Here is a 55992-nt window from a genome sequence, read left to right on the forward strand (position 1 = left end):
GGCCAAAAAAGGGCGGGCGGGTGGGAAACCCGCCGCGGAGCGGCGAAGAATCATGCCGCGAAGCGGCACATAGCCCCGCCGCGGAGCGGCAGAAAGCCCCGCCGCGGAGCGGCGGACCACGAGAAAAGAGGACCCGTGCCGGAGGGGCACACCATCCACCGCCTGGCCAAGGACTACCTGTCAAGCTTCGGCGCCCGCCCGGCACAGGCAAGCAGCCCGCAGGGCAAGTTCGCAGACGCCGCAGCCCTCCTCACCGGCACGGTCCTCACCACCGCGGAAGCCCACGGCAAGCACCTCTTCCTCGGCTTCGAGGGCCCGGACTGGGTCCACATCCACCTCGGCCTCTTCGGCAAGGTCGGCTTCGGCGAGGTCCCCGCACCCCCGCCGACCGAGACGGTCCGCCTCCGTCTGCTCAACGACACGGCGTACGTCGATCTGCGCGGCCCCACGACCTGCGCCCTCATCACGGACACGGAGAAGCAGGCGATACACGACCGGCTCGGCCCCGACCCGCTCCGCCGGGGCGACGACCCCGACCGCGCGTACCGGCGTATCTCCCGCAGCCGTACCACCATCGCCGCGCTCCTGATGGATCAGAAGGTCATCGCGGGCGTCGGCAACGTCTACCGCGCGGAGGTCCTCTTCCGGCACGGCATAGACCCGTACCGACCGGGCAGGGACCTGACGTACGACCAGTGGACCGCGATCTGGGCGGACCTGGTCGAGCTGATGCACGAGGGCGTACGCAACAACCGCATCGACACCGTGCGCCCCGAACACACCCCCGAGGCGATGGGGCGCCCGCCGCGCGTCGACGACCACGGCGGCGAGGTGTACGTGTACCGCAGGGCCAACCAGCCCTGCCACATCTGTGGCGGCGAGATCCGCACCGCCGATCTCGCCGCCCGCAACCTCTTCTGGTGCCCGGGCTGCCAGCCGCCCGGCTGAACCTGTCCGCGGCGGCCGGCGCAGGACGGAATCCCCTGCCTAGAACCCGTGCGGCAGCCAAGGCGCCACCGCTGACGAGAAAGCAACCGCGGCCTCAGCCGCCGCCCCCGCCCGCAACTCCCGCACCCGCCCCGCGGCCGCCAGCGCCGTCAGGGACACCCCGCCGAGGTAGGCCGCGCCCAAGTCCCGTACCGACAGTGCCAGATCGGCGTCGTCGCCCGTCCGCTTGCAGGACGCTCCCTTGCCGTCGCCGGTGAGCCGCCAACGCCCCTCGTTCCAGGGGCAGAAGGCGTCCTCGACCTCGAACACAACGTCCACGGGCGTCTGGTACGTACGCGCCTCCAGCGCCGCGCCCACATCCACGAGCCGTACGTACAGCGAGTCCCTCAGCTGCACCCGGCACCGGCGGATGTCGGACACCAGCTGCTGCCAGGCGTCGTCCACGGGCCGGTTGCGCACCTCGAGCACGGACGTCAGATCGATCTCGAACAGGAACCGCCACAGCGCCGCGTACGCCGCTGGGTCGAGCGCCTCCAGGTCGCGCAGGACGACCGTGCCCTTGGGACCGGCGGCGTCCCACTCGGGCTTGTTGTGGAAGCGGGCGTAGCCCACGACCTCTCCGGCCCGCTCGGCCAGCACGCACTGCAGAGGTGAGGCGCCATGCCGCTCGCTCTCCGGGTCGAGCAGCGGCAGCTGTTCCCAGCCGGGCCGCCGGGCGAGCATCCCCGGCCGTCCCGGCACCCGCCGCGCGTACACGGCCTCGCACGCCTCCGCCGCATCGGCGGGGGCCGCGAACCGCAGACGTACGTCATCCGTGCCCGGCGGTACGGCGATCCGGACGCGTGCCGTGTCGATCTCGGCGGACAACTGCTGTGTCGCTGCGCCGTATCCGAACCGGCCGTAGATCGCGGGCTCCGAAGCCGTCAGCACCGCGAGCGGCTCGCCCCAGGAGCGGACGTCGTCCAGCTGACGCCGCATCATGGCCGTGAGCAGGCCGCGCCGGCGGTGCGTCGCCGCGACGCTCACCATCGTGACGCCCGCCGCGGGCACCAGCGCACCACCCGGCACCGTCATCCTGAACGAGAACGCCCCCGCCGTCCCCACACAATCGTCGCCGTCCCAGGCGCCGAGCGACCGCTCGCACTCGGTGAGGCGCTGCCACAGGGCCCGCTCCTCGTCCGCCTCCGGCACCCCGCCGAACGCGAGCACCAACTTCCCGTACCAGTTGTCCCACTCGGACGGTTGCAGCACTCGCAGTTCACTCGTCATATGCCATGAGTACCAGGGACTTCTGGGATGGGCGAGCCGATTTCGCGCAGGGCTCCGGGAGTGTCCGAGGGCCCCTCGGGAGAGGGACGAGCGGATTGATGAGGGGGACAAGTAGGACCTCCCGTGCGAGGGACCTGGGCTGATGGATAAGGTCCCGAGCAATGGCACGACGACGCGCGGCAGCCGAGACGCTTCCGGCCCGGATGAAGAGGCAACTGCACCGGGTCCGCGTCGGCCTGCGCAAATCGGGTGTCGACTACTTCCGCGGAGACGGCTCCGACTGGATAGCCCTCGCCGGTCTGCTGCTGACGGTCCCGCTGATCGCGGGCGTCACGCTCGTCAATCCCGTGTGGTGTTCCCCGGCCGCCCTCGTCCTGCCGATCGTGGCGGGCGGCCTGCTGCTGCGCCCCGCGAGCCTGCTCGGCCTGTACGCGGCGGCGGCGACCGCCCTGATCGTGGAGTCGGTCGGACTCGGTCCGTACGCGGAGGGCCCGGCCCGGGTGACGCCCGGAACCGTCCTGGTGGTGGCCGCCTGCGGCTTCTTCGGACTGCTGATCGCGCAGTTCCGCAGCCGGGTCGGCGTGCCGTGGCGGCGCGGCGGCACGATGCTCTTCGACCTGCGCGAACGGATCCGGGTGCACGGCAAACTGCCGGTCCTGCCGAAGGGCTGGCACCGCGAGATCGCGCTCCGGCCGGCTGGCGGCCAGTCCTTCTCCGGCGACTTCGTGGTGGCGGCCCGCACCAACGGCGGCCGGACCCTGGAGGTCGTCCTCACGGACGTCTCGGGCAAGGGCATGGACGCGGGCTCCCGTTCCCTGCTGCTGTCCGGAGCGTTCGGCGGCCTCCTCGGCTCCCTGCCGCCGCATGCGTTCCTGCCCGCCGCCAACGGCTATCTGCTCCGCCAGAACTGGGACGAGGGCTTCGCCACCTCGATCCACCTCGTCCTGGACCTGGACTCTGGCGACTACGAACTCTTCACCGCCGGCCACCCGCCCGCCGTACAACTGCACGCGGGCACCGGCCGCTGGGAGGAGAAGGCGGCGGAGGGGCCGCTGCTCGGGGTCTACGACGGCGCCCAGTTCGACCCCGTCAAGGGCACACTGCGCCCGGGCGACGTCCTGATGCTCTTCACCGACGGTCTCGTCGAAACCGCGGACAGGGACATCTCGGAAGGCATAGACCGCCTCACCGGCGAGGCCGACCGCTATGTCGCGGGCGGCTTCCACGGGGCGGCCTGGCACCTGATCGAGGCGGTGGCGAAGGACGTCAACGACGACCGGGCGCTGCTGCTGATCTGCCGGGAGACGTGACGCTCGGCGCTGCCGGGAGACGTGACACTCGGTCTGCGGGAGACCTGACGCTCGGTCTGCGGGAGACCTGACGCCCTGCTCTGCAGGTGACGCTCGGCCAGACGGGCGCGACGCTGTGCGGCGGGTGCGGGAACCTTTGCGTGCAGACGCGCGAACCTTTGCTTGCCGGTGCGGATCCTTTGCCCGCGCCCGGGGCCGTCGGGGTGCCCACGCGGGACACTCGACGTGTGACGCGGAACGACACCCACGAGATCATGACGCCGGGCGAGGTCGAGGCCCTCGCCCGTGAGGCGCACGCGGCCCAGACCGACAAGGTGGGCCGCCCCTACGCCGAGCATCTGCGGGAGGTGGCCGAGGGCGTCCGCGCCCGCGGCGGCAGCGACGAGCAGATCGCGGCGGCCTGGCTGCACGACGCGGTCGAGGACGATGCGCTGTCCGAGGAGTGGCTGCACGGCGCCCCGCTGACGCAGCGCACGAAGGACATCGTGCTGGCGCTCACCAAGCGCCCGGACGAGACCCCGGAGTCCTACGCGCAGCGCATCCTGGCCACTCCCGGCGCCCTCGTGGTGAAGGAGGCGGACCTCGCCAGCAATGCCGACCCGGCCCGCCTCGCCCTCCTCGACGAGCCCACGCGCGCCCGCCTGACACGGAAGTACGCGACGATGCGCGACCTGCTGGGCCTCTCGGCCGGCTGACAGCCCACTGACAGCCGACCGGCCGCCGGCTGGCCCTACGCCGCGGTCTTCGCCCGCTCTCGCGCCAGCTCCGTCGCGTCCCGCTTGAAGGCCCACTCCATCTTCGGCTCCATGGCGAAGCGGAACATCCGCTGCACGGGCGGTGTGCACAGCACGGTGACGATCGTCGCAGCGACGAGGGTCACGAAGATCTCACCCAGCGGCTTGTGCAGCCACTCGTAGTCCTCGTACCAGCCCCAGAAGCGCGACCCCTTGGCGAGGAAGCCGTGCAGCAGATAGCCGTACAGCGTGCCCGCGCCGAGCACCGTGAACCACATCCGCCGACGCGGCACCCAGGCGAAGAAGCACGCGGTGAGCACCATCGAGCAGCCGAAGAGCGCCAGCGTCATCACGACACCGACCCACCAGGGCGAGCCCAGTTCCTGTGCACTGTCGCGGTGGTAGAACCACGCCGACGACATGCGCGGGGCGGCCCAGTACGCCACCACGAGCGCGCCGGCGAAGACGGGGACGGACAGCAGCCGGACCTCACGCCGCCGCAGCATCTGGAAGTGCTCGGGCTTCATGAACAGGCCCATGACGAAGAACGGCAGGAACTGCAGGACGCGCTGCAGGTCCAGGTCGTCGCCGATGTCGGGCGAGACGGTGGCCAGCACCGCGATGCCGAGCGCGAGCGGCACCGGCCAGCGGGCCACCTTCCACAGCGGGGTGGTGAGCCGCCAGACGAAGAGGGCGACCAGGAACCAGGTGAGGTACCAGGGGTCGAGCAGGCTGATCGGGTGCGACGGATCGTCGTCGGCCCACCGCTTGAAGAAGGAGTACGCCACTTCGAAGAGGACGTACGGCACGGCGATTCCGGTCACCAGGCGCCTGAGCCGGTCCGGGCGCATGTCGAAACTGCGCGAGAAGTAGCCGGAGATCAGGATGAAGGCCGGCATGTGAAACGTGTAGACGGTCATGTACAGGGCCTCGGCGGACCGGCTGTGATCCGTCAGGGGCTCCCACGCGTGGCCCATCGCGACCAGCACGATCGCCAGGTACTTGGCGTTGTCGAAGAACGCGTCACGCTGCTTCGCGGGCTTGTTGCCCGGGGCACTGCCGTTCGGCGCCCTGTCGTCCGGGGCGTTGGGGCCCCGGGTGGGGGAAGCGCCGGGCGCCTGGGCGGTCCGCGGGGATCGCGGGCCCGGCACTCCCGCCGCCGGCTCCTGTGCCGGGGGGAGTGGCGCTCTGTGGTCGCCGTGCGGTCGCAGCGAGTTCGTCACAGGCCCTCCCACCAAGTGGTCGGCATGACGGCTGCGCTTACGGGGGACGAGGCAGCGTGGAACATCTGAGGCACCCTAGCGTTGTCTGTGGGATTTCGTAAAACCATCAACTCGAATCTGCTTATGGCCTGCGGGTACCCGGGATTTCGGGGAAGCCGACATAGCGATCCGTATCTCCTCTGTGGCGCAGCCTGTTGACCGTTACGTCCGAACTAATCCCCCTTAATTAGGGCATAACGCCCGCGGGCGACTCCGGTGAAATGTCCGGTTCATTGGCTTTCTCGTGGTGACTTTGATGTGTCGTCAGTCTCACGGATGTGTCTGTGGTAACAGTCGGATGTGCCTGTGACGACAATTCGAATTCCCTGCGCACACCTTGTGTGGGCATGGAAACGATCAAGCCGAATTGATGAACGCACTGGCCAAGCGAATTGCTGCACGCGCGCGTGACGTTCAAGTGCCGCCAGGGTGCGCCTGCCTGCGGTGCCGCCGTACACATGGCCGACGATGCGTCACCCGTCGCATAGCGCGGCCTGGTTGGTGGCACGATGGTTCTGAGCGGGGGTGTGCGGGGTCGCACCCCCCCGGGCCGGGAGAGCAGACCGACCTAGGGTGTGATCAGTGTGGCCATTTCGCTGTCAGTGGTGGTGCTGTTGGCGATCATCCTTGTGGTGATGATCCGCGGGGGTTCGATCAAGGCCGGCCCCGCGATCGTCGCGGTGCTCTTCGGCTTCTTCCTCGCCTCAACCGGAATGGCCCCGTCCATCAACCGGTTCCTCGACTCGATAGCAGACACGATCAACTCGATCAGCTTCTGAGCCACGGCACACCGTTGCGGGCAGGTGCGCCGCTCTCGTTGTGGGCAATCGTTCCGCATGGCTGGGGGCACCTCCCACGCCCTTAAGGCAGTGGGGGAGGGTGGGTGCAACCCACGACGGCGGGTGCCCTGAACCCGTACAGCCCGCAAAAAAAGCTCCGACCCGGTCCACGAAAATCTGCGAACCGGGCCGGAGGCCACAGAGCGGGCGACGGGAATCGAACCCGCGTAGCTAGTTTGGAAGACTAGGGCTCTACCATTGAGCTACGCCCGCACAACGTGCGCCGCAGGTCACCGACCGCGGCACGGAAGCATCGTAGCGGGTCGCACCCCTCCGCCGCACACCCCGCCGTCACCAGGCAGCACGCGCGGTGGCGATCCGGCTGCACGCGCGGTGGCGGATCCCGCCGCACTCCTGGTGGTGAGCCTGTCGTACCAGCGGTGGCGAACCCGCCGCACTCGCGGTCGCGGGTGCGGCGCACGCTGCGTGACCGCGCCGCCGCGGAGAGCGTGGCCCCCGCCCGTCGCCTGGTGCCGCTCCCGAATTACGGAAGCCGCACTGCCTGCGGGCATGTACCCTACGTGTCGCACCAGACGGGGTGTGGCGCAGCTTGGTAGCGCGTCCGCTTTGGGAGCGGAAGGCCGTGGGTTCAAATCCCGCCACCCCGACCACCACCGGGATCCGAGGCCGGTTCGACCGGCAGGGTCCTTGATCGCCTTTTGGGGCGCGTACCACCTGCCGTTACTATGCAGACTGCGCGCCCGTATGTCTCAGATCTGACGTCTTCCGGGCGACGCGATCCGCTGAGGCCCTCTGGCCCAGCAGAATCCAAGAAGTCAGCCACAAGGAGACCGAACCGTGAAGAGCGCCGTGGAGACCCTGAACCCGACCCGGGTTCGGCTCACTGTCGAGGTGCCCTTCGAGGAGCTCAAGGACAGCCTCGACGCGGCGTACAAGAAGATCAACCAGCAGGTCACGGTGAAGGGCTTCCGGAAGGGCAAGATTCCGGCCCGCATCATCGACCAGCGGTTCGGTCGCGGCGCCGTGCTCGAGGAGGCCGTCAATGACGCTCTCCCGAAGCTCTACACCGAAGCGGTCAACGAGGGCGAGCTGAACGTCCTCGGCCAGCCCGAGGTCGACATCACCGAGCTGAAGGACGGCGAGCTGCTGACCTTCACCGCCGAGGTCGACGTCCGCCCGACCATCGAGATCCCGGACTACTCCGGCATCGAGGTCGAGGTCGACGCGATCGAGGTCAGCGACGAAGAGGTCGAGAAGGCCGTGGAGGAGCTGCGCGAGCGCTTCGCCTCCACCTCCCCGGTCGAGCGCGCCGCCGAGGACGGCGACGTCGTGACGATCGACCTGGAGGCCAAGGTCGACGGCGAGGTCCTCGAGGACGGCGTCGCCGAGGGCGTCTCGTACACCATCGGCTCCGGCGAGCTGCTCGACGGCATCGACGACGCCGTCAAGGGCCTGGAGGCCGGGGCTGAGGCCACCTTCACCTCCGAGCTCAAGGGCGGCTCGGCGGCCGGCAAGGAAGCCGAGGTCACCGTCAAGGTCACCCAGGTCGCCAAGCGTGAGCTGCCGGAGCTGGACGACGAGTTCGCTCAGCTCGCCTCCGAGTTCGACACCCTCGAGGAGCTCAAGGCGGACAGCCGCAAGCGCCTCGAGAACATGAAGCAGTACGACCAGGCCACGCAGGCCCAGGAGCGGGTGCTGGACAAGCTGCTCGAGCTCGTCGAGGTCCCGGTCCCCGAGAAGCTTCTCGAGGACGAGATCAACACCCGTAAGCACAACCTCGAGCACCACCAGCTCGGCCAGATGGGTCTCACCCTCGAGAAGTACCTGGAGATCCAGGGCAAGACCGTCGAGGAGTTCGACACCGAGACCCGCGAGGCGGCGATCAAGGGCATCAAGACCCAGTTCGTCCTCGACGAGCTGGTCTCCAAGGAGAAGCTCAACGTCAGCCAGGAGGAGCTCACCGAGCACCTCATGCGCCGTGCGGCCTCCTCCGGCATGTCCCCCGACCAGTTCGCCCAGGCCGTCGTTCAGGGCGGCCAGGTGCCGATGCTCGTGGGCGAGGTCGCCCGCGGCAAGGCGCTGGCGGTCGTGGTCGAGGCGGCCACGGTCAAGGACACGAACGGTGAGGTCGTCGACCTGGACGACGAGGAGGACGAGACCGGCGAGACCGTCGAGGCGTCCTCGGAGGAGGCCTCCGAGGACTCCGAGGAGAAGCCGGAGGCCTGAGCCTCGCGTCTCCCGCGCTGAACGACGGGCTCCGGGGTGCTGCGGCACCTCGGGGCCCGTCGGCCGTTACGGGGGCCCCTGTACGCGCTGAAGGGCACCCTCCGTCGTGGGCTGTGCCCACCCGTTCCGCCCTGGGGGTACCTCCCAGGCCCTTAAGGCACTGGGGGAGGAACGATTGCCCACAGCGGTAGGGCGCGGCGCTCCCCCTGTAGCGCTGTGGGCAGGCGTTCCGCAGGGCGGAACGGGTGGGCACAGCCCCCGCGCGACGGCGCCACGAACCGTCAGGTGCACCGGAACCAGCCCCGGGTACCCGACTTCGTACCCGACCCCAAGGAACCTGCGCTCACAGCGAACAGTTCCGAATGCGGGATGGCACCCGCCTGCCTGCGCGTTAGGGTCCATGAATACGAGGGCAGGGGAGTCCCCACACGCCGTCGGCAGACGGTTACACGGCGGGGTCCCAGCCTGAAGCAGAAGACGTGAGACGGCCCGGCGCCGTCGTAAGACGAGCAGGTGGATACGTGACGAATCTGATGCCCTCCGCCGCCGGCGAGCCTTCCATCGGTGGCGGCCTCGGCGACCAGGTCTACAACCGGCTGCTCAACGAGCGGATCATCTTCCTGGGCCAGCCGGTCGACGACGACATCGCCAACAAGATCACCGCGCAGCTGCTGCTCCTTGCCTCGGATCCCGACAAGGACATCTACCTCTACATCAACAGCCCCGGCGGCTCGATCACGGCGGGCATGGCGATCTACGACACCATGCAGTACATCAAGAACGACGTGGTGACCATCGCCATGGGCATGGCGGCCTCCATGGGTCAGTTCCTGCTGAGCGCGGGTACGCCCGGTAAGCGCTTCGCCCTGCCGAACGCCGAGATCCTGATCCACCAGCCCTCCGCGGGCCTCGCGGGCTCCGCGTCGGACATCAAGATCCACGCCGAGCGGCTGCTGCACACCAAGAAGCGGATGGCGGAGCTCACCGCTTTCCACACCGGCCAGAGCGTGGAGCAGATCACCCGCGACTCGGACCGCGACCGCTGGTTCGACCCGATCGAGGCCAAGGAGTACGGCCTGATCGACGAGGTCATCACCACCGCTGCCGGTATGCCGGGCGGCGGCGGCACCGGGGCTGCCTGAGCCCCTTCAGCCCCCAGCCACCGCCACAGCCCTTAGGCCTTAGGAGAACAACCGTGAACGACTTCCCCGGCAGCGGCCTGTACGAGCGCCTGCGCGCCGAGCGCGGGCAGGCCGAGTACACCGGCCCCCGCGCCGAGTCCCGCTACGTCATCCCGCGCTTCGTCGAGCGCACCTCGCAGGGCGTCCGCGAGTACGACCCGTACGCGAAGCTCTTCGAGGAGCGCGTGATCTTCCTCGGCGTCCAGATCGACGACGCCTCCGCCAACGACGTCATGGCGCAGCTGCTGTGCCTGGAGTCGATGGACCCCGACCGTGACATCTCGGTCTACATCAACAGCCCCGGCGGCTCCTTCACGGCGCTCACGGCCATCTACGACACGATGCAGTTCGTGAAGCCGGACATCCAGACGGTCTGCATGGGCCAGGCCGCCTCCGCCGCAGCCGTGCTCCTCGCGGCGGGCACCCCGGGCAAGCGCATGGCGCTCCCCAACGCCCGTGTCCTGATCCACCAGCCGTACAGCGAGACGGGCCGCGGCCAGGTCTCCGACCTGGAGATCGCCGCGAACGAGATCCTGCGGATGCGCTCGCAGCTGGAGGAGATGCTGGCCAAGCACTCCACGCAGCCGATCGAGAAGATCCGCGAGGACATCGAGCGCGACAAGATCCTCACCGCTGAGGAAGCGCTGCGCTACGGCCTGATCGACCAGATCATCTCCACCCGGAAGATGAATAACGCCGCGGTCGTCTGACGCAGGCGCAGTAGCATTGCCGCCCCTTGGCACGGTGTGTACGTCACAGTCAACCGCGCCAAGGGGGGCCCGAACGGGGGGCCCGGCAAGGTACCGTCGGATATGAGGCACCAGGAGCCGCTGAACGTGGCGTCTCCCAGGCGAAGGGGAAGCACCTCGTGGCACGCATCGGTGACGGCGGCGACCTGCTCAAGTGCTCGTTCTGCGGAAAGAGCCAGAAGCAGGTCAAGAAGCTCATCGCAGGCCCCGGTGTGTACATCTGCGACGAGTGCATCGACCTCTGTAACGAGATCATCGAGGAAGAGCTCGCCGAGACGAGCGAGGTGCGCTGGGAGGAACTGCCCAAGCCCCGTGAGATCTACGAGTTCCTCGAGGGGTACGTCGTCGGCCAGGAGGCCGCGAAGAAGGCCCTCTCGGTCGCTGTGTACAACCACTACAAGCGGGTTCAGGCCGGTGAGAACGGCGGCTCCCAAGGCCGCGACGACGCCATCGAGTTGGCGAAGTCCAACATTCTGCTGCTGGGGCCCACGGGCTCCGGCAAGACACTTCTGGCCCAGACGCTGGCCCGGATGCTCAACGTCCCGTTCGCCATCGCCGACGCGACGGCGCTCACGGAGGCCGGCTACGTCGGCGAGGACGTCGAGAACATCCTCCTGAAGCTCATCCAGGCCGCCGACTACGACGTCAAGAAGGCCGAGACCGGCATCATCTACATCGACGAGATCGACAAGGTCGCCCGTAAGAGCGAGAACCCGTCGATCACGCGCGACGTCAGCGGCGAGGGCGTGCAGCAGGCCCTGCTGAAGATCCTGGAGGGCACCACCGCCTCGGTTCCGCCGCAGGGCGGCCGCAAGCACCCGCACCAGGAGTTCATCCAGATCGACACGACGAACGTCCTGTTCATCGTGGGCGGTGCCTTCGCGGGCCTGGAGAAGATCATCGAGTCCCGGGCCGGTGCCAAGGGCATCGGCTTCGGCGCGACCATCCTCTCCAAGCGCGAGATGGAGGCCAAGGACCAGTTCGAGGACGTGATGCCCGAAGACCTGGTGAAATTCGGGATGATCCCGGAGTTCATCGGTCGCCTCCCGGTCATCACCTCGGTGCACAACCTCGACCGGGAGGCGCTGCTGCAGATCCTGGTCGAGCCGCGCAACGCGCTGGTCAAGCAGTACCAGCGCCTCTTCGAACTCGACGGGGTCGAGCTGGACTTCGAGCGCGAGGCCCTCGAGGCCATCGCCGACCAGGCGATCCTCCGCCAGACGGGCGCCCGAGGCCTGCGCGCCATCATGGAGGAGGTCCTGATGTCGGTGATGTACGAGGTCCCGTCCCGCAAGGACGTCGCCCGCGTCGTCATCACCCCGGACGTCGTCCACTCCAACGTCAACCCGACGCTGATCCCGCGGGACGCGCGGGGCCGCGGGCCGGGAGAGCAGAAGTCCGCGTAAGCGGACGCGCTCAGGACGTCGAAGGGGGTGCCCGGCGAGCTCGCCGGGCACCCCCTTCAGGTATGGCATGCGAGGCGACTACTTGATCTCGACGCGAACCTCGTTGCGCACCTTGGCCGTCTGAGCGGCGGCGTCCTCGAGCGACATGCCCTTGCCCGTCACAGCGGCCGCGGCGTCGGACGACACGACGAACCCGATGGTGCTGTGGTCGCCCCAGACGCACATCGGCATCGTGAAGCTGCTCGGCGTGCCCGTGTCGGTGTCACCGATGCCGCCGGTGTCACCGATGCTGAACTCGGCTTCCTGGCACTTCATGATGCCGTTCTCGAAGCCGGCCGGGGTGAACTCCTCGGGGCTGCCGATGAGCTTGATGCTCTCGCCGTCCGAGCCCTGCTGGGAGTAGTTCTTCTTCATCTCGCTGAACATGCCGTCGACGACCTTCTCCGGGTCCTCGACGTCGCCGTAGACGCCACCCAGGTTGAGCATCTTCTGGCTGGCGCCCGAGCCCGCCATGTAAGAGCCGTTCACGTTCTTGGGGTTGGTCACGCCCCACTTCTCGGCTTCCTCGAGGTCGCTCCCGGCCAGGCCGCCGCTGTCCGACGAGGACTGCTTCTTGTACTCGCTGAGCACCGTCGCCGGCGTCGTCAGCTTGTACTTCTTGCCGTCGTCGGCGACGCTGCCGCCGCCACCGCCCGCCGTGAAGAACCACACGCCAGCGCCGATCGCGACCAGCGCGACGACCGCGCCGACGATGATGCCCGTCTTCTTCTTGCCGCCTCCCGGCACCGGCGGCTGCGGCATGCCGTACGGAGCCCCCGGAGGCTGCTGGCCGTAAGGAGGCTGCTGCCCGTACGGGCCCGGCTGGCCGTAGGGGTTCGGCTGCTGCGGGACGCCCTGCGGGGCCCCCTGCGGAGCCTGCTGCGGGTACCCGTAGCCCGGCTGCGGCGGGGGTCCCTGTGGGGCCTGCTGCGGGTAGCCGTAGCCGGGCTGGGGTGCCTGCGGCGGCTGGCCGTAGGGGCCCGGCTGGCCGTACGGCCCGGGCTGCTGCGGCTGACCGCCGTACGGGCCCGGCTGGTTGTAGCTCATCGAGGTCTCAGTCCCCCTCTGTGGTTTATGCGTCCCTGACATCCTTCCGGAACCGGTGCCGGGCCGGGGCGCGAGGGGCCGCACCGTTACGAAACCTTCCGGTTTCAGTACGCCTCCGTGACACCTCTAAACTGAGCCCGTGACCGAGAACACTCAGCAGCAGCAACCAGCGACCACCACCGAACTGCCGACCCAGTACGCGCCGGCCGAGGTAGAGGGGAAGCTGTACGAGCGCTGGGTAGAGCGCGGCTACTTCGAGGCCGACGAGAAGAGCGACAAACCGCCGTACACCATTGTCATCCCGCCGCCGAACGTCACCGGCAGCCTGCACCTCGGGCACGCGTTCGAGCACACGCTCATCGACGCGCTCACGCGCCGCAAGCGCATGCAGGGGTACGAGACGCTGTGGCAGCCCGGCATGGACCACGCCGGCATCGCCACGCAGAACGTCGTCGAGCGCGAGCTCGGCAAGGAGGGCAAGTCCCGCCACGACCTCGGCCGTGAGGCGTTCGTCGAGCGCGTCTGGCAGTGGAAGGCCGAGTCCGGTGGGCAGATCTCCGGGCAGATGCGCCGCCTGGGCGACGGTGTCGCCTGGTCCCGTGAGCGGTTCACCATGGACGAGGGCCTGTCCCAGGCCGTCCAGACGATCTTCAAGAAGCTCTACGACGACGAGCTGATCTACCGCGCCGAGCGCATCATCAACTGGTGCCCGCGCTGTCTGACGGCCATCTCGGACATCGAGGTGGAGTACCAGGAGGACGACGGCGAGCTCGTGTCGATCAAGTACGGGGAAGGCGACGAGACCCTCGTCGTCGCCACGACCCGTGCCGAGACCATGCTGGGTGACACCGCGGTCGCCGTGCACCCGGACGACGAGCGGTACAAGCACCTCGTCGGCAAGACGATCAAGCTGCCGCTGACCGGCCGGTCCATCCCCGTCGTCGCCGACACGCACGTGGACGCGGAGTTCGGCACCGGCGCCGTCAAGGTGACGCCCGCCCACGACCCGAACGACTTCGAGATCGGGCAGCGCCACAACCTGCCGTCGATCACCGTGATGGACGAGCACGCGGTCATCACCGCGCACGGCCCCTTCCAGGGCCTGGACCGTCTCGAGGCCCGCAGCGCCATCGTCGCCGCTCTGCGTGCCGAGGGCCGGATCGTCGCCGAGAAGCGCCCGTACGTCCACTCCGTGGGCCACTGCTCGCGCTGCAAGACCACCATCGAGCCGCGCCTGTCCATGCAGTGGTGGGTCAAGGTCGGCCCGCTCGCGAAGGCCGCCGGTGACGCGGTCCGCGACGGCCGGGTCAAGATCCACCCGCAGGAGATGGAGAAGCGGTACTTCGACTGGGTCGACAACCTCCACGACTGGTGCATCTCGCGCCAGCTGTGGTGGGGTCACCGGATTCCGGTCTGGTACGGCCCCAATGGCGAGGTCGTCTGCGTCGGACCGGATGAGGAGCCGCCGAGCGGCGAGGGCTGGACGCAGGACACCGACGTCCTCGACACCTGGTTCTCCTCCGGCCTGTGGCCGTTCTCGACGCTGGGCTGGCCCGAGCAGACCGAGAGCCTCGAGAAGTTCTATCCGAACTCCGTGCTGGTCACGGGCTACGACATCCTCTTCTTCTGGGTCGCCCGGATGATGATGTTCGGCCTGTACGCGATGGACGGCACCCCGCCGTTCCACACCATCGCCCTGCACGGCATGGTCCGCGACCAGTTCGGCAAGAAGATGTCGAAGTCCTTCGGCAACGCGGTCAATCCGCTGGACTGGATGGACAAGTACGGGTCCGATGCCCTGAGGTTCACGCTCCTGCGGGGCGCCAACCCCGGTGTCGACGTGCCGATCGGCGAGGACTGGGTCCAGGGCTCCCGGAACTTCGCCAACAAGATCTGGAACGCCACCCGGTTCGCGCTGATGAACGGCGCGACGGTCGAGGGCGACCTGCCGCCCGTCGAGCAGCTGTCCGCCACCGACCGGTGGATCCTGTCCCGGCTCAACGCGGTCGTCGCCGAGGTCGACGCGTACTACGAGGACTACCAGTTCGCGAAGCTGTCCGAGGCGCTCTTCCACTTCGCGTGGGACGAGGTCTTCGACTGGTACGTCGAGCTGTCCAAGACCACGTTCCAGGCGGGCGGCCAGCCCGCCGAGGTCTCCAAGCGGGTCCTGGGCGAGGTGCTCGACGTCACGCTGAAGCTCCTCCACCCGGTCGTTCCCTTCGTGACCGAGACGCTGTGGACCACCCTCACGGGTGGTGAGTCCATCGTGATCGCCGAGTGGCCGACGGACTCGGGGTTCCGCGACGCCGCCGCGGAGAACGAGATCGAGACCCTTCAGCAGGTCATCACGGAGGTCCGCCGCTTCCGTGCCGACCAGGGGCTGCAGCCGGGCCAGCGGGTGCCGGCCCGCGTCGACCTGTCCGGTACGCCGCTCGCGGTTCACGAGGCCGCCATCCGGCAGCTGCTGCGGCTGCAGCCGGAAGGGGAGTCCTTCACCGCGACGGCGACCCTGCCCGTCGCGGGGGCCGAGGTCGCGCTCGACCTGTCCGGTGTGATCGATGTCGCGGCCGAGCGGAAACGGCTGGCCAAGGATCTGGCGGCCGCCGAGAAGGAGAAGGCGCAGGCTTCGGCGAAGCTGGGGAACGAGGCGTTCTTGGCCAAGGCCCCTGACCACGTCGTGGAGAAGATCCGGGTCCGCCTTGCCAAGGCGGACGAGGACATCGCCCGGATCAAGGCGCAGCTGGATCGGCTGCCGCAGGGCTGAGGGGCGCCGGCGCTGCCCCTGGACTCCGCTCCTCAAGCGCCGGAGGGGCTGATTTTCAGCCCGTCCGGCGCTTGAGGACGAGCCCGAAGGGCGATCTTCGGGGGTCCAGGGGGCGGAGCCCCCTGGTTACGGGAAGGGGCGGGGTGGGGGAAATGCACCCTCGCCGCACCCCCTCCGTAGACTGGACCCCGTGAGCGACCTCCCCCCGCACGACAGCCTGCCCGGCGACAGCGAGCCCGACCCCTTGGCGCAGTTCGACGAGATCATCGAGGCCGAGACCGACCGCGACCCCGACCTCGCCGTGATCGAGGCCGGCAGCCGCACCCTCCGCACCCAGGCCGGACCGCCGGAGGGCGCCGACCAGGCACCCGCCCGCCCCGCCGACCCCGAGGTCGACAAGGCGCTGCGCGAGGTCGAGGCGGAGCTCGCAACGCGCTGGGGCGAGACGAAGCTCGAGCCGTCGGTCAGCCGGATCTCGGCGCTGATGGACGTGCTGGGGGAACCCCAGCGCGCGTACCCGTCGGTGCACATCACCGGGACGAACGGCAAGACGTCCACGGCCCGCATGATCGAGGCGCTGCTCGGCGCCTTCGAGCTGCGCACCGGCCGGTACACGTCGCCGCACGTGCAGTCGATCACCGAGCGGATCAGCCTGGACGGCGCGCCGATCGACGCGGAGCGGTTCATCGAGACGTACCGGGACATCCAGCCGTACGTCGAGATGGTGGACGCGCAGCAGGAGTACCGGCTGTCCTTCTTCGAGGTGCTCACCGGAATGGCGTACGCGGCCTTCGCGGACGCGCCCGTCGACGTCGCCGTCGTCGAGGTCGGGATGGGCGGCAGCTGGGACGCGACGAACGTGATCGACGCGGACGTCGCCGTCGTCACGCCCATCGACCTGGATCACACGGACCGGCTCGGCGAGACCCCCGCCGAGATCGCCGTCGAGAAGGCCGGGATCGTCAAGCAGGGCGCGACCGTGATCCTCGCCCAGCAGCCGGTCGACGCCGCGCAGGTGCTGCTGAAGAAGGCCGTCGAGGTGGACGCCACCGTGGCCCGCGAGGGCCTCGAGTTCGGTGTCGTCTCGCGCCAGGTCGCCGTCGGCGGGCAGCTGCTGACGCTGCGCGGGCTCGGCGGTGAGTACGCGGACGTGTTCCTGCCGCTGCACGGCCAGTACCAGGCGCACAACGCCGCGGTGGCGCTCGCCGCCGTCGAGGCGTTCTTCGGTGTCGGCGCGCAGCGTGCCGAGCGGCTCGACATCGACGTGGTGCGCAAGGCGTTCGCCTCGGTCGCCTCTCCGGGCCGTCTCGAGGTCGTACGCCGCTCGCCGACCGTCGTCCTGGACGCGGCGCACAACCCGGCCGGCGCCCGCGCGACCGCCGAGGGGATCCGCGAGGCATTCGACTTCAGCCGGCTCATCGGCGTGGTCGGCGCGAGCGGCGACAAGAACGTCCGCGGCCTGCTCGAGGCCTTCGAGCCGATCTTCGCCGAGATCGTGGTCACGCAGAACTCCAGCCACCGTGCGATGGACGTGGACGAGCTGGCCGCGATCGCCGTCGAGGTCTTCGGCGAGGACCGGGTGCAGGTCGAACCGCGCCTGGACGACGCGCTGGAGGCCGCCGTCACGCTGGCCGAGGAGGAGGGCGAGTACGCAGGCGGCGGCGTCCTCGTCACCGGTTCCGTCATCACCGTCGGCGAGGCCCGACTGCTTCTGGGGAAGGGCTGAACTGCTGTGCGTACGCTCTGTGCTTCGACTCTGATCGGCGAGTTCTTCGTGATCGGGTTCGCCGGGCTCGTCGCGATGAAGGACCCGGATCTGGCCATGGGGACGGTGTGGACCGTCTCCGGCATCGCGATGGCGCTGTCCGTGCTGCTCTGCGGGATGATCACGCGGCCCGGCGGGGTGCAGCTGGGCTGGGCCCTGCAGATCGGGCTGATCGCGAGCGGTTTCATCGTCCCGGTCATGTTCTTCCTCGGCGCCGTGTTCGCCGCCCTCTGGGGTGCGTCGGTGCACTTCGGCCGCAAGATCGACGAGGCCAAGGCCCGCTTTGCGGCGCAGGGTGCGGCGGCTGGGGCCCAGCCGGGCTCTGACGCCGCATAACAGGCGCTCAGACGGGCCCTGTAGCCTCTGACAACCCCGCAACCCAAGCGACCTCGAAGGAGCCGCACACCATGTCCCAGCGCACCCTCGTCCTGCTCAAGCCCGACGCCGTCCGGCGCGGCCTGATCGGCGAGATCATCGGCCGTATCGAGCGCAAGGCCGGCTGGCAGATCACCGCGCTGGAGCTGCGCACACTCGACCAGGACACCCTGGAGCAGCACTACGGCGAGCACCAGGGCAAGCCGTTCTACGAGCCGCTCGTCGCCTTCATGTCCTCCGGTCCCGTCGTCGCCATGGTCGTCGAGGGCGAGCGGGTCATCGAGGGCGTCCGGCAGCTGGCCGGGCCGACCGACCCGATCGCCGCGGCCCCCGGCTCCATCCGGGGCGACTTCGGCACCATCACGCGTGAGAACCTGATCCACGCCTCGGACTCCGAGGAGTCCGCCGAGCGCGAGTTGAAGATCTTCTTCCCCGGGCGTGTCTGACGTTCAGCGGCGCGTACGCGGGCGGCTGGGCCGCCGCGCCCGATTTTTCTGACACACTGTCAAAAGTCTGGGTGCCTGACCAGGGACGGCCGGGAATTCCCCGCCGTCCTTTGGCATATGCGCCACGATCGGGGGAACCCGTGCCTCCGTTGGTACGTCTCCACAAGCGAGGCGGCACAGCATCTGCTGACATTGGCGCCAGTCCATCGCGCCGTGTCCGCGGGGGCGAGACTACGATGGAAGCTCACGCCACAGCAGCACCCACCTCGCCTGCCTAACAAGCCATCAACGCTCGATTTAGGAAGGCCAGACGCATCCTCATGGGGAACAACATGTCGTTCATCGGCCGTGACATGGCTGTCGACCTCGGGACCGCCAACACGCTGGTGTACGTCAGGGGCCGGGGGATCGTTCTCAACGAGCCGTCCGTCGTCGCGATCAACACCAACACGGGTGGCATCCTCGCGGTCGGCGCCGAGGCGAAGAAGATGATCGGCCGGACGCCGGGCAACATCGTCGCGGTGCGACCGCTCAAGGACGGCGTCATCGCCGACTTCGAGATCACCGAGCGGATGCTCCGGTACTTCATCCTGAAGATCCACAAGCGGCGCTATCTCGCCCGTCCGCGTGTCGTCGTCTGCGTGCCCTCCGGGATCACCGGTGTCGAGCGCCGTGCGGTCATCGAGGCGTCCTCGCAGGCCGGTGCGCGCCAAGTGCACATCATCGAGGAGCCGATGGCCGCGGCCATCGGCTCCGGCCTCCCCGTCCACGAGGCGACCGGCAACATGGTCGTGGACATCGGCGGCGGCACCACCGAGGTCGCCGTCATCTCCCTCGGCGGCATCGTCACGGCGCAGTCGATCCGCGTCGCCGGAGACGAGCTGGACAACGCGATCATCCAGCACATCAAGAAGGAGTACTCGCTCCTGCTCGGCGAGCGCAGCGCCGAACAGATCAAGATCACGATCGGTTCCGCGTACGAACTCGAGGACGACGAGCACACCGAGATCCGCGGCCGCGACCTGGTCTCGGGACTGCCCAAGACCGTCGTCATCTCGGCCGCCGAGGTCCGCAAGGCCATCGAGGAACCGGTCAACGCGATCGTGGACGCGGTCAAGACCACCCTCGACAAGTGCCCGCCCGAGCTCTCCGGCGACATCATGGACCGCGGCATCGTCCTCACCGGCGGCGGCGCCCTGCTGCGCGGCCTCGACGAGCGGCTGCGCCGCGAGACCGGCATGCCGATCCACATCGCCGAGGACCCGCTGGACAGCGTGGCGCTCGGATCCGGCAAGTGCGTCGAGGAGTTCGAGGCGCTCCAGCAGGTGCTGGACGCGCAGCCGCGCAGATGACGGGCGCGTGCGGTGCCACGCGGCGCGCGTGTCCGGAGCGGCACGCGCGCTTCGTCCGCCGTACGGAGCACGCCTAGCCGAGGCGAGGTGCTCCGTCCGCCGTACGGGGCACGCGCAGCCGAGACGAGGCGCTCCGTCCGCCGTACGGGGCGCGCGTAGCCGAGACGACACGCGCGCTTCTTCCGCCGTACGGAGCGCACGTGCTCTCCCGTGCGGCGGATCGTTGATATAGAGGCAAGAGCGACAAGGAATTCCGACGAGGAAGGCACGGCCGCCGCACGTGAGGGACTCCCGAGAGAGCCGACTGCTCCTGGTGCTGCTGATCGCGATCGCGTTCGCGCTGATCACGGTCGATATCCGTGGCGGCCAGGACTCCCCGGTCGACGGTGCACGCCGGGCGGCTGCCACGGTGTTCGGCCCGGTGGAGAACGGCGTGTCGGCCGCTGTCGACCCGTTCGCCAACGCGGTCTCCGCGGTCAAGGACTCCGGCAGCCGGCACGACCGCATCGCCAGGCTCGAACGTGAGAACGCCGAGCTCAAGACCAGGCTGGGCAACGACGACCGCAACCGCAGCCGGGTGCAGCAGCTCGACAAGATGCTGAAGACCGCGGGCGCCGGGCAGTACGGCATCAAGGGCGCCGAGGTCATCGCGATCGGCGCCGCGCAGGGCTTCTCCTGGACCGTCACCATCGACGCCGGCGCCGACGACGGCATCAAGCGCGACATGACCGTCATCAACGGCGACGGACTGGTCGGCCGCGTCACCACAGTCGGCCCGAGCACCTCCACCGTGCTACTCGCCAGCGACCCCGACTTCACGGTCGGTACGCGCATGGAGAAGACCGACGAGCTCGGCTTCGCCTCCGGCCAGGGCGACCGCCCGCTGCGGGTCCAGCTGCTCAACGGCAAGGCCAAGGTGAAGAAGGGCGACCGCCTGGTCACCTTCGGCTCGCAGGCCGACACGCCGTTCGTGCCCGGCGTCCCGGTCGGCGTGGTCTCGCGCGTCGACCCCTCCGGCGGCGACCTCACCCGCACCGTCTACGTCAAGCCGTTCGTCGGCTTCACCAAGCTCGACATCGTCGGCGTCGTCGTCGAAGCACCCCGCAAGGACCCGCGCGACACGGTCCTGCCGCCCGCACCGAAGCCGACGCCCACACCGACCGTGACGGTCACCGTGACGCCCTCCGCCGGGGCCGCCGACGCGGCCGCACCGCAAGAGCAGTAGGAGCTGAGTCCCATGCGCTTCAACCGGATGCTGCTCTCCACGACCCTGGTGGTCGTGGCCCTGGTGATCCAGGTGAGCATCCTCGCGCGCCTGCAACTGCCCGGCGCCGTACCGGACCTGATGCTGCTCACGGTGCTGGCCTTCGCCCTCGTCTACGGCCATGTCGGCGGCGCCCTCATCGGCTTCGGCGCCGGCCTCCTCGCCGACCTTGCACCGCCCGCTGACCACGCCGCCGGCCGCTACGCCCTCGTGCTGTGCGTCATCGGCTATCTCGCGGGCCTCGTCAAGCCGGACAACGGGCAGATCAAGTCCGCCACCGCGCCCATGGTCGTCGTGGTCGCCGCCGCCATCGGCTCGACCCTGCTGTACGCGGGCGTGGGCGCCCTCGTCGGCGACACGGCGGCCCGCCATGTCGGCCTGGCGAGCCTGCTGTTGACCGCCGCGCTCTACGACCTGCTGCTGGCACCGTTCGTCGTCCCCGCGATCATGGCCCTGGCCAGACGGGCCGAGCCCGATCCGCTCGCCGAGACCGGGGCCGCCGGCGCGGCGGGCGGCGGCTCCTCCGGCTGGTTCGCCTCCGGCACCGGGCTGAGCATCGGCTCCCAGCGGGGCGGGCTGCGCGGCGGCGGCCTGCTGCGCGGCCGGACGACGAGGGCACGCGTGGCGCGCGCAGGACGCATCAAGGGGGTCAAGCGGCTGTGACGAACATTCCGGAGACCGGCCGGACCCCGCGCGTCCAGATCCGGCTCGTCATCATGCAGATCCTCGTCCTCTCGCTCCTTTTCACCCTCGGCGGCCGCCTGTGGTACCTCCAGATCCGCAACGGCGAGGAGTACGCCAAGGAGGCCTCCGGCAACCACGTCCAGCAGGTCGTCCAGCCCGCCGTACGCGGCTCGATCCTCGACGCCCGCGGGGTCCCGCTCGCCGACAACGAGACGCGGCTCGTCGTCTCCGCCTCGCGCACCGACCTGTTGAAGATGAAGGACGACGGCGAAGCGGTGCTGACCAAGCTCGCAGGCGTCCTCGGCATGAAGCCCAAGGACGTCATGGACAAGGTCCGGCTGTGCAACGCCGAGACGCCGCAACCCTGCTGGAACGGCTCGCCGTACCAGCCCATCCCCATCACCGACGAGGCCACGCCCCGGCAGGCCCTGCAGATCCGCGAGCGCTCCGAGGACTTCCCCGGCATCCCCGCCGAACCCCCCGCCGTCCGCCGCTACCCGGGCCCCGGTAAGGCCAACACCGCGCAGGTGCTCGGCTATCTGTCGCCCGTCACCGACGAGGAGATCGAGAAGGCCAAGGACTCCGACTCGCCGTACCTCCGCTCCGACCAGGTCGGCCGCTCGGGCCTTGAGCGCCAGTACGACAAGGAGCTGCGCGGCAAGGCGGGCGTCACCCGGTACGAGGTCGACAACCTCGGACGCGTCATCGGCCAGGCCAAGCCCGACGAGGCCGAGCCCGGCGCGAACCTCGTCACGAGCATCGACGCACGCGTGCAGCGCGTCGCCGAGTACGAGCTCAACGAGGCGATGAAGGAAGCCCGCAAGCAGTTCGACGACAACACCAACGAAAACTACAAGGCCGACTCCGGCGCCGTCGTCGTCATGGAGGCCAAAACCGGCCGCGTCGTCGCCATGGCCTCCAACCCGACGTACGACCCCAACGCCTGGGTCGGCGGCATCTCCGGCAAGGACTACGCCAGGCTCACCGGCAAGGACTCCAACTACCCGCTGCTCAACCGCGCGATCCAGGGCCAGGCGGCACCCGGCTCGATCTTCAAGGTCGTCCCGACCGCCGCAGCGGTCAAGGCGGGCTACTCGTTCGACGGGCGTTACGACTGCTCGAGTTCGTACTCCATCGGCGGCCAGGTCTTCAAGAACTTCGAGTCCCAGAGCTACGGCCCGATCAGCCTCGGCCGGGCGCTTGAGGTCTCCTGCGACACCGTCTTCTACCGGCTCTCGCACCAGGAGTGGCTGAAGGACGGCGGCATGAAGCCGAAGAAGGATGCCAAGGACTGGTTCTACAAGACGGCCCACGAGTTCGGCCTCGGCGCGGAGACCGGCATCGACCTGCCCAACGAGGTCAGCGGCCGCATCCCCGACCGCCAGTGGAAGAAGGACTACTGGGAGGCCAACAAGGACGCCTGGTGCAAGTCCGGCAAGAAGGACGGCAGCTACGCCGAGAAGATCGCCTACGAGAACTGCCTCGAGGGCAACAAACTGCGCGCCGGTGACTCCGTCAACTACTCCATCGGCCAGGGCGACACGCTCGTCACGCCCATCCAGATGGCCACGATCTACGCGGCCATCTCCAACGGCGGCACGCTCTACGACCCGACCGTCGGCAAGGCGATCATCAGCCCCGACGGCAAGCAGATCCAGGAGATCGAGCCCAAGTCGCACGGCAAGCTGCCGATCAGCAAGAAGACCCGCGACGAGATGGACGAAGCCCTCGCGGGAGTCGCCACCCGCGGTACGGCCGCCTGGCGCTTCGGCGGCTGGCCGCAGGACAAGATCCCGATGCACGCCAAGACGGGTACGGCCGAGGTCTACGGCAAGCAGACGACCTCGTGGTTCGCCACGTACACCAAGGACTACGCGGTCGTCATGACGATCTCCCAGGGCGGTACGGGCTCCGGCGCCTCGGGCCCCGCCGTACGAAAGATCTACAACGCCCTCTACGGACTGGACGAGGACGGCAAGCAGGACCTGAAGAAGGCCCTGCTGCCCGAGCCGCAGAAGAGCCTGCCGAAGATCGAGGCCGACGGATCGATCGACGCCCCGAAGATCGAGACGTACGACCCGCCGAAGGACGAGCAGGCGAGCGAGGAAGGACAGCCGACGACAGGGGACCAGCAGTCGCCCGCGGCGACCACGCCGTCGCCCGAGGCGAGCAACCGCGACACCCGAAGGCGTTCCGCACGACGCCGCGGAACGGGGCGGAGGAGCACATGAGCGGCACCAACGGCTTCTCCGTCTCCGGGTACGGGCCCGAGCGCTCCGCCTGGGCGCGGCTGATCGCCCGCGACTCCCTGGTCCGCAGGCTCGACTGGCCGATGCTGCTGTCGTCGGTCGCGCTCTCGCTCATCGGCACCGCGCTCGTCTACTCGGCGACCCGCAACCGCACCGAGCTCAACCAGGGCGACCCGTACTACTTCCTGTTCCGGCACGTCCTGAACACCGGCATCGGGCTCGCCCTCATGGTCGGCACGATCTGGCTGGGCCACCGGACCCTGCGCACGGCCGTGCCGATCCTCTACGGCGTGTCCGTCTTCCTGGTCCTGCTGGTGCTGACCCCGCTCGGCAAGACCATCAACGGCGCCCATGCCTGGATCGTCCTGGGCGGCGGATTCTCGCTCCAGCCCTCCGAGTTCGTGAAGGTCACGATCATCCTGGGCATGGCGATGCTGCTCGCCGCCCGGGTCGACGCCGGGGACAAGGAGTACCCCGACCACCGCACCGTCTTCCAGGCCCTCTGCCTCGCCGCCGTCCCGATAATGATCGTGATGCTCATGCCCGACCTCGGCTCGGTCATGGTGATGGCGGTGATCGTGCTCGGCGTGCTGCTGGCCTCCGGGGCCTCCAACCGCTGGGTGTTCGGCCTGCTCGGCGCCGGCGCGGCCGGAGCGATCGCCGTCTGGCAGCTGGGCGTCCTGGACGAGTACCAGATCAACCGCTTCGCAGCCTTCGCAAACCCCGCGCTCGACCCGGCGGGCGTCGGCTACAACACCAACCAGGCACGCATCGCGATCGGTTCGGGCGGACTGACCGGCACCGGCCTCTTCCACGGCTCGCAGACCACCGGCCGGTTCGTGCCGGAACAGCAGACGGACTTCGTCTTCACGGTCGCCGGGGAGGAGCTCGGTTTCCTCGGCGCGGGCTTCATCATCGTCCTGCTCGGCATCGTGCTGTGGCGCGCCTGCCGTATCGCCCGCGAGACGACCGAGCTCTACGGCACGATCGTCGCCGGCGGGATCATCGCCTGGTTCGCCTTCCAGTCCTTCGAGAACATCGGCATGACGCTCGGCATCATGCCGGTCGCGGGGCTTCCGCTGCCCTTCGTGTCGTACGGAGGCTCGTCGATGTTCGCGGTGTGGGTGGCGATCGGGCTGCTGCAGTCGATCAGGGTGCAGCGGCCGATGTCCGCGTGAGTGGTTCCCTGCCCGACACTCTGAGGTCACCTCAGGTTCGGGCAAGGTACTGACCCGGGCCGCATTCGCGTCTAGATTCGGTGCATGGCGGAGACGAAGCGTGAGATCGAGCGCAAGTACGAAGCCGACGCGAGCACGCAGCTGCCGGATCTGACCGGTGTCGCCGGGGTCTCGACCGTCGTCGACAAGGGTGTCGCCGAACTCGACGCGGTCTACTACGACACCGCGGACGAGCGGCTCGCCTCCGCCGCCATCACCCTGCGCCGCCGCACCGGCGGCGACGACGCCGGCTGGCATCTGAAGCTGCCCGTCGACAGCGGAGTCCGCGACGAGATCCGGGCACCGCTCTCCGACACCGTGCCCCGCGCGCTCTCCGGCCTCATACGCTCCCGGATCCGCGGCGCCGAACTGGCTCCCGTCGTCAGGCTGCGGTCGGCCCGCGACGTGCGCGACCTCTGCGACGCCGACGGTGCGCTGCTCGCCGAGGTCAGCGTCGACACGGTACGTGCCGAGCGGCTCGCCGGGGACGGGGAGGGCGCCACGGCCGCCTGGACCGAGATCGAGGTGGAGCTCGCGGACGGCGGCGACCCGCGCTTCCTCGACAAGGTCGACAAGAAGCTGCGCAAGGCGGGGCTGCAGACGTCGGCGTCCGCCTCGAAGCTGGCCAGAGCGCTGGCGGAGACGGCACCACAGGGACGGCAGGCGCCCCTCGGACGGCAGGCGCCCCCGGGACGGCAGGCGCTCCCGGAGCCGGAGAGCCCGGCGGCAGGCCCGGGGACCGCAGGGGACCACGTCCTCGCCTACATCCGCGCCCAGCGCGACGCCCTCGTCGAGCTCGACCCCGCCGTACGCCGCGACCTGCCCGACTCCGTGCACCAGATGCGGGTCGCCACCCGCCGGATGCGCAGCGCCTTCCGCTCGTACGGCAAGGTCCTGGACCGGGCCGTCACCCGCCCGATCGGCGACGAGCTCAAGTGGCTGGCCGGCGAGCTCGGCGTGGACCGCGACCAGGAGGTACTGAACGAGCGGCTGACCGCGGCGCTCGGGGAACTGCCGAGGGCGTTGCGCACCGGCCCGGTCCGCAGCCGCCTGCGCACCTGGTCCCACGCCCGCCGCGGCGGCTCCCGACGCCGGCTGATCGCGGTGCTGGACGGCAAGCGGTACCTCACGCTCCTGGACACCATCGACGGACTGCTGGAACGGCCGCCGCTGCTGAAGGCGGCCGAGGGGCAGCCCGTCGACGTGATCGGCAAGGCCGTGCGGCGCGACTTCCAGCGGCTGGCGTCGCTGGTGGAGCGCGCCCTGGACGTACCCCCCGGCGACGACCGCGACGTGGCCATGCACGAGGCCCGCAAGGAGGCCAAGCGCACCCGCTACGCGGCCGAGGCGGCGACCCCGGCGCTGGGCGCGCCCGCCCAGGACCTGGTCCGCTCGATGAAGTCCCTGCAGGGCCTTCTCGGCGACCACCAGGACAGCGTGATGGCCCGCCTGGCCCTGCGCGATCTCGCCGCCGAGGCGCACGCGGCGGGGGAGAGCGCGTTCACATACGGGGTGCTGTACGGGAGGGAGGAGCAGGCGGCCGCGGCGTATGAGGCGGCGCTGCCGGGGGCGTGGGCGACGATCACGCAGACGGCGCAGGTGTGTGTGACGGGGCGGGCGCCGGATTCCCTGTAAGACGCCCCCGGGCTCGCCGTACGAAGCGCCGTTCCGGCCGCGTTAGGCTTGATGGTCACCCCTGTCCGCTCACGAAAGTCCCCGCGATGTCTGTCGAGTCGGTTTTCCCGCAGCTCGAAGCCCTGCTCCCGCATGTGCAGAAGCCGATCCAGTACGTCGGTGGAGAGCTGAACTCCACCGTCAAATCCTGGGACGAGTGCGACGTGCGCTGGGCGCTCATGTACCCCGACGCATACGAGGTCGGGCTGCCCAACCAGGGCGTCATGATCCTCTACGAGGTCCTGAACGAGCGCGAGGGCGTGCTCGCCGAGCGCACGTACAGCGTGTGGCCGGACCTCGAGGAGCTGATGCGCGAGAACGGCGTGCCGCAGTTCACCGTCGACAGCCACCGGCCGGTGAAGGCCTTCGACGTGTTCGGGCTGAGCTTCTCCACCGAGCTCGGGTACACCAACATGCTCGCGGCCCTGGACCTCGCGGGCATCCCGCTGGAGGCCAAGGACCGCACCCTCGACGACCCGATCGTGCTCGCGGGCGGCCACGCCGCCTTCAACCCCGAGCCGATCGCGGACTTCATCGACGCGGCGGTGATCGGTGACGGCGAGCAGGCCGTCCTGGAGATGACCGAGATCATCCGCGCGTGGAAGGCGGAGGGCCGTCCGGGCGGCCGCGAGGAGGTGCTGTTCCGCCTGGCGAAGACCGGCGGGGTGTACGTCCCGGGCTTCTACGACGTGGAGTACCTGCCGGACGGCCGCATCGGGCGCGTCGTACCGAACGAGTCGGGCGTCCCGTGGCGTGTGTCCAAGCACACCGTCATGGACCTCGACGAGTGGCCGTACCCGAAGCAGCCCCTGGTCCCGCTCGCGGAGACCGTCCACGAGCGCATGTCCGTGGAGATCTTCCGTGGCTGCACGCGCGGCTGCCGCTTCTGCCAGGCCGGCATGATCACGCGCCCCGTGCGGGAGCGAAGCATCACCGGCATCGGCGAGATGGTCGACAAGGGCCTGAAGGCGACCGGCTTCGAGGAGGTCGGCCTGCTGTCGCTCTCCTCCGCCGACCACTCCGAGATCGGCGACATCGCCAAGGGCCTCGCGGACCGGTACGAGGACGACAAGATCGGCCTCTCGCTCCCCTCGACCCGTGTCGACGCCTTCAACATCGACCTGGCGAACGAACTGACGAGGAACGGCCGCAGGTCCGGCCTCACCTTCGCCCCCGAGGGCGGCTCCGAGCGCATCCGCAAGGTCATCAACAAGATGGTCTCGGAGGAGGACCTGATCCGGACCGTCGCCACGGCGTACGGCAACGGCTGGCGCCAGGTGAAGCTGTACTTCATGTGCGGCCTGCCGACGGAGACCGACGACGACGTCCTGCAGATCGCCGACATGGCGGCCAACGTCATCGCCAAGGGCCGCGAGGTCTCCAGGTCCAACGACATCCGCTGCACGGTCTCGATCGGCGGCTTCGTGCCCAAGCCGCACACGCCGTTCCAGTGGGCGCCCCAGCTCTCCGCCGAGGAGACCGACGCCCGCCTCGAGAAGCTCCGCGACAAGATCCGCGGCGACAAGAAGTACGGCCGCTCCATCGGCTTCCGCTACCACGACGGCAAGCCCGGCATCGTCGAGGGCCTGCTCTCGCGCGGCGACCGCCGCATCGGCGCCGTCATCCGCGCCGTCTACGAGGACGGCGGCCGCTTCGACGGCTGGCGCGAGTTCTTCTCGTACGACCGCTGGATGGCCTGCGCCGAGAAGACGCTGCCCGCGTACGGCGTGGACGTCGACTGGTACACCACCCGCGAGCGTACGTACGAGGAGGTCCTGCCCTGGGACCACCTGGACTCCGGTCTCGACAAGGACTGGCTCTGGGAGGACTGGCAGGACGCACTCGACGAGACCGAGGTCGAGGACTGCCGCTGGACGCCGTGCTTCGATTGTGGGGTGTGCCCGCAGATGGATACGTCCATCCAGATCGGCCCGACCGGCAAGAAGCTGCTGCCGCTGACGGTGGTCAAGTAGCACGTGTGCGCCGCCAGGGCCCGGCCGCGGAAATCCGTGGCCGGGCCCTGGCGCGTGTCGGCAGAATGAGGTGATGCCCCAGCTGACGCTGCCTGACATGCGCTTCCACGCCTCCTTCCTCGCCGCGGTGAAGGAGTTCACGGACGTGGGCGGCATGGATCCGAAGAGCCTGCTCGCGCAGGAGATCGAGGAGTACGGGGACAGCTGGCGGGATCCGGCGGTCTTCGCGGCATACGTGGCGGGGCTGCTCGCCGCGCGGGAGCGGCCGCGCAGGGAGGGCTGGGTTCCGGCGACCACGCTCTGGTACGTGGAGGGCGACACGTTCCTCGGCCGCATCTCCATCCGTCACCGGCTCACCCCGTTTCTGCTGGAGCGCGGGGGCCACATCGGATACGACATCCGCCCCGGTGCCCGGCGGCGCGGTCACGCCACCGCGATGCTCCGCGAGGCACTGCCCCTGTGCCGGGGGCTGGGCATCGTCCGGGTCCTGATCACCTGCGACACCACCAACGTGGCCTCGCGGAAGGTGATCGAGGCGGGCGGCGGGGAGTTCGAGGACGAACGCGGTGGAAAGCTGCGGTACTGGATCCGGACGGGGCTCTGAGGCGTCCTCTCGGACATGGACCTCGAGAAGCCGCCGGCCGAACGGCCCCCGCAGACGCCACCCGAAGGCTGCCTGGTGGTGGCGGTCCGCCTGCCCGTGCGGATCGTGGCGCTCGTGCTCGTCGTGCCGGTACGCATGGTGTGGGACGCGCTCGTCGTCACCGGGCGTTTCCTGAACGAAACGGTGCTGCGGCCGGTGGGCCGGGCGCTGCTGTGGCTGGGGCGGGCCCTGTTCGTGTGGCCGTGGGTGGCGCTGTGGCGCCACGTCGTCGTGCCCGTCGCCAAGGGGCTCGCCTGGCTCGGGAACGTGCTGCTCGTCGTGCCCGCGGTGTGGTGCTACCGGCGGGTGCTGACGCCGATCGGGCAGGGGATCGCCTGGGTGGTGCGGGGCATCGGCGCAGGTCTGGCCCGGCTGCTGGGCTGGATCGGTGCCGGTCTGGCCTGGGTGTACGCGCGGCTGCTCACCCCCGTGGGGCACGCGGTCGTCTGGCTGCTCAAGGGCATCGGGGCCGTGCTCGCGGCCCTCGGACTCGGCGTGTACGCCGCCGTGGCCTGGCTGGTGCGGTACCTGGTCGTCGTACCGGCCGTGTGGCTGTACCGGTGGGTGCTCACGCCGGTGGGGCATGGCATCGCCTGGGTCGGGCGGACGCTCCTCGTCGGCGTCATCCGGACCGGGCGGATCGTCGGCACCGCCCTCTACTGGACGCTGCGCGTCCTCCTCGTACTGCCCGCCCTCGCCGCCTGGCGATGGGTGCTCGCGCCTGTCGGGCGGCTGCTCGCCGTCGTCGCGCGGGAGGCCGGCGACGCGCTGGTGCACGCGTGGCGCGTCGCCGGGTACGTGTCGCTCGCCGTCGGGCGCTTCCTCGGGCGGCTCTTCCGGTGGATCTTCGTTGAGCCGGTGCGCTGGGTGTACCGGAGCGTGCTCACACCGGTCGGGCACCTGGTGCGCGACGCGGTGTGGCGGCCCGTCGCCGGGGCCGCGAAGGCAGTCGGCCGCGCGACCCGGCAGGCGCTGGCCTCCGCACGGGATGCGGTCCGGCAGGCCCGCGCGGACATCCGGCGGATGCTCTTCGGAACGCCTCGGGAGCCCGAGCCGGATGCGCTCGGCCGCACCCGGCGGGAACCTGTGGCGGGCGCGGCACGTACCCTTGATAGAGGTACGACGGCTCTCACGAAGGAATGAACGACACTGGGCAAGCGACAGCCCGAAGGCCCGCCGCCCGCACCAGCGGTGCAGCGCATCCGACTGCGCTACACCAAGCGCGGCCGCCTCCGGTTCACCAGCCACCGTGACTTCCAGCGCGCCTTCGAGCGTGCGCTGCGCCGCGCCGAGGTGCCCATGGCGTACTCGGCCGGTTTCACGCCGCACCCGAAGGTGTCGTACGCCAATGCCGCACCCACCGGCACGGGCAGTGAGGCCGAGTACCTGGAGATCGCGCTGACCGAGGCGTGTGACCCGGACAAGCTGCGTGAGCTCCTCGACGAGTCGCTGCCCGCCGGGCTCGACGTCGTCGAGGCCGTCGAGGCCCGCACCTCGGGTCTCGCCGACCGGCTCACGGCCTCCGTGTGGGAGCTGCGCCTCGACGGCGTGGAGCCCGCGGACGCGGAGCGCGCCGTCGCCGCGTTCAAGGCGGCGGACACCGTCGAGGTCCAGCGCAGAACGAAGAACGGCATGCGTACCTTCGACGCCCGTCCGGCGGTCGCGAGCATCGAGGCGCTCGACGGCCTCGCTGCCCGCGACGCACGGGCTGATAGGCCGACCGACCAGCCCTGTGCGATACTGCGGCTGGTTGTTCGGCACGTGACGCCTGCCGTACGACCCGACGACGTCCTGTCCGGTCTCCGAGCTGTGGCCGACCTGGCGCCGCCGGTCCCCGCAGCGGTGACCAGGCTGGCGCAGGGGCTTTTCGATGAGGAGACCGGCACGGTGACCGACCCGCTCGCGCCCGACCGCGAGGCAGTCACGGCCGCCCCATCTGTCACTCAAGGGGCCACCGGACCTGCCACCGCGACGGCGGCGACGCCGGAAGGTCCCGCGTAGGGACGGACGCCGTAGCGCCGCCCTCGTACTCGGGAGCCACCTGGGTCGGGCAGCGCACCGACCACAAGACTTTCGCCAGGCCGTACGCAACATGGCGTACGGAACCGGCGAGACAGGACACAGAGAGCTCCCGAGCGGCGCTCGCGCCCCGGAGGGCGGCAGCGCGCAGGACGCGCGAGCCGCGGACGTCACCGGATCAGGTGCGGCGCCCGGGAGCCTGACGGGAGAACCGCCCGCATGCTCGAGCCGATCGAACCCAACAAGGGCTCCGAGAACAACAACACCCCCAGCGACACGCTGCCGCCGCGCCGTCGGCGCCGTGCGGCGTCGCGCCCGGCAGGTCCGCCCGTGGCGGGCGCCGAGGCCGGAGGCATCTCCCAGGCCGTTCAGGCCCTGGGCGATGTCCCGGCCATACCGGCCGAGGCGTCCGCTTCGTCAGCCGTGCACGAGACCGATGAGGCCGTCCAGGCCGCGCGGGCCGTAGCCGCCGCCGAGATCGCCGACGCGATCGAGGCCGCCGAGGCCGTGGCCGCGGTGGCCGGGACCGAGCCGGAGGAGGCCTCGGCCTCCGCGACAGCAGCCGAGGAGTCCCAGCCTGCCGCCGCCGGGCGTACGCGCCGCCGTGCGCCACGCCGGGCCACCGCGCCCGCCGGGGCGCCCAAGGCGGCCGAGACCGCCGAGACGGCCGCCACCGCGGCAGCCTCGCCCGTGGACGAGGAGGCCGAGGAAGCCGAGACCGTGTCGGACACGCCGGTCGCCGAGCCCGCCGCCGAGTCGGCGGAGGAGCCGGTCGAGGCCGCCGCTCAGGAATCCGCCCAGGAATCCGTGCCGGTCGCGGCCGGTCGTCGTCGTACGCCGCGTCGTGCCACCGCACCTGCGGGGGCGCCGAAGGCCGATGCGTCCGCTGGTGAGGCGGAAGAGGCCGCCGAGGTCGTCGTGCAGGCGTCCGCGGGCGCCGAAGCCGTCGCCGCCGAGGCCGAGAGCGAGCAGCCGGTCGAGGCCGCCGAGCAGGCGCCGCGTGTGCGTCGTCGTGCGTCGCGTCGTGCCACCGCGCCTGCGGGGGCACCGAAGCCCGTGGCAGAGACCGCTGAGACTGCCGAAACCCTGGAGACCGCCGAGGCGGAAGCCGTCGTCGGCGCCGAGCCCGCCGCCGAGACGGCGGAGGAGCCGGTCGAGGCCGCCGCTCAGGCGCCCGACGAGGGTGCCGCCCCCCGGCGTACGCGCCGTCGCGCCACGCGCAGCGTCTCCGCCCCCGCCGAGAAGGCCCAGGCCGAGGAGCCCGCAGCGCAGGAGGCCCCGGCTGCCGAGCACGCGGTAGCGCCGGAGGCCGAAAAGGTTCCGGCCGCCGCCTCCGCGCAGGCCGCCGTGGCCGCGCCGCAGGCGCCGGCCGACGAGCCGGTGCAGATTCCGGCCGCGGCCTCCGTCCCCACGCCGGTTTCCGCTCCCGCAGCCGCTCAGGAGGAGCAGGCCGCCGAGGACGAGGGCGCCGCTCCCCGGCGTACGCGGCGTCGTGCCACCCGTAAGGCCGCCACTGGTTTCGCCGCGCCGGCCGCGCAGACCGCGCGTACGGCACCGGCCGCGGGCGACGAGGCGGAGGGCGCCGCTGCCCCGCGGCGGCCCGCACGCCCCGCCGTCGCGGTCTTCCAGCCGCCCGTGTTCACCGAGCCGATGTTCCAGACCCCGGAGCGCGCCGCGGCGGCAGCCGCCGCCGAGGCCGCCGAGGAACCCGCGGAGACCGCCGAGGCGCGCGTCGCGGAGGAGGAGCACGCGGAGGACACCGGTCCGCGCCGTCGTCGCCGCCGTCGGGGCGCCGACGAGACACCCGCGGCCGCCGAGGCCGTCGAGCCCGCCACCGCAGAGGAGCCGGAGACCGCCGAGGACGTCGAGGCGGAGGACATCGCCGAGGCCGAGGAGGCCGAGGAGACCGGCTCGCGCCGTCGCCGCCGCCGTGGTGGCCGCCGTCGCCGGCGTGGCGAGTCCGCCGAGCCCGAGTCGGGCGAGGGCCTCGACACCGACGAGCTCGCCGCCGAGCAGGCCGCGCAGGACGCCGAGGACACGGCCGAGCAGGTCGAGGAGGACGCCGAGGAGCACGAGCACGACGAGGAGACCGCGCTCTCCGGCTCCGCCGGCACCCGCCGTCGCCGCCGTCGCCGCCGCCGCGCCGGTGAGGCGCCGGTCGACACGGAGCCGGGCGAGGGCGACCCGGAGCGTACGGTCGTCAAGGTCCGCGAGCCGCGCAAGAAGGAGAAGGAGGAGCGGCTCGGCACCGGTCCCGACGAGGTGCAGTCCATCAAGGGCTCGACCCGCCTCGAGGCCAAGAAGCAGCGCCGCCGCGAGGGCCGCGAGCAGGGCCGCCGCCGCGTCCCGATCATCACCGAGGCCGAGTTCCTGGCGCGCCGCGAGGCCGTCGAGCGCGTGATGGTCGTCCGGCAGAACGGCGACCGCACCCAGATCGGCGTCCTCGAGGACAACGTGCTCGTCGAGCACTACGTCAACAAGGAGCAGTCGACCTCGTACGTCGGCAACGTGTACCTGGGCAAGGTGCAGAACGTGCTGCCGTCGATGGAGGCCGCCTTCATCGACATCGGCAAGGGCCGCAACGCCGTCCTGTACGCCGGTGAGGTCAACTTCGAGGCGCTGGGCATGGCCAACGGCCCGCGGCGCATCGAGTCTGCCCTGAAGTCCGGCCAGTCGGTCCTCGTCCAGGTCACCAAGGACCCCATCGGCCACAAGGGTGCCCGCCTGACCAGCCAGGTCTCGCTGCCCGGCCGCTATCTGGTCTACGTCCCCGAGGGGTCGATGACCGGCATCAGCCGCAAGCTGCCCGACACCGAGCGCGCGCGTCTGAAGACCATCCTCAAGAAGATCGTCCCCGAGGACGCGGGCGTCATCGTGCGCACCGCAGCCGAGGGCGCGAGCGAGGACGAGCTGCGCCGCGACGTCGAGCGTCTGCAGCAGCAGTGGGAGGACATCCAGAAGAAGGCGAAGAACGGCAACGCCCCGACGCTGCTGTACGGCGAGCCGGACATGACCGTCCGCGTCGTCCGCGACATCTTCAACGAGGACTTCTCCAAGGTCATCGTCAGCGGTGACGAGGCGTGGGAGACCATCCACGGATACGTCTCGCACGTCGCGCCCGACCTCGCCGACCGGCTGCAGAGGTGGACGTCCGAGACCGACGCCTTCGCGACGTACCGGATCGACGAGCAGCTGATGAAGGCGCTGGACCGCAAGGTCTGGCTGCCCAGCGGCGGCTCGCTGGTGATCGACAAGACCGAAGCGATGGTCGTGATCGACGTCAACACCGGCAAGTTCACCGGCCAGGGCGGCAACCTCGAGGAGACCGTGACGAGGAACAACCTCGAAGCGGCCGAGGAGATCGTGCGCCAGCTGCGTCTGCGCGACCTGGGCGGCATCGTCGTCATCGACTTCATCGACATGGTGCTCGAGTCCAACCGGGACCTGGTGCTGCGGCGCCTCCTGGAGTGCCTGGGCCGGGACCGTACGAAGCACCAGGTCGCCGAGGTGACCTCGCTGGGCCTCGTCCAGATGACCCGCAAGCGGGTCGGCCAGGGCCTGCTCGAGTCGTTCTCCGAGACCTGCGTCCACTGCAACGGGCGCGGCGTGATCGTGCACATGGAGCAGCCGTCGGTCGCCGGTAACGGCGGCAAGCGCAAGAAGCGGGCCCGCGCGGGCGCCGAGCCGCTGCCCGAGGCCGTGGCGGAGGCCGCCGTCGCGACGGAGGCGGAGGCCGAGGCGGAGGCGGAGACGGAGGCCGAGGTGGCCGCCGCGGTCGCCGCACCGGTGGCCCTGCCCTCGCCGGGCTTCGCGCCGGACGAGGAGCTGTACAGCAGTGCCGCCGAGGCGGAGGCCGCGGCCACCCGCGGTCGCTCGCGTCGCCGCGCAACCCGGAGGGCGTCGGCTCCGGCCGGCTCGCCCACCAGGGTGGAGACGCGGGCTCCCCAGGCGGAGGCTCCGGCTTCCGAGACGGCCCAGGCTCCGGCAGCTCCCGCTGCGGAGGAGCAGGTCGTCGCCCTGTCCGAGGCGGAGGCTCCGGCCGCCGCCGCGCAGGAGGAGGCCGCGCCCAAGGGCCGTACGCGCCGCCGGGCGACCCGCAAGGCGACGGCTCCGGCCGGCTCGCCGAAGGGTGCGGACACCAGCGAGGTGACCGTTCCGGAGACGGCCGAAGCCGGGGCCCCGGAGGCCGCCGAGCCGGTGGCCGCGCCCGAGCCGGTGGCCGAGCCGGTGGCCGAGGCCGCTCCCGAGCCGGTGGCCGAGGTCGTGGCTCCGGCAGCCCCGGCCCGTCCGCGGCGCCGTGCGGTCCGCAAGGAGACCGCGCCGACCGCGCCCGAGGAGGCGGCCGTCGTGGTCGTGCCGTCGGCCGCGGAGCCGCAGCCGGCGGGCGAGCAGGCGGAGACGGAGACCGGGACCGAGGAGGCCGCTCCGGCCGCCGCCAAGAAGACGGCGCGCAAGACGGCCAAGAAGGCGACCGCGAAGAAGGCCGCCACGAAGAAGACGGCGGCCAAGAAGACGGCCGCCAAGAAGGCCACGGCCAAGAAGGCGGCGACCGCCAAGTCGGCGGCCAAGAAGACGGCCGCGGCGGAGCAGCAGACTCCGTCCACCGTCACCGCTTCGGCGAACGAGGCCTGATTGTCTGACGCCCCCGGTGCGGCGATGTCGCCGCACCGGGGGCGTCGGGCTGCCTGGTCGGGTGCCGTAGCGCCGCGCTCCAGTTCGAGATCTCGCACGCCCTCGCGGGCGCCGTTCTCGCACGTCAGGGCGCGCATGCCGCAAAGCGTTACATCTCTCCCGACGACCCACCCCGCCACTTGGAGCGCGGTGAAGTCCGTGTAAAACTCATCTGTCTAACGGAGAACACGCATGCGCGAGTTGGGGAGAACCCGCGCCTGCGCCAGGGGAGGGGATGGTCGATGGCGCACGTGCGCCTCAAGGGCACCGGACGTCACCGCGCCGTCAAGCCGGTGAAGGGCGGGCGCCAGGCGGTGGCCCTGGCCACCGTGCTGTCGGCGGCGGGGATCCAGGCAGCCGGCACGGCGGGAACGGCCAGCGCGGCGGACACGCCCACCTGGACCGAGGGCCCGATCTTCAACGACCCGCTGGGCACCACCGAACAGCAGTACGCGATCCGCACCCGCCTGATCGAGCTCACCAACGCCGCCCTGCCCGGCTCGACGATCAAGGTCGCCGTCTACCACGTGTGGGAGGCGTCGGTCGTCAACGCACTCGTCAACGCCAAGAACCGCGGCGTGAACGTGCAGATCCTGCTGGACGAGTCCAGCATCAGCGACCGGCCCACGAACACCTCGTACAACACGCTCGCGGCCGCGCTCGGCACCAACACGAAGCTGTCGTCCTACGTCACGACCTGCCCCGTCGACAAGTCCTGCATGGGCAACCCCAAGGACGGGGTGTCGATCATGCACAACAAGTTCTGGCTGTTCTCGGCGGTCCAGGGCGCCACGAACGTCGTCGTGCAGACCACCTCGAACTCCACGCCGTCGGCACACACCAAGTTCTTCAACGACGCGCTCCTGCTGCCGAACAACCCCACGATGTACGACGCGTACTCGGACTACTTCGTGGAGATGGTCGGCAAGAACTGGGCCGCCTGGGACTACCGCTCGGTCAGCAACGGCCTGTACAAGGCGTACTTCTTCCCGCGGGCCGGGTCCACCCGGGACTCCGACACGGTCTACTCGGTGCTGAACAACGTACAGTGCACGTACAAGAACTCCGCCGGAGTGACCCAGAGCACCAAGGTCCGCGTCGCGATCTTCAAGTTCACGCGGCAGGCCATCGCGGACAAGCTCGTCTCGCTGAAGAAGGCGGGGTGCCAGGTCAGCATCGTCTACGCCGAGACCGACAGCATCAAGAGCTCGGGGTCCAAGGGCACCTGGGAGACCCTCCACACGACCGGCGGCCCCTCCGTGAGCTGCTACAACGACGACCGCGACCCCACGGACCCCACGAAGAAGATCACGACGCCGTACATCATCCACTCCAAGACCCTGCTGGTCGAAGGGATGTATGACGGCAAGATCAACAAGGTCAGCTTCATCGGGTCGGGCAACTACACCGGTCCGGCGCTGCGGGAGAACGACGAGACGATCGTCAAGGTCGACGACGACTCGGTGCACGACGCGTACCGCGTCCACTTCGACCGCGTGCGGTCGGTCGCCTGGCCCGGCACTGCCGACACGACCGACCTGTGCAAGGGCGTCAAGCCGCTGCCGCAGGACGGCGAGAAGCCGACCCCCTGAGGCGGCCACGGGGCTCGGCGTGAGGCGGGGGAGAAGCCCGGGCGGGGCCCGGTTTGACCCCTCACTTCGGGCCCCGTAACCTTGACCGTCGGCGTGTCCACTGATGCGCCCCACCCCTGTAAACCCTTTCCTCCCGGATTCCAGGGATTCCAAGGTTCTGCCGCGGATTCCGAGGTCCAGGGAGAGGCCGTCCGTGCGGGCGGCTGGACTGCGGGGGTCCCGTTCCGAGCGAGAGAGAGATGCGCGTGTACGCCATCGTGCGCAGCGGTGGTCGGCAGCACAAGGTTGCTGTCGGCGACATCGTTGAGGTTGACAAGATTTCCACCGCCAAGGCCGGCGACACGGTAGAGCTCTCTACCCTGCTGCTCGTCGACGGCGACACCGTGACCAGCGACCCGTGGGTGCTGGCCGGTATCAAGGTCCAGGCCGAGGTCGTGGACCACACCAAGGGCGCGAAGATCGACATCCTGCGCTACAAGAACAAGACCGGCTACCGCCGTCGTCAGGGCCACCGCCAGCAGTACACGGCGATCAAGGTCACTGAGATCCCCACGGCTGCGAAGTAAGGGACTGAGGAGAGATGGCACACAAGAAGGGCGCATCGTCCACTCGGAACGGTCGCGACTCGAATGCTCAGCGGCTCGGCGTGAAGCGCTTCGGCGGTCAGGTCGTCAACGCCGGTGAGATCCTGGTCCGCCAGCGCGGCACCCACTTCCACCCGGGCGCGGGCGTCGGCCGCGGCGGCGACGACACGCTGTTCGCCCTGCAGGCCGGTGCGGTGGAGTTCGGTACCCACCGTGGCCGCAAGGTCGTGAACATCGTTCCGGTCGCCTGACCTCAGGCACCTGTAGAACGGTTCTTTCGCGAGGCGGACCTCACTTCCCGTACGGACTCCGTACGGGAAGCGGGTCCGCCTTTCGCGTGTTGAGACGTAAGACATTTCCCGTACGTACGTGACTGTGCGTATCCGCAGTCGTAACTGGAGGCACATCCCATGACCACCTTCGTGGACCGCGTCGAGCTGCATGTCGCCGCGGGTAACGGAGGTCACGGCTGTGCCTCCGTCCACCGTGAGAAGTTCAAGCCCCTCGGCGGCCCCGACGGCGGCAACGGCGGGCGCGGCGGCGACGTGATCCTCGTCGTCGACCAGTCCGTGACGACGCTGCTCGACTACCACCACAGCCCGCACCGCAAGGCCACCAACGGCAAGCCCGGCGAGGGCGGCAACCGGTCCGGCAAGGACGGCCAGGACCTGATCCTGCCCGTCCCGGACGGCACAGTCGTGCTCGACAAGCAGGGCAACGTCCTCGCGGACCTGGTCGGTCACGGCACGTCCTTCGTGGCGGCACAGGGCGGCCGCGGCGGGCTCGGCAACGCGGCGCTGGCCTCGGCCCGCCGCAAGGCGCCGGGCTTCGCGCTGCTCGGTGAGCCCGGCGACCTCCAGGACATCGTCCTGGAGCTGAAGACGGTCGCGGACGTGGCGCTCGTCGGCTACCCGAGCGCCGGCAAGTCCTCCCTGATCTCCGTGCTCTCGGCCGCCAAGCCGAAGATCGCTGACTACCCCTTCACGACGCTCGTCCCGAACCTGGGCGTGGTGACGGCGGGCGAGACCGTCTACACGATCGCGGACGTGCCCGGTCTGATCCCCGGCGCCAGCGAGGGCCGGGGCCTGGGCCTGGAGTTCCTGCGGCACGTGGAGCGCTGCAGCGTCCTCGTACACGTCCTGGACACCGCCACGCTCGAGTCGGACCGCGACCCCGTCTCCGACCTCGACGTCATCGAGGCGGAGCTGAAGCAGTACGGCGGCCTCGACAACCGCCCGCGGATCGTCGTCCTCAACAAGATCGACGTACCGGACGGCAAGGACCTGGCCGAGATGGTCCGCCCCGACCTGGAGGAGCGCGGCTACCGCGTCTTCGAGGTGTCCGCGGTGGCGCACCTCGGCCTCAAGGAGCTGTCGTACGCCCTCGCCGAGCTGGTCGCGCATGCGCGTGCCGCGAAGCCCAAGGAGGAGGCGACCCGGATCGTCATCCGCCCGAAGGCCGTGGACGACGCGGGCTTCACGGTCACGCGCGAGGAGGACGGCCTGTTCCGGGTCCGCGGCGAGAAGCCCGAACGCTGGGTGCGCCAGACCGACTTCAACAACGACGAGGCCGTCGGCTACCTCGCCGACCGCCTCAACCGCCTCGGTGTCGAGGAGGAGCTGATGAACGCGGGCGCCCGCTCGGGCGACGGCGTGGCCATCGGCCCCGAGGAGAACGCGGTCGTCTTCGACTGGGAGCCGACGATGATGTCCGGCGCCGAGATGCTCGGGCGCCGGGGCGAGGACCACCGGTTCGAGGCGCCGCGGCCCGCCGCGCAGAGGCGGCGGGACCGCCAGGCTGAGCGGGACGAGGCGGAGCGGGAGTACGACGACTTCGAGCCGTTCTAGGTGGGGCGCCGGGGGTGCCGTCGTGGGCACCCCCGGAGCGAAGAACGGCTAGACCAGCGCGTTCTTGTAGAACAGGTTCGAGCGGCGGTCGCCCGCCGCTCCCGAGGCGAAGCCCAGGAACAGGCGGACCTCGCTGGCGACCGTCTGGTAGATCGCCAGGCCCTCCGGCTCGCGGAAGTCGAGGGACTCGCCGGCCTTGGTGAGGACCGGGCCCTGCTTGATCGTGCCGGTGTTCATGTCGATGCTGGTGACCTCGGAGTTCACCACACCGCCGCTCGCGTCGTACGAGGTCCCGGTCAGGACGTACAGGTACTGGCCGTACGCGGCGTACCCCTGGAACGTCGATGACAGCGTCGGCAGGCTCGGCTGCTTGAAGTCGGCCAGCGGGGAGCTGAAGTTGCCGCTCGTCGCGGCGGCGAGGTCGTAGACCGCGATGTGCTTGCCGTCGCTGAGGTGGTAGCGGACGATCAGGCGGTTGTTGACGGGGTCGATGGAGCAGGTGTGCTCGGTCGCCGTCGACACCGGCGTGAACTTCGTCAGCGCGGACGACGTGTTCGACAGCGTCGTGCCGCTGGTGAACTTGAAGCGGGCAAGCCTCTTGCCGTAGCCGTTGGAGTTCGCCTCGACCTCGGTCCACAGATACGTCGACGTGCCGACGCCCTGCGCGCCGAAGGCGACGCCGTGGCCGAAGCCCGTCAGATGCATGTAGCCGACGTAGTTGCCCTCGAAGTCGAGCTGCGTGATGCACAGATCGCCCGCGGTCTCGGCGGAGCCGTCGCGCCGCTGCGCCACGAACAGCCGCCGGTTGACGTTGTCGAACGCGAAACCCTGCTGCACGGTCACGTCGTGCAGCGACTTCCCGCGGTACAGGTCGTACGAGGGCTGCGTCAGGTCGAAACGCTGCGAGGTCGGCACGGCGGCGGACGCGGCTCCCGCGCCGAATCCGAGGCCGAGCGCGGCCACGCCGAGCCCGGTGCCCGCGCGCAGCAGCCCTCGCCGGCTCAGGGCTATGCGCGGCTCGTATATCGGCTCGTGTGTCATGGGTCCCCTCCTGTGGCGGCAGTACACGATCACGCGTGACCCTATGCGAAGGGCCCCGGGAGACTGCTCCCGGGGCCCAACTCGCTTGGTTCGCTCAGGCGTTGACGGAATCCTCGGCGCCGTTGACCGAGTCCTCCGCGCCGTTCCCATCCGTCTCGAAGTCCTCGGCGTCGGCGGCGCCGCGGGGGGAGGGGATCTCCGCGGCGAGACGCGAGGCCATCCGGACGCGCCGCTCGTCGGCCTTGGCGCACAGGGAGCGCGCGGCCTCGTCGAAGCGGACCAGGGACGGCGGGTCCGAGGGGCCCAGCAGATGCTCCTTGAGCTCCGTGCGGGCCTCGGTGAAGGCGTCCTTCTCCGGGTCGCGCACGGTCTCCAGGAGCGACGGAACGCCGTCCGCCTCGGGGGTGAGGATCGTCGCGGCCCGCACCGTCGGGAAGCCGGCCCGGAACGCGACCTCCGGCATACCGGAGGTGTTGGCGACGGCGTACGGCTTCTCGCTGGACAGCCAGTCCGAGACGACGCTGGAGACGTCGCTGATCAGCAGGTCCGCCTGGTTGAAGCAGGCGAAGATGGCCGGCCGGGCGTCGGTGATGATCTGGTGCTCCCACTCGGGGAACGACGACCAGTACGCGGTCTCCCAGGCCGCCGTCGCCTTCGCGATGGCGGCGTCGCGGTCGCCCTGCGGGGCGCCCTGCAGCAGCATGCGCTCCATTTCGTCCGCGCTGGCGCGGAAGGCGGTGGAGGTGAGCTTGTCCAGCTCGACGGTGCGGCGGGCCAGCTCGGCGGCGGCCTCCGGACCGGGGCGGGCACCGGACCGCTTGGTGTTCGCCTCACGGATCATCGCCATGATCCGCTCGTTGGCGGCGCCCGCACGCGGGTCGACGGAGCCGGTCATCGGGTGCGGCTTGTAGAGCAGGCGCACACCGTCGTCGGCGAGGAGCTGCCGGACGATGTTCTCGCCGGCGAGGACGACCGAGGTGTTGCCCGGGTTGCCGTCCCAGCCCTCCCAGGTGGGCGCGTACAGCACGGTCGTGTACGTCCCGGTGGGCGGGCCCGCGTACGGGCGGATCGGCGCGAGCTGCGGGCGGCCGACCTCCACGATGTCCTTGTCCTCGACGCCGACCTCGGCGAGCGCGTACCGCTCGCGCGCCGCCGGGCCCGCGACCCACACCTCGTCGTACGCCTTCGCATACGGGTTGCACGAGGACAGCTTGTCGCTCTCGCCGTGGTTGATGAACGCGTGCTTGATGGTGGGGATGCGCAGGACCTGCGACGTCTTACCGGAGTTCGCCGGGTGCAGCATCGTCTTCAGCGTCGAGTTCTCCAGGGAGAACATCGTCGCGACCTTCGGGAAGCAGATGACCGGCACGTCGGTCGCGTCGATCTTCTGCACCATGAACCGCTCGCGCAGCACGATCAGCGGCTTCTCGAGCTCGGCGAGGGTGGAGAGCCACATGTTCGCCTGGTACGCCGAGGTCGTGCCGCCCGAGAAGTACATGGCCACCGTCGGCTGGTAGTCGGCCAGCCACTTGTCCAGCCACTCCATGACCTTCTGCTCGCTCTTCGCCCGCTTCTTCGGCAGCAGCCAGGTGCCGAGGTGCAGCGTGCCGAGGAGCATCAGCGCGAGCGAGACGCCGAGGCCGATGCCGCCCCAGTACGCGGCCGTGGTGCCCGCGGTGATCAGCAGGCCCGCGGTCGCCGGGATGGAGAAGACGAGCAGGCGGTGGCTCGCGCGGCGGGCCAGGATGCGCGGCGGCGCGGTGGTCAGCCGCAGCGCCGACGCGTCGATGTTGCGCGTGACGATCGGCAGCGTGCGCGTGCGGCGCACCAGCACGGCGACGCCCTGGCAGGCGAAGTGCAGCAGGTAGACGCAGAGGAGCGCGACGGTGAGCGGAGCCTGCTCACGCAGCGGGTTGATGCCTTCGATGCGCAGCAGGCCCACCACGATCAGCATGTCGCGCAGGAGCTGGCGCACGGTGACGTCGAAACGGACCTTGCCGAGTAGCGACAGCAGCCCTGGCTGCTTGTGCTGCAGATACGTGTCGAGTGCGAGACCCGCGGCTGAGGCGGCGATGAACACCGGTACGTTCGGCAGCAGCGCGCCGACGAGCTGCGCTGCGAAGAGCGCGAACATCGCGGACAGCGCGGAGAGCTGCACGACGCGGCGGGGGGCGAGTCCGGCGGAGGGCACGGGCAGGGCTCCTGGCGGGGGGTCGGATGCTGGGACGGGTGGCGGCCATTGTCGACGGACATGACGGAAGGCTGACCACTGACCGTAAGACTTTCGCACCCTGGCAAGCAATCTTGAGTGAGAACAATCACCGCAAAGCAGATGAAATCGCCACTAGTTGGTGACCCCTTTCACTCTCTTCTCAGTGGACCTTCACGGGCTGTTCAGCGGCCCTCACGGTCTTCCCCACCGGAACCTCTGGTGATCGTTCTTGGTCACCGTGCCGCCGTCCGCCCCTCGGAATGCAAGGGCGGCCCGGAATCGCTCTCACGTAGATTGCAGAGAGAAACAGAGGGGCCTGAGCAGGTCGGAACAGTGGGGTAGCGCGTGTCAGCGGCAAGGCAGGAAGTGGCGGACGCCCGCAGGGTCGTGGTCAAGGTCGGCTCGTCGTCCCTGACCACCGCGGAGGGCGGGCTCGACGCGGACCGCGTCGACGCCCTCGTCGACGTCCTGGCCAAGAGCAGGAGCGGAGGCGAGAGGGAGATCGTCCTCGTCTCCTCCGGCGCCATCGCCGCCGGACTCGCGCCGCTCGGACTGCGGCGCCGCCCCAAGGACCTCGCCCGGCAGCAGGCCGCCGCCAGCGTCGGCCAGGGCCTGCTGGTCGCCCGCTACACGGCGTCCTTCGCGCGTTACGGCGTACGCGTCGGCCAGGTGCTGCTGACCACCCACGACACCAGCCGCCGCTCCCACCACCGCAACGCGTCGCGCACCCTCGACAAGCTCCTCGCGATGGGCGCGCTGCCTGTCGTCAACGAGAACGACACGGTCGCCACCGACGAGATCCGCTTCGGCGACAACGACCGGCTCGCCGCCCTCGTGGCCCATCTCGTCCGCGCCGATCTGCTCGTGCTGCTCTCCGACATCGACGGCGTCTACGACGGCGACCCCAGCAAGCCCGGCACCTCGCGGATCGCGGAGATCCGGGGGCCCGAGGACCTGGAGGGCGTCGAGATCGGCAGCGCCGGCAAGGCCGGCGTCGGCACCGGAGGCATGGTCACCAAGGTCGAGGCCGCGGGCATCGCCACAGCGGCCGGCATCCCGGTCGTGCTGACCAGCGCGTTCGACGCCGGTGACGCCCTGGCCGGCCGTGACACCGGCACGTACTTCCATCCGACGGGACGCCGCTCCGCCGACCGGCTGCTGTGGCTGCAGCACGCCTCGGCTCCGCAGGGCTCGCTCACCCTCGACGACGGGGCGGTGCGCGCGGTCGTCGAGCGACGCAAGTCGCTGCTGCCCGCGGGCATCGCGGCGGTCGAGGGCGAGTTCGCCGCCGGCGACCCCGTCGAGCTGCGGGACGCCACCGGTCGCGCGGTCGCCCGGGGGCTCGTGAACTTCGACGCCAAGGAGATCCCCCAGCTGATCGGCCGCTCCACCCGCGAGCTGGCCAGGGAACTCGGACCCGCGTACGAACGCGAGGTCGTACACCGGGACGATCTGGTCGTACTCCACCCGTAATCGGGCGAAAGGCTCGCCCGCCGCGGTAGACGTTCCGTAAAAGCACTACACGACGGCGCTCGGCCTGCTCAACTTCTGTGCAGGAAGGTTCACACGACCACTGCCTGAAGGAGGCCGCCGTGAGACGAGTGCGCCCAGGGGCGGCGGCCCGCGGCGGGAGTGCCTCCCGTGCCTTGGGTCCGGTGGGCGAGGGGCGGGCGCTCACCAGCGTCGCGGCGGGCGAGACCTACGAGGAGGGGCAGACCGGCGAGGCACAGGCACCGGCACCCCGGCTCTGGCACGTCACGCTGAGCGTCTCGGGAGCGGAGGCCCCGCTGAAGGACGTCCGGCGCGCCCTCGAACAGCTCGCCTACGACCACCCCTTCCTGCTCACCAGCAGGTACGCCAATGACCACGCGGAGATCCGGTACTGGGAGGAGGCCCGCGATCTGCACGACGCGGCCGCCGTCGCGCTGCGGCTGTGGGGCGAACACCGACAGAGCGCCAAGCTCCCGCCCTGGGAGATCGTCGGCCTGGAGGTCATCGACCGGGACACGTACCACCAGCGCATCGCGGAGGGGTACGGCCCACTACCGGCCTCACCGGTGGGCGTACACCCGTTCTAGCGCGGTACGCCGGGTCGTCGGCGGGTGCGCTTTCGGCCGTCGGGCGGCTGCCGGCCGTACCGGCCGGTGCCCGGTGTCTCGGTTTGTGGGACATCGACTGGGATGGTCCACGTCGTCGCACTACCCTTCCCCCATGACCTCGCTCCTGCCGTACGACAACCTGTCCCCCGTCACCCGCGCCGCCTACCAGTCCAGGGCCGCCGCCGAGCAGCTCGCGCCGCTGCCGCGCGCCGCCAAGGACGACGCGCTGCTGGCCATCGCGGACGCGCTGGAAGTCCGTACGGCCGAGATCGTCGAGGCCAACGCCAAGGACATCGCCAAGGCCCGCGAGGCCGGCACCAGCGAGGCGATCATCGACCGGCTGACGCTCACCCCGGAGCGCGTGCGGGCCATCGCGTCCGACGTGCGCGACGTCGTCGCCCTGCCCGACCCGGTCGGCGAGGTCGTCCGCGGCTCGACCCTCCCCAACGGCATCGACCTGCGCCAGGTCCGCGTCCCGCTCGGCGTGGTCGGCATCATCTACGAGGCCCGGCCCAACGTCACCGTCGACGCCGCCGCCCTCTGCCTGAAGTCCGGCAACGCCGTCCTGCTGCGCGGCTCCTCCTCGGCCTACGAGTCGAACATCGCCCTGGTGCGCGTACTGCGCGACGCCGTGCACGGGGCCGGACTGCCCGCCGACGCGATCCAGCTCGTCCCGGGCGAGAGCCGCGAGTCCGTGCACGAGCTGATGCGCGCCCGCGGCCTCGTCGACGTGCTCATCCCGCGCGGCGGCGCCTCCCTGATCAAGACGGTCGTGACGGAGTCCACCGTCCCGGTGATCGAGACCGGCACCGGCAACTGCCACGTCTACGTGGACGCGCAGGCCGACCTCGACATGGCCCTCGACATCCTCATCAACTCAAAGGCGCAGCGGGTGAGCGTCTGCAACGCCGCCGAGACGCTCCTCGTCCACCAGGACATCGCGGACGCCTTCGTACCGCGCGCCCTGGACGCCCTGGCGGAGGCGGACGTGACCGTCCACGCCGATGCGCGGATCCTGGCGTACGCAGAACAGTCGAAGGCGACGGTCGTCGAGGCCACCGCCGAGGACTGGGAGACCGAGTACCTCTCGTACGACATCGCGGCCGCCGTCGTCGACTCGCTCGACAAGGCCGTGGAGCACATCCGGCTGTGGTCCTCCGGGCACACCGAGGCGATCGTCACCACATCGCAGCAGGCAGCCCGCCGGTTCACCCAGTTGGTGGACTCCACGACGGTGGCCGTCAACGCCTCGACGCGGTTCACCGACGGCGGCCAGTTCGGATTCGGCGCCGAGATCGGCATCTCCACGCAGAAGCTGCACGCCCGCGGCCCCATGGGGCTGCCCGAGCTGACCAGCACGAAGTACATCGTCACCGGCGACGGGCACACCCGCTGAGCGGTCTCACGACGGGGGCGTGCGCCCTGCGCAGGAATTCTCATACCGTCTGCCCAAAATGACCCCCCAGGTCTACTCTGGACCCGTGCCGGAGGACGTGGGGGGCACGCCGTTTCCCGACGGCTGGGAGCCCGACGACGACCACGACCGCGGGGGCGCGGACGAAGAGTTCGCCACCGTGGTCTTCGACGAGGACTTCATCCGCTCGGCGGCCTTCCATGAGCCCACCGCGGTGGAGCGGCTCGTGGCCGCCGCACAGGCGCGCGCCGAGGCATCGGACGCCGAGGCACGCCGGGCGGGCGCCAGGGGCCCGGGCGCCGACGACGATCTCTACGACGACGGCTTCGGCCCGGACGACGACCCCGGCTTCGGCCACGACCGGGACTTCGACGACGACCTGTACGACCCGGACCTCGTCGAGGAGCGATACGGGCGCACGGGAACCTATGTGGGCCACACCCGCTGGCATCGCCCCGTCGCCTGGATGCTGGCCCTCGTGATGGGCATCGGCATGGTCGCCCTGGCCTTCACCGCGGTCTACCGCGGCGCCTCGTCGGGCGGCAGCCAGGACGTACCCCCGCCGCCCGCCTCCACTGGACTGGAGCAGGGAGCGGACGATCCCGTTCCGACCAGCCCTTCGGCGTCCGCCGACTACTCGCAGCCGGCCGTCTCGGCCGTACCGCGAACACCCTGAGGCCCTCCACCGGGGCGGCGCCCCGAATGCGGACGGCCTCCGGCACTCCCGCCGACGCTTGTGCGGACCCGTCGGAATTCATGGTGAGAACCTGTCAGAACTTGGCGCGCAGCAGGGCGTTTACCTGGGAGCCAGTCGACCTACTCTGAAGGTATGGGCGGGCCTGGAGACCCACCTGAGGGGGTACCCGAGGGAGCTCCCGGCGGTGGCGAGGACGAGTACCGATCCGTCGTGTTCGACGAGTCGTTCGTTCGTGCTGCCCGCCTCCAGGAATCCTCCGCGCGGGAGCGGATGACCGACCACGCCCCGGCCGTGCGGCGCCGCCCGGCACTGCGGCGCGGCGGCCTGTCCCGGCAGGCCCTGATCCTCGTCCTGCTGATCGCTGTAGCCTTCGGCGCCGCGATCTACATGGGCGTACGCCACCCCTACCAGGCGCCGGCGACCGCCGAGCACCCCGAGCCGCTCCGCATGACGGTCATCCCGCTCGCCCCGGGCGACCCCGTGCCCGGAGCCGCCGACACCGAGACGCTGTTCGCGCACAGCAAGGCCGCCGACTTCCGGACCGGCGCCGACGGCATCACGCTGCCCGCGTCGCGGCGCACCGCTCACTTCTCCGACAGCCAGGTGGTGAGCGCGCTGACCACCGCGAAGGACTACCTCGTCGAGTCCTCGCTCGACCCGGAGGTGCTCTCCGGCGGGCCCGTACGGTCCGTGCGGATACTGCTCGACCCGCAGCAGCTCGACCAGTTCGACCAGAGCTTCGACCAGCCGGCAGCCGACGGGCGGCACGCGGCCACCGGCTGGCTGGTGCGCTTCGACCCGGCCAAGGCGCAGCTCGCCGACCCGCAGATCCGTGTGCAGGGCACCATGAACGCCGTCGAGACGGACTCCGGCACGCTCGAGGTGACCTCCGACCACACCTTCGTCTACGCCCTGCGTCCGGCCGGCGCCGACAGCGACGAGAAGGCCTCGCTGTTCACCGTCCGCCGCGAGCTGCAGTTCCGCTTCGACCGCGACGACCTGCGGATGCACCAGGCCGAGCTGGTCGTCTCGTACGTGCAGGCCGGACCGCTGTCCTGCTCCGTGGACTCCGCGAGCCGGCTGCAGCCGCTGCTCGCCGGCCAGACGGCGAAGGCGGGCGGCCCCGCGACCGGTACGGATCCGTTCGCGACCGACAGTGCGGCGTCGCTGTGCGGGACGCTGGCACCGGGCGCGCAGCCCTCGCTGTGACGCCGTCCGCGGTGTGAGGGAGCGGTCAGTCCCCGCGGTCGCCGCTGCTGCCCCGGCCTCCGGCCCCGCGGTCGTCGCTGCCCCGGCCCCCGGCCCCGCGGAATGTGTCCCGCAGCTTCCCGCCGAGGTCGCCCGCGCCGCCCGCGATGTCCGTGACCAGCTTCATCAGCGGGTCCTTGGACTGGCGTACCTCGTCGGCGTAGCCCGCCGCCGACTCGCGGAACGACTCCGAGACCGAGGCGTCCTTGTCCTCGCCGCGCCGCGGGTAGTGGCCGTCCATGATGCGCTGGTAGTCGCGGGTCCCGGACCACTTCTTCAGCTCGGCCGCGCGCACCGTGGTGAAGGGGTGCGTGCGCGGCAGCACGTTGAGGATCTTCAGGACGGAGTCGCGCAGGTCGCCGCCCGCCTCGTACTCATCGGCCTGCGCCAGGAACGCGTCCACGTTCATCTCGTGCAGGTGGTTGCCGCCCGCGATCTTCATCAGGCCGCGCATCGAGGCCTGCAGGTCCTGGCCCACCAGGAGCCCCGCGCGGTCGGCGGACAGCTCCGACTTGCGGAACCACTCGCGCAGCGCCGTCACGATCGCCATGATCGCGAGGTTGCCGAGCGGGATCCAGGCCACCCGGACCGCCAGGCTGGTCAGGAACAGCAGGATCGTGCGGTACACGGAGTGGCCGGAGAGGGCATGGCCCACCTCGTGGCCGACGACCGCGCGCATCTCCTCCTCGTCGAGCAGCTCGACGAGACCGGTCGTGACCACGATGATCGGCTCGTCCAGGCCGATGCACATCGCGTTCGGCTGCGGGTCCTGCTGGACGTACATCGGCGGGACCTTCTCCAGGTCCAGGATGTAGCAGGCGTCCCGCAGCATGTCGTTGAGGTGCGCGAACTGGGCGTCCGACACCCGCACCGAGTCGGACAGGAACAGCAGCCTGAGGCTGCGCTCGGGCAGCAGTCCGCTGAGCGCCTTGAAGACGGTGTCGAATCCGCTGAGCCTGCGCAGGGCCACCAGCGCCGAGCGGTCCGCTGGATGCTCGTACGCGCGGGACGAGATCTCCGGGAAGCGCCTGCGCTGCCTGCCGGGCACGTTGTCGTGGCTGTCGTCGGTCATGCCGTCCCCCATGTCCTCGATGTCTGTCCGCCGACCGTCCGCCGCGGCGTACGGCTGCCCCCGAGATGGTGTCCACAGTAGGCGGAGTTACCGTGGCTGGGCAGCAGACCGAAGGAGTCGCCCGTCATGGAGCACATCCCCGCAGCCGCCTGGCTCACCGAGGCTGCGAACGCGGCCGCACAGCAGGAACAGCAGGGCGCAGGCAATCTGCTGCGCACCGTGCTGGTCGTCTCGATCGTGGGCTCCGTGCTGCTCGCCTGGTTCCTGCTGCGGGGGTACCGCAGGGACGGCGGAGGCGGCGACGGCGGGAGCGGCGACAACGACTGATCGACGGCGCTCGGCGAGGTGGTCGGATTGCCGTCCCAGGGCCCATGGGGCACACGGGCCGCGCGCCCTGCCCCCGGCAACACCTGAGTCGGCGTGATCGCCGACGAGACCGGCGCTTACGATGGGCGCGAAGTCATTTCCCGATCCCACCTCCGGATAGGTCCTGCTGACGATGAGCCTCTACAGCACCGCAGCCCAGCTGGCCCCCCTCGCTGCCGAGGGCGAGCACGCCGGCAACCACGAAAGCCTCAGCCCGTACCTCACCGGCGGCGGTGCGCTCTTCGTCCTGCTCCTGCTGCTGTGGATCACCACGCGCTTCAACCGGGACCGCTGATCCCCGGGCCCCGGGCCGTGGCCCTCGCGGCCGGAGCCGGCCGGCCGGGCCGGTAGGGTCTGCACGCATGGGAGAGCAGGACATGCCTACCGGTACCGGCCCGGTGAGTACGGCCAAGCGCCGCCTCGGCGTCATGGGTGGAACGTTTGACCCGATCCACCACGGGCACCTGGTGGCCGCCAGCGAGGTCGCCGCCCAGTTCCACCTCGACGAGGTGGTGTTCGTACCGACCGGGCAGCCCTGGCAGAAGACCGACCGCAAGGTCTCCCCGGCCGAGGACCGCTACCTGATGACGGTCATCGCGACCGCCGAGAACCCGCAGTTCTCCGTGAGCCGCATCGACATCGACCGCGGCGGGCCGACGTACACGGCCGACACCCTGCGTGAGCTGCGTGCGCTCAACCCCGACACGGATCTGTTCTTCATCACCGGCGCCGACGCGCTCGGCCAGATCCTGACCTGGCGGGACACGGAGGAACTCTTCTCCCTCGCGCACTTCATCGGCGTCACACGCCCCGGCCATCCGCTGGCCGACCCGGGCCTGCCGGACGGCGGTGTCTCCCTGGTGGAGGTGCCGGCGCTGGCCATCTCGTCCACAGACTGCCGTGCGAGAGTCGCCAAGGGCGACCCGGTCTGGTACCTGGTGCCGGACGGTGTCGTGCGCTACATCGACAAGCGCAAGCTGTACCGCGGCGAGTGAGCCGAGAGGGGCACCGGTGAACGACCGATACGACGGGTACGCGGCGGGCGGGGGCCAGGGCGACCAGTACGAGCTCGTGGGCTACGACGAGTTCGGGCAGCCGGTCTACCGGCAGGTGCCGGGGCAGCCACCGCAGGTCCCCCCGCAGGGCTACGGATCGTACGGTTCAGGGCAGCCGCAGGGCTACGGCTACGACCCCTACGTCACGGATCAGCAGCCGCCCGTCCCGCCGTACGACTCGGCCTCGACCGGTCAGCAGCCGCCCGTCCCGCCCTACGACATGACGTCGCCCGGTCAGCAGCCGCCCGGGTCCCCGTACGGCTCCTATGATCCGTACGGCGCCGCCGGTCCCGGGACCGCCGGCCCCGCTCCTGCCCCCTACGACCCCTACGGGGAGGCCGCCGCCACGGGCCCGCAGCCGCGCGTGACGCGGGGCGCCGCGCGCACCGCCGAGCAGACCGCCTACATCCCGCAGCAGGGCCGTCCGACGCCGGAGTCCGTGCCGCGTGAGGACCGCGAAGACCGCGACTACCGCACCGAGCAGTTCTCCTTCGTGGAGGAGCCGGACGAGGACTCCGAAGACGTCATCGACTGGCTGAAGTTCACCGAGAGCCGCACCGAGCGGCGCGAGGAGGCCCGGCGCCGCGGGCGCAACCGCATGGTCGCCCTGGTCGTGGTCCTCGCGCTGGTCGCCGTGGGGGGCGTGGGCTACCTCTGGTACGCGGGCAAGTTGCCCGGTATGTCCGCCGAGCCCCAGGGCGGCGGCACGGCCGCGGCGGGTGCCCAGAACCGCGACGTGATCGTCGTCCACCTCCACAACACCAAGAAGGGCGGCACCTCCACGGCGCTGCTCGTCGACAACACCACGACCAAGCAGGGCACCACCGTCCTGCTGCCGAACTCGCTCGCCCTGACGGACGACGACGGCACCACCACCACGCTGGCGAAGTCGGTCGACGACGACGGCTCGGACGGCACGCGCGAGTCCCTCGACACCCTGCTCGGCACGGAGATCCAGGGCACCTGGCGGCTCGACACCCCCTACCTCAACAACCTCGTCGAGCTTGTCGGCAACATCGACATCGATACCAACGCCGACGTGCCGGACCCGGACGCGAAGGGGAAGAAGGGCGCATCGCCCCTCGTGAAGAAGGGCGAGGACCAGACGCTGAGCGGCCCGATGGCCGTCGCCTACGCCACCTACCGGGCGTCCGGCGAGTCCGAGAACGCGCAGCTGGAGCGGTTCGGGCAGGTCATGCTGGGCGTGCTGCGCAAGATGTCGTCCGATCCCCAGGCCGCCACGACCACCGTGCAGTCGCTCGCCCAGATCCTCGACCCGTCGCTGAACGACAAGGACCTCGGCGCCTTCCTCGCCAAGCTCTCCGACCTCGCCAAGGGGGGCGACTACAAGACCCGGCTGCTGCCCGTCCAGCGGGACGGCACGCTGAGCGAGCAGGCCACCGACAGCGTGGTCAAGGACGTGCTCGGCGGCACTGTGAAGAGCCCCGAGAAGGGCGACGCCGTCCGTGTCGGCGTCAAGAACGCCACCGGCAACAAGGCCGCGAAGGAACAGGCCCGGGTCGTCCTGCTCAACGGCGGCTACACGTTCGTCGACAGCAGCGGTACGGGCACCGCTGTCCAGGCCTTGTCGCAGGTCGTCTATGCAGACGCGGCCGACAAGGACAACGCCGTCGAGGTCGCCAAGACGCTGGGCCTGCCGACGAGCGCTGTGAAGAAGGGCAAGACCGCCTCGAACGCCGATGTGTCGGTGGTGCTGGGCCAGAACTACAAGGTCCAGTCGTCGACCGGGACCGGCTCATCGAGCGGGACCGGCACGACCAGCGGCACAGGCTGACGAGCAGGGCCGGCCGGCCCTGCTCGCAGGAGCTACCGGTGGCTCCTGCTGATGATCCGGTCATCGTTTGGGGCGGTGTCGGCGGTCCGTGAGACCCTTGAGGTGCTGCCCTGTGCGAGGCGGCGGCCGGTTTCCTGACGGGCCGCGCCCCCGCCCGGTACCGCAGCCCCAGCACCGAACCCACGACCGCCGACGGAAAGCCTTGTAGTGACCGCTACGGACCGCTCCCTGGAGCTCATCACCACCGCCGCCCAGGCGGCTGCCGACAAGCTCGCGCACGACGTCATCGCGTACGACGTCAGCGACGTGCTGTCGATCACGGATGCCTTCCTGCTGGCCTCCGCCCCCAGCGACCGCCAGGTCAAGTCGATCGTCGACGAGATCGAGGAGCGGCTGAACAAGGAGCTCGGCGCCAAGCCGGTGCGCCGCGAGGGCGACCGTGACGCACGCTGGATCCTGCTCGACTACGTCGACATCGTGGTGCACGTCCAGCACAGCGAGGAGCGCGTCTTCTACGCCCTCGAGCGGCTCTGGAAGGACTGCCCCGAGATCGCCCTGCCCGCGGATGCGCAGGCCACCCGCGGCAAGGCCGAGGCGCATGCCCAGCAGCTGGCCGCGGAGGAGGCCGCCGAGCTGCGCCAGCTGGGCGGTGAGCTGCGTTGAGCAACGCCTCCGAGGGCGTCGGCGCGCCCGCTTCCGAGGGAGCCGGCGCGCCGGGCGCCGCAGGCACGGACGCATGGGCGCGGACGGAGGGTGACGGGGCAGGGCACGGCACCGTACGCAGTCCCGAACCTGAGCCGTCGCAGAAGGCCGGCCGCGGCCGCCGGGTCATCCTCTGGCGGCACGGCCAGACCTCCTGGAACCTGGAGCGCCGCTTCCAGGGCACCACGGACGTCGCCCTGACCGAGGTGGGCCTCGGCCAGGCCCGCCGCGCCGCACGCCTGCTGGCCTCGCTGAAGCCGGACGCCATCGTTGCCTCCGACCTCAGCAGGGCGGTCGACACGGCCCGCGAGCTGGCCGTGATCACCGGACTCGAGGTGACACAGGACGAGGACCTGCGGGAGACCTACGCGGGCGCCTGGCAGGGCCTGACCCACGACGAGATCATCGCGCGGTACGGCGAGCAGTACGCCGCATGGAAGCGCGGTGAGCCGGTGCGCCGCGGCGGCGGCGAACTGGAGACGGAGGTCGCCGACCGCGCCGCCCCCGTCGTGCTGCGCCACGCCGAGAAGCTCCCGCAGGACGGCACGCTGGTGGTGGTCAGCCACGGCGGCACCATCCGCACGACCATCGGGCGGCTGCTCGGCCTCGAGGCCCACCACTGGGAGGGGCTCGGCGGCCTCTCCAACTGCTGCTGGTCCGTGCTGGGCGAGGGCGCGCGCGGCTGGCGGCTGCTCGAGCACAACGCGGGCACGCTGCCGGAACCGGTACTGGGCGACGACGACTGATCCCTGTCGTCGATCTCGGCGTTCCTGTCGTCACTGTCGTCGATCTTGACGGCCGGCTCCGGTCGGCCGCTCGGATCCCGTCTGCCGGTCTCGCGTCCGGTCCCGGTGCCCGTCCGGGACCGGATTTCACTTTCCGGCAGGTCGCAGGCTAAAGTTCTTCTTGTTCGCCCCGCCGAGCGGGACGCGAGACATCATGCGGCTCCGCCGCGTGGCAAGGGGCTATAGCTCAGTTGGTAGAGCGCCTGCATGGCATGCAGGAGGTCAGGAGTTCAATTCTCCTTAGCTCCACGGATCGACACTCTGTTGAGTTGTCCAAGATCGTTGATCAGGAATCCCGTCCCGTCAGGGGCGGGATTTTCTGTATCCAGCCAGGAACCGGCTTGAGTCACTCGGGGCCTCAGGCGCGTATACCTCCGCGAAGGCGCTTCTGGCGTGCACGTACGCGCTGGCCGGAACCGCCGCGTGGGTGGCCGTGTCCGGACTGGTACTGAGGCGTCGCTGACCGTATTGCTCCAGCCGTGGCAGAATCGGACGGCCGGAAGGGAGCTGCGACCTTCGCCGAGCGTGGCCCGACGGGAGGGAGAGCGCGATGCCTGCGAGCGTCCTCGAGGAGGACTGCCTCCTCGACGTGGCGGACATGGAGGACAAAGCCACACTCCTCGGGGCGGAAACCACCTCTCTGGCGAACGAAGGCGCCCCCGCCGGCCGTGACGGCGCTCCCCTCACGTCTCGCGCGACCCGCCTCAACTGCCCGTCCTGCGGCTCCGTCCACGTCGCCCAGGTCCTCGGCGACAACGGCGGAGTCTCCTTCGTGTGCACGGCCTGCGGCCACAGCTGGAGCTGATCGATGGGTGCACACAGGCGAAAGTGCGACTGGTGCGGCAGCGGTACGCCGATCGTCCGCGACATGGAGCCGGTCAACCCGGACTACCAGTACTGGTGCGAGGAATGCGCGCGGGCGCTGATCATAAAAGGCGACCCGATCGAGACCTACCGCGAACTCGAGGGCGAGCCCATTTATGGGCGGCTCCTCGACGAGCACTGCACCCTCAAGCGGTTCTACTCGTTCGCCACCGCGTGACCTTCAGTGCCGTGAGGGCCAGAAAGGCGCAGGCGGCCGCCGCGTAGAGCGCGGACAGTGCCAACTGCCCGCCGTTCTGGTGCAGTTCAGGCCTCCCACTCCCGTGCGGCACCCACCACAGGGCGTACGAACAGAAGACCAGGCCCAGGACGGCCGCCGCCGCCCGGCATGCCCGGCCGCCGCGCCCCCGGCCCGCCGCCTCGCTGCCGAGGAGCACCAGCATCGGCACGCACCACACCCAGTGGTGCGACCACGAGATGGGACTGATCAGCAACCCCGTGGCCGCGCAGGCCGCCGCGGCCCAGGCGCGTTCGCCGCGCAGCGCCGCGGCCACGGCGACCGCCAGACCCGCCGTTGCGGCGACCGCGGCGGCC

At 70.3% G+C, this 55992-nt stretch carries 46 protein-coding genes, 3 tRNA genes and 1 pseudogene; 42 read left to right on the plus strand and 8 right to left on the minus strand.

What is annotated here, in order from left to right:
* Positions 1-135: 135 nt before the first annotated feature.
* Positions 136-948 (plus strand): Fpg/Nei family DNA glycosylase, encoded by an 813-nt coding sequence (locus tag STSP_RS03830; RefSeq protein ID WP_067272012.1) that lies wholly within the window; start codon positions 136-138, stop codon positions 946-948.
* 39 nt (positions 949-987) lie between these two features.
* Here the strand turns inward: STSP_RS03830 and STSP_RS03835 are convergent, their stop codons facing one another.
* The gene (locus STSP_RS03835) at positions 988-2217 is read right to left on the minus strand and encodes a GNAT family N-acetyltransferase (protein ID WP_067272015.1); all 1230 of its coding nucleotides are present in this window, start codon (positions 2215-2217) and stop codon (positions 988-990) included.
* Positions 2218-2378: 161 nt separating this feature from the next.
* Between STSP_RS03835 and STSP_RS03840 the strand changes: the two genes are divergently transcribed.
* Positions 2379-3527, plus strand: coding sequence for a PP2C family protein-serine/threonine phosphatase (locus tag STSP_RS03840; protein ID WP_067272017.1), 1149 nt, complete (start codon positions 2379-2381; stop codon positions 3525-3527).
* Between the two features lie 254 nt (positions 3528-3781).
* Positions 3782-4222, plus strand: a complete 441-nt coding sequence (locus tag STSP_RS03845) for an HD domain-containing protein (protein ID WP_067272101.1) — start codon at positions 3782-3784, stop codon at positions 4220-4222.
* A 35-nt stretch (positions 4223-4257) separates the two neighbouring features.
* Here STSP_RS03845 and STSP_RS03850 read toward each other — a convergent pair whose 3' ends face one another.
* Positions 4258-5484 carry an acyltransferase family protein gene (locus STSP_RS03850; RefSeq protein WP_067272020.1) on the minus strand — a complete coding sequence of 409 codons (1227 nt, stop codon included), beginning with the start codon at positions 5482-5484 and terminating at the stop codon, positions 4258-4260.
* A 623-nt stretch (positions 5485-6107) separates the two neighbouring features.
* Here STSP_RS03850 and STSP_RS03855 point away from each other — a divergent pair.
* A complete protein-coding gene (locus STSP_RS03855) occupies positions 6108-6302 on the plus strand; it encodes a hypothetical protein (RefSeq protein WP_067272103.1) in 195 nt (64 codons plus the stop codon).
* A gap of 202 nt (positions 6303-6504) precedes the next feature.
* Here the strand turns inward: STSP_RS03855 and STSP_RS03860 are convergent.
* Positions 6505-6575: transfer RNA gene (locus tag STSP_RS03860), tRNA-Gly, on the minus strand.
* Positions 6576-6896: 321 nt separating this feature from the next.
* On the opposite strand from STSP_RS03860, the gene STSP_RS03865 reads away from it, so the two are divergent.
* The 5 genes from STSP_RS03865 to clpX all read left to right on the plus strand — a co-directional run bounded on the left by STSP_RS03865 (position 6897) and on the right by clpX (position 11885).
* Positions 6897-6973: transfer RNA gene (locus STSP_RS03865), tRNA-Pro, on the plus strand.
* A 187-nt stretch (positions 6974-7160) separates the two neighbouring features.
* Complete coding sequence (gene tig / locus STSP_RS03870; protein ID WP_067272023.1) at positions 7161-8549, plus strand: trigger factor; 1389 nt, start codon at positions 7161-7163, stop codon at positions 8547-8549.
* Between the two features lie 533 nt (positions 8550-9082).
* Positions 9083-9691, plus strand: a complete 609-nt coding sequence (locus tag STSP_RS03875) for an ATP-dependent Clp protease proteolytic subunit (RefSeq protein ID WP_198547256.1) — start codon at positions 9083-9085, stop codon at positions 9689-9691.
* Between the two features lie 53 nt (positions 9692-9744).
* A complete protein-coding gene (locus tag STSP_RS03880) occupies positions 9745-10440 on the plus strand; it encodes an ATP-dependent Clp protease proteolytic subunit (RefSeq protein WP_067272028.1) in 696 nt (231 codons plus the stop codon).
* A gap of 158 nt (positions 10441-10598) precedes the next feature.
* Positions 10599-11885 (plus strand): ATP-dependent Clp protease ATP-binding subunit ClpX, encoded by a 1287-nt coding sequence (clpX, locus tag STSP_RS03885; RefSeq protein WP_067272030.1) that lies wholly within the window; start codon positions 10599-10601, stop codon positions 11883-11885.
* A gap of 78 nt (positions 11886-11963) precedes the next feature.
* On the opposite strand, the gene STSP_RS03890 is transcribed toward clpX, so the two are convergent.
* The gene (locus tag STSP_RS03890) at positions 11964-12971 is read right to left on the minus strand and encodes a hypothetical protein (RefSeq protein WP_067272033.1); all 1008 of its coding nucleotides are present in this window, start codon (positions 12969-12971) and stop codon (positions 11964-11966) included.
* A 139-nt stretch (positions 12972-13110) separates the two neighbouring features.
* Here STSP_RS03890 and STSP_RS03895 point away from each other — a divergent pair, with 139 nt between their 5' ends.
* The 19 genes from STSP_RS03895 to obgE all read left to right on the plus strand — a co-directional run bounded on the left by STSP_RS03895 (position 13111) and on the right by obgE (position 40090).
* The gene (locus STSP_RS03895; RefSeq protein WP_067272035.1) at positions 13111-15735 is read left to right on the plus strand and encodes a valine--tRNA ligase; all 2625 of its coding nucleotides are present in this window, start codon (positions 13111-13113) and stop codon (positions 15733-15735) included.
* A 190-nt stretch (positions 15736-15925) separates the two neighbouring features.
* A complete protein-coding gene (folC, locus tag STSP_RS03900) occupies positions 15926-17461 on the plus strand; it encodes a bifunctional tetrahydrofolate synthase/dihydrofolate synthase (RefSeq protein ID WP_067272037.1) in 1536 nt (511 codons plus the stop codon).
* A gap of 6 nt (positions 17462-17467) precedes the next feature.
* Positions 17468-17836: a DUF4233 domain-containing protein gene (locus STSP_RS03905; RefSeq protein ID WP_067272040.1), complete on the plus strand. Its 369-nt coding sequence runs from the start codon at positions 17468-17470 to the stop codon at positions 17834-17836.
* A gap of 71 nt (positions 17837-17907) precedes the next feature.
* Positions 17908-18321 carry a nucleoside-diphosphate kinase gene (ndk, locus tag STSP_RS03910; RefSeq protein ID WP_067272042.1) on the plus strand — a complete coding sequence of 138 codons (414 nt, stop codon included), beginning with the start codon at positions 17908-17910 and terminating at the stop codon, positions 18319-18321.
* A gap of 332 nt (positions 18322-18653) precedes the next feature.
* A complete protein-coding gene (locus tag STSP_RS03915) occupies positions 18654-19673 on the plus strand; it encodes a rod shape-determining protein (protein WP_067272106.1) in 1020 nt (339 codons plus the stop codon).
* Positions 19674-19953: 280 nt separating this feature from the next.
* Positions 19954-20898, plus strand: a complete 945-nt coding sequence (mreC, locus tag STSP_RS03920; RefSeq protein WP_067272045.1) for a rod shape-determining protein MreC — start codon at positions 19954-19956, stop codon at positions 20896-20898.
* Positions 20899-20910: 12 nt separating this feature from the next.
* Positions 20911-21600: a rod shape-determining protein MreD gene (gene mreD / locus STSP_RS03925; RefSeq protein WP_067272048.1), complete on the plus strand. Its 690-nt coding sequence runs from the start codon at positions 20911-20913 to the stop codon at positions 21598-21600.
* Positions 21597-23852, plus strand: coding sequence for a penicillin-binding protein 2 (gene mrdA / locus STSP_RS03930; protein WP_067272051.1), 2256 nt, complete (start codon positions 21597-21599; stop codon positions 23850-23852). Before mreD ends, mrdA begins: the two co-directional genes overlap by 4 nt.
* Entirely contained in the window at positions 23849-25048 is a 1200-nt protein-coding gene (rodA, locus tag STSP_RS03935; protein WP_067272053.1) for a rod shape-determining protein RodA, read from the plus strand. The genes mrdA and rodA overlap by 4 nt, the downstream gene beginning before the upstream one ends.
* Positions 25049-25132: 84 nt before the next feature.
* Entirely contained in the window at positions 25133-26722 is a 1590-nt protein-coding gene (locus STSP_RS03940) for a CYTH and CHAD domain-containing protein (RefSeq protein WP_067272055.1), read from the plus strand.
* Between the two features lie 86 nt (positions 26723-26808).
* Positions 26809-28734: a TIGR03960 family B12-binding radical SAM protein gene (locus STSP_RS03945; RefSeq protein WP_067272057.1), complete on the plus strand. Its 1926-nt coding sequence runs from the start codon at positions 26809-26811 to the stop codon at positions 28732-28734.
* Between the two features lie 73 nt (positions 28735-28807).
* On the plus strand, positions 28808-29338 hold the full coding sequence (locus tag STSP_RS03950; protein ID WP_067272060.1) for a GNAT family N-acetyltransferase: 531 nt from the start codon (positions 28808-28810) through the stop codon (positions 29336-29338).
* A 15-nt stretch (positions 29339-29353) separates the two neighbouring features.
* Positions 29354-30520, plus strand: a complete 1167-nt coding sequence (locus tag STSP_RS03955) for a hypothetical protein (RefSeq protein WP_067272062.1) — start codon at positions 29354-29356, stop codon at positions 30518-30520.
* A gap of 48 nt (positions 30521-30568) precedes the next feature.
* Positions 30569-31378 carry a TIGR03936 family radical SAM-associated protein gene (locus STSP_RS03960; protein ID WP_067272064.1) on the plus strand — a complete coding sequence of 270 codons (810 nt, stop codon included), beginning with the start codon at positions 30569-30571 and terminating at the stop codon, positions 31376-31378.
* 237 nt (positions 31379-31615) lie between these two features.
* Entirely contained in the window at positions 31616-36028 is a 4413-nt protein-coding gene (locus tag STSP_RS03965; RefSeq protein WP_067272066.1) for an Rne/Rng family ribonuclease, read from the plus strand.
* A gap of 281 nt (positions 36029-36309) precedes the next feature.
* Positions 36310-37659: a phospholipase D-like domain-containing protein gene (locus STSP_RS03970; RefSeq protein ID WP_067272069.1), complete on the plus strand. Its 1350-nt coding sequence runs from the start codon at positions 36310-36312 to the stop codon at positions 37657-37659.
* Between the two features lie 245 nt (positions 37660-37904).
* On the plus strand, positions 37905-38225 hold the full coding sequence (gene rplU / locus STSP_RS03975) for a 50S ribosomal protein L21 (RefSeq protein ID WP_067272111.1): 321 nt from the start codon (positions 37905-37907) through the stop codon (positions 38223-38225).
* Positions 38226-38239: 14 nt separating this feature from the next.
* Positions 38240-38494 (plus strand): 50S ribosomal protein L27, encoded by a 255-nt coding sequence (gene rpmA, locus STSP_RS03980; RefSeq protein WP_023550764.1) that lies wholly within the window; start codon positions 38240-38242, stop codon positions 38492-38494.
* Positions 38495-38653: 159 nt separating this feature from the next.
* Positions 38654-40090 (plus strand): GTPase ObgE, encoded by a 1437-nt coding sequence (gene obgE / locus STSP_RS03985; RefSeq protein WP_067272072.1) that lies wholly within the window; start codon positions 38654-38656, stop codon positions 40088-40090.
* Positions 40091-40138: 48 nt separating this feature from the next.
* On the opposite strand, the gene STSP_RS03990 is transcribed toward obgE, so the two are convergent.
* Together STSP_RS03990 and STSP_RS03995 are read right to left on the minus strand one after the other, a co-directional pair.
* Positions 40139-41131, minus strand: a complete 993-nt coding sequence (locus STSP_RS03990; protein WP_107441193.1) for a phage baseplate protein — start codon at positions 41129-41131, stop codon at positions 40139-40141.
* Positions 41132-41225: 94 nt separating this feature from the next.
* On the minus strand, positions 41226-43322 hold the full coding sequence (locus STSP_RS03995; RefSeq protein WP_067272073.1) for a hypothetical protein: 2097 nt from the start codon (positions 43320-43322) through the stop codon (positions 41226-41228).
* Between the two features lie 366 nt (positions 43323-43688).
* On the opposite strand from STSP_RS03995, the gene proB reads away from it, so the two are divergent.
* The 5 genes from proB (at position 43689) to STSP_RS04020 (ending at position 48762) form a co-directional block, all read left to right on the plus strand.
* Positions 43689-44816 carry a glutamate 5-kinase gene (proB, locus tag STSP_RS04000; protein ID WP_198547254.1) on the plus strand — a complete coding sequence of 376 codons (1128 nt, stop codon included), beginning with the start codon at positions 43689-43691 and terminating at the stop codon, positions 44814-44816.
* Between the two features lie 128 nt (positions 44817-44944).
* Positions 44945-45421, plus strand: coding sequence for a hypothetical protein (locus STSP_RS04005; protein WP_067272079.1), 477 nt, complete (start codon positions 44945-44947; stop codon positions 45419-45421).
* A 133-nt stretch (positions 45422-45554) separates the two neighbouring features.
* Entirely contained in the window at positions 45555-46838 is a 1284-nt protein-coding gene (locus STSP_RS04010; protein WP_067272080.1) for a glutamate-5-semialdehyde dehydrogenase, read from the plus strand.
* An 85-nt stretch (positions 46839-46923) separates the two neighbouring features.
* A complete protein-coding gene (locus STSP_RS04015) occupies positions 46924-47532 on the plus strand; it encodes an SCO2584 family spore wall biosynthesis protein (protein ID WP_067272117.1) in 609 nt (202 codons plus the stop codon).
* A gap of 153 nt (positions 47533-47685) precedes the next feature.
* Entirely contained in the window at positions 47686-48762 is a 1077-nt protein-coding gene (locus tag STSP_RS04020; RefSeq protein ID WP_067272083.1) for an SCO2583 family membrane protein, read from the plus strand.
* 25 nt (positions 48763-48787) lie between these two features.
* Here the strand turns inward: STSP_RS04020 and STSP_RS04025 are convergent, their stop codons facing one another.
* Entirely contained in the window at positions 48788-49873 is a 1086-nt protein-coding gene (locus STSP_RS04025) for a M48 family metallopeptidase (protein WP_067272120.1), read from the minus strand.
* Between the two features lie 126 nt (positions 49874-49999).
* Here STSP_RS04025 and STSP_RS04030 point away from each other — a divergent pair, with 126 nt between their 5' ends.
* The 9 genes from STSP_RS04030 (at position 50000) to STSP_RS04065 (ending at position 55618) form a co-directional block, all read left to right on the plus strand.
* On the plus strand, positions 50000-50200 hold the full coding sequence (locus STSP_RS04030; protein ID WP_067272085.1) for a hypothetical protein: 201 nt from the start codon (positions 50000-50002) through the stop codon (positions 50198-50200).
* Positions 50201-50372: 172 nt separating this feature from the next.
* Complete coding sequence (locus STSP_RS39495; RefSeq protein ID WP_198547255.1) at positions 50373-50534, plus strand: hypothetical protein; 162 nt, start codon at positions 50373-50375, stop codon at positions 50532-50534.
* A 67-nt stretch (positions 50535-50601) separates the two neighbouring features.
* Positions 50602-51234 (plus strand): nicotinate-nucleotide adenylyltransferase, encoded by a 633-nt coding sequence (gene nadD, locus STSP_RS04035; protein ID WP_067272087.1) that lies wholly within the window; start codon positions 50602-50604, stop codon positions 51232-51234.
* A 16-nt stretch (positions 51235-51250) separates the two neighbouring features.
* Entirely contained in the window at positions 51251-53089 is a 1839-nt protein-coding gene (locus STSP_RS04040) for a LytR C-terminal domain-containing protein (protein WP_067272090.1), read from the plus strand.
* A 207-nt stretch (positions 53090-53296) separates the two neighbouring features.
* Positions 53297-53752, plus strand: coding sequence for a ribosome silencing factor (gene rsfS / locus STSP_RS04045; RefSeq protein WP_067272093.1), 456 nt, complete (start codon positions 53297-53299; stop codon positions 53750-53752).
* Positions 53753-53919: 167 nt separating this feature from the next.
* On the plus strand, positions 53920-54537 hold the full coding sequence (locus STSP_RS04050) for a histidine phosphatase family protein (protein WP_067272121.1): 618 nt from the start codon (positions 53920-53922) through the stop codon (positions 54535-54537).
* 215 nt (positions 54538-54752) lie between these two features.
* Positions 54753-54825 (plus strand) — tRNA-Ala (locus STSP_RS04055).
* A 301-nt stretch (positions 54826-55126) separates the two neighbouring features.
* Positions 55127-55381: a hypothetical protein gene (locus STSP_RS04060; protein WP_067272096.1), complete on the plus strand. Its 255-nt coding sequence runs from the start codon at positions 55127-55129 to the stop codon at positions 55379-55381.
* A gap of 3 nt (positions 55382-55384) precedes the next feature.
* Positions 55385-55618 (plus strand): hypothetical protein, encoded by a 234-nt coding sequence (locus STSP_RS04065; RefSeq protein ID WP_016643127.1) that lies wholly within the window; start codon positions 55385-55387, stop codon positions 55616-55618.
* Here the strand turns inward: STSP_RS04065 and STSP_RS04070 are convergent.
* Positions 55587-55992 (minus strand): annotated as a pseudogene (locus STSP_RS04070) (glycosyltransferase 87 family protein); the annotation flags it as partial. The gene STSP_RS04065 and the pseudogene STSP_RS04070 sit on opposite strands and share 32 nt — an antisense overlap.

Origin of the sequence: Streptomyces jeddahensis (assembly GCF_001642995.1) — a bacterium.
GTDB lineage: Bacteria > Actinomycetota > Actinomycetes > Streptomycetales > Streptomycetaceae > Streptomyces > Streptomyces jeddahensis.

Bases quoted from the DNA above. Each gene is read 5' to 3' on its own strand.
- ndk (WP_067272042.1), top strand. From the start codon at position 17,908: ATGTCCCAGCGCACCCTCGTCCTGCTCAAGCCCGACGCCGTCCGGCGC.
- STSP_RS03955 (WP_067272062.1), top strand. From the start codon at position 29,354: ATGGACCTCGAGAAGCCGCCGGCCGAACGGCCCCCGCAGACGCCACCC.
- STSP_RS03970 (WP_067272069.1), top strand. From the start codon at position 36,310: ATGGCGCACGTGCGCCTCAAGGGCACCGGACGTCACCGCGCCGTCAAG.
- STSP_RS03890 (WP_067272033.1), bottom strand. From the start codon at position 12,971: ATGAGCTACAACCAGCCGGGCCCGTACGGCGGTCAGCCGCAGCAGCCC.
- STSP_RS04030 (WP_067272085.1), top strand. From the start codon at position 50,000: ATGGAGCACATCCCCGCAGCCGCCTGGCTCACCGAGGCTGCGAACGCG.
- rodA (WP_067272053.1), top strand. From the start codon at position 23,849: ATGAGCGGCACCAACGGCTTCTCCGTCTCCGGGTACGGGCCCGAGCGC.
- STSP_RS04060 (WP_067272096.1), top strand. From the start codon at position 55,127: ATGCCTGCGAGCGTCCTCGAGGAGGACTGCCTCCTCGACGTGGCGGAC.
- STSP_RS03965 (WP_067272066.1), top strand. From the start codon at position 31,616: ATGCTCGAGCCGATCGAACCCAACAAGGGCTCCGAGAACAACAACACC.
- STSP_RS03840 (WP_067272017.1), top strand. From the start codon at position 2,379: ATGGCACGACGACGCGCGGCAGCCGAGACGCTTCCGGCCCGGATGAAG.
- STSP_RS03845 (WP_067272101.1), top strand. From the start codon at position 3,782: ATGACGCCGGGCGAGGTCGAGGCCCTCGCCCGTGAGGCGCACGCGGCC.
- rpmA (WP_023550764.1), top strand. From the start codon at position 38,240: ATGGCACACAAGAAGGGCGCATCGTCCACTCGGAACGGTCGCGACTCG.
- STSP_RS03875 (WP_198547256.1), top strand. From the start codon at position 9,083: ATGCCCTCCGCCGCCGGCGAGCCTTCCATCGGTGGCGGCCTCGGCGAC.
- STSP_RS03835 (WP_067272015.1), bottom strand. From the start codon at position 2,217: ATGACGAGTGAACTGCGAGTGCTGCAACCGTCCGAGTGGGACAACTGG.
- STSP_RS04010 (WP_067272080.1), top strand. From the start codon at position 45,555: ATGACCTCGCTCCTGCCGTACGACAACCTGTCCCCCGTCACCCGCGCC.
- STSP_RS04065 (WP_016643127.1), top strand. From the start codon at position 55,385: ATGGGTGCACACAGGCGAAAGTGCGACTGGTGCGGCAGCGGTACGCCG.
- STSP_RS03915 (WP_067272106.1), top strand. From the start codon at position 18,654: ATGTCGTTCATCGGCCGTGACATGGCTGTCGACCTCGGGACCGCCAAC.
- STSP_RS39495 (WP_198547255.1), top strand. From the start codon at position 50,373: ATGAGCCTCTACAGCACCGCAGCCCAGCTGGCCCCCCTCGCTGCCGAG.
- STSP_RS04020 (WP_067272083.1), top strand. From the start codon at position 47,686: ATGGGCGGGCCTGGAGACCCACCTGAGGGGGTACCCGAGGGAGCTCCC.
- STSP_RS03940 (WP_067272055.1), top strand. From the start codon at position 25,133: ATGGCGGAGACGAAGCGTGAGATCGAGCGCAAGTACGAAGCCGACGCG.
- obgE (WP_067272072.1), top strand. From the start codon at position 38,654: ATGACCACCTTCGTGGACCGCGTCGAGCTGCATGTCGCCGCGGGTAAC.
- nadD (WP_067272087.1), top strand. From the start codon at position 50,602: ATGGGAGAGCAGGACATGCCTACCGGTACCGGCCCGGTGAGTACGGCC.
- STSP_RS03945 (WP_067272057.1), top strand. From the start codon at position 26,809: ATGTCTGTCGAGTCGGTTTTCCCGCAGCTCGAAGCCCTGCTCCCGCAT.
- STSP_RS03950 (WP_067272060.1), top strand. From the start codon at position 28,808: ATGCCCCAGCTGACGCTGCCTGACATGCGCTTCCACGCCTCCTTCCTC.
- STSP_RS04025 (WP_067272120.1), bottom strand. From the start codon at position 49,873: ATGACCGACGACAGCCACGACAACGTGCCCGGCAGGCAGCGCAGGCGC.
- STSP_RS03990 (WP_107441193.1), bottom strand. From the start codon at position 41,131: ATGACACACGAGCCGATATACGAGCCGCGCATAGCCCTGAGCCGGCGA.
- mreD (WP_067272048.1), top strand. From the start codon at position 20,911: ATGCGCTTCAACCGGATGCTGCTCTCCACGACCCTGGTGGTCGTGGCC.